A 57,671-nucleotide genomic window follows, 5' to 3' on the forward strand; every position below is an offset into this window, starting at 1 on the left:
CGTCTGAAGTACCGTTACCTAGATCTACGTCGTCCAGAAATGAGCGACCGCATCAAGCTACGTGCTAAAGCGTCTAGCTTTGTTCGTCGTTTCCTAGATGACAACGGCTTCCTAGACATCGAAACACCAGTACTAACAAAAGCGACACCAGAAGGCGCTCGTGACTACCTAGTACCTAGCCGTGTTCACAAAGGCAGCTTCTATGCGCTTCCTCAGTCTCCACAGCTATTCAAACAGCTTCTAATGATGTCTGGTTTTGACCGTTACTACCAAATCGTTAAGTGTTTCCGTGATGAAGATTTGCGTGCTGACCGTCAACCAGAATTCACTCAGATCGATATCGAAACGTCATTCATGACGGCTGACCAAGTTCGTGCAACGACTGAAAAAATGGTTCGTGAAATGTGGCAAGAGCTACTAAACGTTGACCTAGGTGAATTCCCAGTAATGCCGTTCAGCGAAGCGATTCGTCGTTTCGGTTCTGACAAGCCAGACCTACGTAACCCACTGGAACTAGTAGACGTTGCTGACCTAGTGAAAGATGTTGAGTTCAAAGTATTCTCAGGTCCAGCAAACGACGAAAAAGGCCGCGTTGCCGTTATTCGCGTTCCAGGTGGTGCATCTTTGACTCGTAAGCAAATTGATGGCTACGGTGAATTCGTTGGCATCTACGGTGCGAAAGGTCTAGCTTGGATGAAGGTTAACGACCGTGCAGCGGGCATGGAAGGTATCCAATCTCCAGTCGCTAAGTTCCTAAATGAAGACGTGATCAACGGCATTCTAGATCGTACTCAAGCGGAATCTGGTGACATTATCCTATTTGGCGCTGATAAAGCGGGCATCGTTGCAGAAGCAATGGGTGCGCTACGTTTGAAACTAGGTAAAGACCTAGAGCTAACGGATGAGTCTGCATGGGCTCCACTATGGGTTGTTGACTTCCCAATGTTCGAAGAAGATGACGAAGGCAACCTACACGCGATGCACCACCCATTCACATCGCCTCTAGGTGTGACTGCAGAAGAGCTAAAATCAAACCCTGCTGCGGCAAATTCTAACGCTTACGATATGGTTCTAAATGGCTACGAAGTGGGCGGCGGCTCTGTTCGTATCCACAACGCAGATATGCAAGAAGCCGTATTTGATATTCTAGGTATCACACCTGAAGAGCAACAGCTTAAGTTCGGCTTCCTGCTTGATGCGCTGAAATTCGGTACGCCTCCACATGCTGGTCTTGCATTTGGTCTAGACCGTCTAGTAATGCTGCTATGTGGCACAGAGAACATCCGTGATGTTATCGCGTTCCCTAAAACAACAGCAGCGGCGTGTCTACTAACAGACGCACCAAGTATTGCGAACCCAGCAGCGCTAGAAGAGCTAGCCATCGCAGTAACTGCAGCGAAAGAAAAAGACGCAGAATAAGCGCACAACATTTGAAGAAAACTCCCGCAACTGCGGGAGTTTTTGTTTAAATAAACCCAAGAAACTTCCAAAGCAATTTCCCAAGCAACGCTTTTTAGAACATGTTTTGTTATTAAGCGTCAAAATACATTAAAAGGTGAATTATGGCTGGTCATAGTAAATGGGCGAATATTCGCCACCGTAAAGCAGCGCAAGATGCGAAGCGCGGCAAAATCTTTACTAAATTAATCCGTGAAATCGTTGTTGCGGCAAAAGAGGGGGGCGGTGAGCCAGAAAATAACCCACGTTTGCGAGCAGCAATTGATAAAGCACTGTCTAACAACATGACACGTGACACTGTCAACCGCGCTGTCAGCCGAGGTGCTGGTGGTGAAGGCGACGACAACATGGAAACCGTGATCTATGAAGGTTATGGTCCAGGTGGTACGGCGGTCATGGTCGAATGTATGACGGATAACCGAAATCGTACGGTATCTGGCGTACGCCATGCATTCTCAAAGTCAGGCGGTAATCTGGGGACGGATGGTAGCGTCAACTATCTTTTCGACAAGAAAGGCGTGATTTCATATGGCCCAGGTTTAGATGAGGATGCGGTAATGGAAGTAGCATTAGAAAGTGGTGCTGATGACATTGAAACGGCAGAAGATGGCTCGATTGATGTCTACACGGCCCCAGGCGATTTTGGACTCGTAAAAGATGCTCTTGATGCCGCAGGGTTTGAGGCAGAGAACGCTGAGGTGTCGCTGATCCCATCTACGAAAGCAGATTTGGACGCGGATACTGCGCCAAAACTACTTCGTTTGATTGACGCTTTGGAAGATCTGGACGACGTTCAAGAGGTTTATCACAATGGTGATATCTCTGACGACGTTGCGGCTACGCTAGATTAAACTCAAGGTGTCGGGAGCGGTATTTGCTCCGAAGTTAGCAAGTAATAATAAAAAGACTGAGGCCGAATTAGGCCTCATTTTTAGGAACATTCATGTCAATTATTTTGGGCATTGACCCAGGTTCGCGCATTACCGGCTATGGGGTCATTCGTCAAAATGGACGCCACTTGCAATACCTTGGTAGTGGCTGCATTCGTACTTCAGAAAAAGAACTTCCGGGTCGGCTTAAACAGATTTATGCAGGCGTCACGGAAATCATTACCCAGTTTCAACCGGACGTTTTCGCGATCGAGCAAGTGTTTATGGCCAAAAACGCGGATTCAGCGCTAAAACTTGGCCAAGCTCGTGGCAGTGCAATTGTTGCTGCGGTGAATGCGGAGTTGCCGGTATTTGAATACGCGGCTCGTCTTATTAAGCAAGCTGTCGTCGGCACTGGTGGCGCGGACAAAGCGCAAGTTCAGCATATGGTTCAGCAGATGCTTAAATTGCCCGCCAAACCTCAAGCGGATGCAGCCGATGCTTTAGGTGTGGCGATTTGTCATGCCAATACTAACAAGACTCTCGTTGCGTTAGCGGGCAAAGCAACCAGTGCCAGAAAAGGGCGCTACCGTTAAAATTAACTGGATGTCTATCCAGTTCTTTATTATCCTGTCGCAAATTCATTTCCAAAGAGTATTTATAGTGATTGGACGTCTTCGTGGCATACTGATTGAAAAACAACCACCTGAAGTATTAATTGAAGTTAATGGCATTGGCTATGAAGTCCAGATGCCAATGAGCTGTTTTTACGAACTGCCAAATGTTGGCGAAGAAGCCATTATTTATACTCACTTTGTTGTCCGTGAGGATGCGCAATTGCTATACGGTTTCAACACAGTAAAAGAACGAGCACTTTTCCGTGAAGTGATCAAAGCCAATGGCGTTGGTCCTAAACTCGGTCTTGGTATTCTCTCTGGTATGACAGCAACGCAATTTGTTACTTGTGTGGAACATGAAGACGTTTCTACGCTGGTTAAGCTTCCAGGCGTTGGCAAGAAAACCGCAGAGAGATTGGTTGTTGAAATGAAAGACCGCTTGAAAGGGTGGGGCGCTGGCGATCTATTTACACCATTTACGGATGCTGCTCCTGCGGATTCTAGTGCGACATCCAACAACGCGGAAGAAGAAGCAATCAGTGCGCTTCTAGCTCTAGGTTACAAGCCGACTCAAGCGTCAAAAGTGGTATCTCAGATCGCTAAACCGGACATGAGCAGTGAGCAAATGATCCGTGAAGCTCTAAAATCAATGGTGTAACGCTGGTTGCACAGTGAACATTTGTTCAAGATAACTCATTCTCTAAGGTTAATGCCAATCGCTTAACGATGTTTTTTGTGTCATTCCAGCGAGCCTGGCGAGACTGGGAATCTAATAGCAGCACGCTGAGCGGTTAATGAAACAATTTGACCATAAATCGCTCGGATAGAAGATCCTGTATCACGCTCCTTCGTCGCTGTACAGGATGACGAGATATAGAAATATGCCACTTGCTGTTAAACGAGCGGCATTATTCTCTCAGGTAACCATTTTTCAAGGTAAAAAGATGATTGAAGCCGATCGTTTAATCGCGCCAGAAAACCCTGCCTTTCGTGATGAAGATGTCATTGATCGTGCTATTCGGCCAAAAAAATTAGCGGATTACCAAGGTCAGGACCATGTCCGTGACCAAATGGAGATCTTCATTAAAGCTGCTCAGTTACGTAGCGAAGCACTTGATCACCTTTTGATTTTTGGTCCCCCAGGTTTGGGTAAAACCACACTTGCGAACATCGTTGCCAATGAAATGGAAGTGAACATTCGCACTACTTCAGGCCCTGTACTTGAGAAAGCAGGCGATTTGGCCGCGCTGTTAACCAACCTCGAAGAAAACGATGTGTTGTTCATCGATGAGATTCACCGCTTGAGCCCGATGGTTGAAGAGGTGCTGTATCCGGCGATGGAAGATTATCAACTGGATATTATGATCGGTGAAGGTCCGGCCGCTCGTTCTATTAAGATCGATTTACCACCATTTACGTTAATTGGTGCGACGACCCGAGCGGGCTCTTTAACGTCACCATTGCGCGACCGCTTTGGTATTACTCAGCGCCTTGAGTTTTATAAGATAAAAGACCTCCAAGATATCGTGCAGCGAAGCGCGGATTGTTTAGGTTTATCAATGGAACCTGAAGGTGCATTGGAAGTGGCAAGACGTGCGCGTGGCACACCACGTATTGCTAACCGTTTGCTACGTCGTGTTCGTGATTATGCGGAAGTAAAAGGCAATGGTCACATTTGTGCCGATGTTGCCGATAAGGCGTTGAATATGCTTGATGTGGACGCCGAAGGCTTCGATTACATGGACCGTAAGCTACTACTCGCGATTATGGAAAAATTTGGTGGTGGTCCGGTCGGGCTCGACAACATGGCAGCGGCGATAGGTGAAGAAAAGGACACTATTGAAGACGTTCTTGAACCTTATCTTATTCAGCAAGGTTATTTACAACGCACTCCGCGTGGAAGAATCGCGACAGATCGTGCGTATTTGCATTTCGGAATTGAAAAATAAGATTCCCTCGCTGGGCCTTTGTTGCCCAGCGCTTCATTAAAGTTGACCAAACTCACATTTTTTGAATTTTTTCTCATACTGGTTTAGTAAGTAAAAAGCATTGATTGTTAACTCGATGTTTGCTTGCAACTGGTTAATTTCTCTCCTGATTACTCTCTCTTAACATCCGTATCCAATACTGGTTGATCTAGATCAATGTGATGGATTTTTGTGCAAATTCCGCGCATAAACATTGATGTATATCAAAGCGCGTTACGGCTATAAACCTTTTGAAACAATCTGTTTTTACAAGTAATATTAGCCCCAGCTATATTAGCTGATGCTTAACAATTAACTAACCAATGAAGCACATTTTTGCAACAATGAGTTGTGATAATTCAACATTTTTCAAGTGTAAATAACACCTGAATATGGATTGCAATATGTAGAGAGTGTCATTCAGCCGACACATAGGAGTTACCATGATTGACGTAGTTGATCTATCGCGGTTGCAGTTTGCACTGACAGCGATGTATCACTTCCTATTCGTACCATTGACCCTTGGTATGGCCTTCCTTCTGGCCATTATGGAATCGATGTACGTAATGACGAACAAGCAAATCTATAAGGACATGACCAAGTTCTGGGGTAAGCTATTCGGTATTAACTTTGCACTTGGTGTGGCGACAGGCCTTACCATGGAGTTCCAGTTTGGTACGAACTGGTCTTACTACTCCCACTATGTAGGTGATATCTTCGGTGCACCGCTAGCGATCGAAGCACTTGTCGCATTCTTCCTGGAGTCAACTTTTGTTGGTCTATTCTTCTTCGGGTGGGATCGTCTATCTAAACGCCAACACTTAGCGGTTACCTGGCTTGTGGCACTAGGCTCTAACTTCTCTGCTCTTTGGATTCTTATCGCAAACGGCTGGATGCAAAACCCAGTAGGCGCAGATTTCAACTTCGAAACCATGCGAATGGAAATGGTGAGCTTCTCTGAGGTTGTACTAAACCCAGTTGCTCAGGTTAAGTTCGTGCATACGGTTGCTTCTGGTTACACTTGTGGCGCAATGTTTATTCTAGGCATCAGTTCATACTACCTATTAAAAGGTCGTGACATTGCGTTTGCTCGTCGTTCGTTTGCTATTGCTGCTTCTTTCGGTATTGCAGCTATCTTATCTACCATCGTTCTTGGTGACGAATCTGGCTACGAGCTTGGTGAAGTTCAAAAAGTGAAACTCGCTGCAATTGAAGCAGAGTGGCACACTGAACCTGCACCTGCCGCATTTACGTTATTTGGTGTTCCTAACCAGGAAACGATGCATACCGATTACGCAATTAAGATCCCTTACGTAATGGGTATTATCGCGACACGCTCTTTTGATGAGCAAGTAACAGGTCTTCGTGATTTACGTGATGAACACGTCGATCGTATTCGTGACGGCATGTACGCTTATGAACTTCTAGAGAAGCTTCGTGCGGGCGACAAGTCAGAAGAAAACATGACTGCGTTTGATGAAGTGAAAGGTGACCTAGGTTACGGTCTACTTCTAAAACGCTACACAGACAATGTTGTTGATGCAACAGAAGAGCAAATCCAAGCTGCTGCGGACGACTCAATCCCAACAGTATGGCCGCTATTCTGGTCATTCCGTATCATGGTTGCTTGTGGCTTCATCATGTTGTTTGTCTTTGGTGCGGCGTTTATCCAAACGTGTCGTCAGAAGATTGAACAGAAACAATGGATTCTAAAAGCTGCACTATTTAGCATTCCACTACCTTGGATTGCAATTGAAGCGGGTTGGTTCGTCGCTGAGTACGGCCGTCAGCCTTGGGCTGTAGGTGAAATTCTACCAGTGCATGTTGCAGCTTCTGCGCTAACTGCAGGTGAAATCTGGACTTCACTCTTCGCAATTCTGGCGCTATACACGGTATTCCTGATTGCAGAAGTTTACCTAATGTTGAAATTCGCTCGTAAAGGCCCAAGTAGCCTGAAAACGGGTCGCTACCACTTCGAGCAAAATGCTGACTCTGTTGAAGACAAAGTTAGTCGCCAAGTAGAAGCGTAAGGTAAGGAGATAACAAGATGTTTGATTACGAAATCTTGCGACTCATCTGGTGGGTACTAATCGGTGTTCTACTAGTTGGTTTTGCAGTAACAGACGGCTTCGATATGGGTGTAGGCGCGCTTGTACCTATCATCGGTAAAAACGACACGCAACGCCGTGTCATGATTAACTCAATTGCTCCTCACTGGGATGGTAACCAAGTTTGGCTTATCACTGCTGGTGGTGCACTGTTCGCAGCTTGGCCTTTGGTTTACGCAACGTCATTTTCAGGCTTCTACTTAGCGATGATTTTGACACTAGCAGCGCTATGGCTTCGTCCTCTGGGCCTAGACTACCGCTCTAAAATCGAAGATCCAAAATGGCGCAATACCTGGGATATCTGTATCTCAATCAGTGGTTTTGTTCCGCCAATCATCTTTGGTGTAGCGTTTGGTAACCTTCTACAAGGTGTACCATTCCAATTGAGTGAGTTCTTGATGCCAACATACCATGGCTCATTCTTTGGTCTACTAAATCCATTTGCACTGTTGTGTGGTCTAGTAAGCTTATTCATGATTTTGATGCAAGGTTCTACTTGGCTACAAATGAAAACAACAGGCGAAGTGCATGTGCGTGCGCGCAACGTTGCTCAGTTGGCTGGTTTACTGACGGTTGCTGCGTTTGTAGCGGCTGGTTTCTGGATCCAAAATATCGATGGTTACGTCATTGTTGGCGGTATCGACACTAACGCTGCTTCTAACCCTCTAAACAAAGAGGTTATCCGTGAAGCTGGTGCGTGGATGAAGAATTTTGAAAACTACCCATTACTATGGGCTGCTCCTGTACTAGGTGTTGCAATGCCGCTTCTCGCTGTATTGGCATCTCGTCTTGAAAAATGTGCGATTTCGTTCATTACTTCAAGCTTGGGTGTTGCTGGTGTTATCTTTACTGCAGGTTTTGCGATGTTCCCATTCATCATGCCTTCAGACTTAATGCCAAGCCACAGCTTAACAATGTGGGATGCAACGTCATCTGAGCTGACTCTGAACCTAATGACAGGCGTTGCGTTTGTTATGGTGCCAATCATCCTTGGTTACACATCTTGGACTTACTACAAGATGTTTGGTCGCCTTGATGACCAGTACATTGAAGACAACAAAAACTCACTTTACTAAGGAGCATTTACTATGTGGTATTTCGCATGGATTCTAGGTGTACTACTTGCTTGTGCATTCGGTATCATCAACGCTCTTTGGCTAGAGCACTCAGAAATGATGGATAAAGACAGTGAGTAACCTCGCTGATAAGGTAGCGAAACTTCACGCACCAATGGATAAGACTCTGCTACGAGTCTTATCTCTCATCCTTGGCTTTATGCACGTAGGATTGGTGATGTGGGACCCTGAAGCTTACCATCAAGCAATTGGTGGTTTTAACTCAATCATCGCACCAGCACTGATTTGGTCTGTATGTTCAAGCATGGTGTATGGGGTGGGCTTCAAGCCAAGAAACTGGTACTGGCAAGTTTTGTTTAGTCCTTATTTCTCGTTAGCTATCTTAATTTATCTAACGGCACTTTATTTCATTTAGGCTGAAATATGCTGTAATAAAGTCGGTTACTAAATCACCGAATAAAAGCTAGGTATCTCGCCTAGCTTTTATTTTTTCTACAAATTTCAAAAATATTTCCTTAGCTCGGTACCAATTGCTGTCGCTTCAGTTATAGTAATTACTTTAAAGAATTGAATATATTGGTACTCCCTTGCAAGGCACATCAAATCTCTTTCACTGGCCGATCACCGTGTACTATGAAGACACTGATGCGGGCGGTGTTGTATATCATTCTAATTATCTAAAATTCTTTGAGCGCGCACGGACAGAGATGTTACGTGCTAAAGGCATTTCTCAACATGTGTTACTGGAACAAAATATCGGCTTTGTTGTCCGACACATGGATATCGATTTCAACCAAGGCGCTAGGCTGGACGAGCATCTGACAGTCGTAACCCGAGTGTCAGAAATAAAACGTGCTTCTCTGCAATTCTGTCAAGAGTTGGTCAATGATCAAGGCAAGATATTGTGCAAGGCCTCGGTTAAGGTAGCATGTATCGATAATAAGAAAATGAAACCAATAGCTATTCCAACCTTTATAAATTCGGAGCTAACAAATAGTGACTGCTGATATTTCCATTTTAGATCTCTTTCTTCAGGCCAGTCTGTTGGTAAAGCTTGTGATGCTGACGTTGCTTGGCATGTCAATTGTGTCATGGGCAATGATCATCAAGCGCAGCAAAGTGCTTTCTCAAGCATCAAAAAATGCAGAGCAGTTTGAAGACAAATTTTGGTCGGGTACTGATCTTTCTCAGCTTTACCAAAAAGTAAAAGCGCGTAAAGACGAAATTGAAGGCACAGAAGAAATCTTCTACGCAGGTTTTACAGAGTTTGCTCGCCTACGTAAGAGCAACGCAAATTCACCAGCTTACATCATGGAAGGCACTGGCCGCGCAATGCGCGTTGCTGTTTCTCGTGAAGTAGATGAGCTAGAAACAAGCTTACCGTTTTTGGCAACAGTCGGTTCTATAAGCCCTTATATCGGCCTATTTGGTACCGTTTGGGGCATCATGCACGCCTTTATTGCGCTGGGTGAAGTAAAGCAAGCTACGTTGTCTATGGTTGCACCGGGTATCGCCGAGGCACTTATCGCGACAGCGATGGGGCTATTTGCGGCTATTCCGGCAGTAATGGCGTACAACCGCCTAAGCAATAAAGTGAGTAAACTAGAGCACACTTACGCAACATTTTCTGAAGAATTCCACAGCATCCTTCATCGTCAAGCGATGGCTGGCCGAGACAGCGCGGATAAGGAATAAAGCATGGCGGGTTATCAACCTAAAAAGCGAAAAATGACAGCGGAGATCAACGTTGTTCCGTATATCGACGTAATGCTCGTACTGTTGATCATTTTTATGGCGACCGCTCCATTTGTGACTCAAGGCGTCGACGTTGATCTTCCGAAAACATCGACCGCAGAATCTATGCAAGACCTTGCTGGCGAGACTGACAGTAGCTTTATTATCATCGAAATTGATAGCGAGGGTAATTTAGGCCTAAGCGTAAATGATGAAGAAGTTCAGCGAGGTTTGTCGTTGCAAGATGTTATTGTGCGAGTGAAAGCGGAGCGAGAGGTTAAGCCGGATTCACCAGTTGCGGTAGGTGGCGACGCGGCAACACCATATGCCGATGTTGTTCTATTGCTAGATGAACTAAGTCGAGCTGGTATCCCTAAGGTAGGTCTAATGACCGATATCAGGGAATAGACATCAATTATCTATGAAAGATCACAAGAAGAAACCCAACCAATACGCCAAACCGATAGCAATATCGGTTGGTTTGCATGCAATTCTAGTTGCAGCCCTGCTTTGGGGGACGGACTTCAACATGTCTAAACCAGAGCCTACAGGGCAAATGGTTCAAGCTGTTGTCATCGATCCAAAACTTGTGCAGCAACAAGCGAAAGAAATTCGCCAGCAACGCGAAAAGGCAGCGAAAAAAGAACAAGAGCGTCTTGATAAACTGAGACGCGAAGCAGAGCAGCTAGAAAAAAACCGCAAAGCTGAAGAAGAGCAAATTCGCAAGTTGAAAGAGCAGCAAGCGAAAGATGCTCAAGCGGCACGAGAAGCAGAAGCTGCACGTAAGAAAAAAGAGCAAGAGCGCAAGCAGGAAGAAGAACGTGTTCGCAAAGAAAAAGAGCGAGCTGCTAAGCTAGAAAAAGAGCGCAAGGCAAAAGAAGAAGCCGTGCGTAAAGCTGAGCAGGAGCGTTTAGCAAAAGAAGCGGCTATAGCAAAAGCTGAGCAAGAACGTTTGGCTCGTGAAAAAGCAGCAAAAGAAGCGGAAGAAAAAGCACGTCGTGAGCGTGAAGCTGCTGAAAAAGCTGAACAAGAGCGCATTGCAAAAGAGAAAGCGGCAAAAGAGGCAGCGGAGCGAGAGCGTAAAGCGAGAGAAGCAGCTGAGCGTGCCGAGCGTGAGCGTAAAGCTCAAGAAGCCGCGTTAGATGATATTTTTGCGGGTCTCGAGAGTGAGTCAGAACAGAATCAGCAAGCGAAAAATCAACATGTGCAATCTGAAGTTGACCGCTATGGTGCAATTTACAAACAATTGATAGAGAGTCGTATCATTAAGGACGATTATCTTGTGGGAAAGTCGTGTAGGCTTAATGTGAAGCTAGTTCCAACTGGGACTGATGGTATTGTGAGTAATGTTACTGTGTTAAACGGTGACTCTCGTCTTTGTAGTGCAGCCAAAAGTGCAGTAGCCCAAGTTGGCAACTTTCCGATGCCTAAAGATAGAGATGTTATTGATAAAGTTAGAGATATCAACTTAACCGTTGAATACTAGAATAAGGAATAAGACGTGATTAGACGCCTTTTACTAGGAATGTTTGTACTGTTTAGCAGTATGACAAATGTGGCGAATGCCGCATTAGAGTTGGTCATTACCGATGGTATTGATTCAGCACGACCAATTGCTGTTGTTCCGTTTAAGTGGGAGGGCACACAAGCGCTTCCAACGGATGTTTCTGCTGTTATCGCCTCGGATTTACAACGTAGTGGTAAATTCAGCCCAGTTCCAACGAGCAAAATGCCACAAACACCGTTCAGTGAATCAGAAGTTAATTTTGATGCTTGGACCAATTTAGGTGTGGATGCGCTATTGACTGGTTCAATCAAGCAAAACGACCAAGGTGACTACGTTATCAACTATCAACTTGTTGATATTGTGCGTGGTCAGTTAACAGGTGGGAAGAGTAAGGCGCTTGGTAGTGACGGTGAATTAGTCCTGTCAAAAGATCATGTGCTGTTCAATAAAGTAGCCACTGTTCAAGGGCCTCGTATGCGTGAGTACGCTCACCGTATCTCTGATTTGGTGTATGAGCAGTTAACTGGCGACCGTGGCGCTTTCATGACTCGTATCGCATATGTGGTAGTGAACGATAAAGACCGTTTCCCTTACCAACTTCGAGTCGCTGATTACGATGGCTACAATGAGCGTCTGGTTTTACGCTCTAAGCAACCATTAATGTCACCAGCGTGGTCACCCGATGGTAAAAAGCTTGCATATGTTAGCTTCCAAAATGGCCAAGCAGAAATCTTCATCATGAACATCTACACCGGTGAACGTGAGAAAATTACTTCATACCCACGTCACAATGGTGCGCCAAGATTTTCGCCAGATGGCAATAAGTTAGCGATTGTTCTTTCTAAAACAGGCTCGCTTCATGTTTATACGTTTGACCTTAACACTCGTAAGCTGACGCAAATTACGCGTGGCAGATCAAATAATACGGAACCGTTCTGGCATCCGGATGGAAAATCGTTGATTTTCACATCGGATAGGGGTGGTAAACCACAGATTTATCAAGTAAATTTGGGCAGCGGTTCTATTGACCGTTTGACTTGGCAAGGCAGCCAAAATTTGGGTGGTCAGATTACTCCTGATGGGCGATTCCTAGTTATGGTGAACCGCAGCAACGCAGGATTTAATTTGGCGAAACAAGATTTGGAAACTGGTGCTCTTCAAGTCTTAACTAAGACCTTGCTTGATGAGTCTCCTAGTATTGCCCCAAACGGTGGCATGGTTGTGTATAGCTCGATTTACAACAAGAAAAACGTACTATCGATGGTGTCAATTGATGGTCGATTCAAAGCTAGATTACCGGCAACAAATGGGCGTGTTCGAGCGCCTGCATGGTCACCGTTTTTGTAGTAATAAGTTTGATTAATAAAGGAAAATAAGATGCAACTGAACAAGGTTCTAAAAGGGCTACTAATCGCGCTTCCTGTAATGGCTGTTACAGCGTGTAGTTCAAGCGACGACGCTGCTTCTAACACTGGTGCAGCAACAAACAACAATGGCGCAGTGGAAACAACAGTAGCTACGCCAATTGATCAAAGCGGTCAGTTGACAGAGCAAGAGCTAAAAGAGCAAGCGCTACGTGAAACTCAAACAATCTACTTTGCTTTTGACAACTCAACAATTGCAGCAGATTACGAAGAGATGCTAGCGGCTCACGCTTCTTACCTAAGCAAGAACCCAGCACTTAACGTAACTATCGAAGGTCACGCTGATGAGCGTGGTACTCCTGAGTACAACATCGCTCTAGGTGAGCGTCGTGCACAAGCAGTAGCGAACTACCTACAAGCACTAGGTGTTCAAGCTGACCAAATCTCAATCGTTAGCTACGGTGAAGAGAAGCCACTTCTTCTAGGTCAATCAGATGAAGTTTACGCTAAGAACCGTCGCGCGGTTCTAGTATACTAATTCGAGGTAATCCTCATGTTCAGTAACACTAAGCGCGCTGTTGCGCTTACGTTACTGGCAAGTGCAGCGAACTTTGCGTTCGCTGCACCAGCTCCAGTATCCGATCTCAACAGCACATCATCCGTCTCTAAGAGCCGTTCATCTGAAACGGAAGTAGAGCGTCTAGAGCGCTTGCTACAAAACCGCAATCGCGTTCAGCTCCAAATGCAACAGCAAATTGACCAAATGTCACAAGAGATCAGTGAATTACGTGGTCAATTAGAGCGAAATAGCTACGAAATGAAGCAAATGTTGCAACGTCAACGAGAGTTGTTTGTCGAGCTGGATCGTGTTCGTGGAGAGATAAAATCCGCGCCTGCGCAAGAAGCGAAACCGGCTAAAACAGGTGGTCAGTACACACCAAATGTTGATGAGCAAACGGCATACCAAAATGCAGTCGACCTCATCCTCAAGAAACGTGACTACACTGGCGCAATTGCAGCGTTCCAGCAGTTCCAGAAAGATTATCCTGATTCTACATATTCAGCGAATTCTCACTACTGGCTAGGTCAGTTGTACTTCGCTAAAAAGCAGGATGAGGATGCAGTGAAAAGTTTTGCCGCTGTGGTGTCTTACAAAGACTCCAATAAGCGAGCCGATGCGTTGCTTAAATTAGGCGAAATCGCTGAGCGTAATAACAATGCAGCTCAAGCGAAAAAGTACTACCAACAAGTGGTTGATGAATACCCAGGTAGTGCATCTGCAAAACTTGCCAGCTCTAAGCTGTAAGACGTTATGTTTTGAAAAGGAAGCCTCGGCTTCCTTTTTCTTTTCCATTTTCTGTTGGTGCAGAACGGCTAAGTCGATAGCAATGATGCAGAGCCTCTGACCTTGTGTTGTACCGAATTTCGCTACTCGGAAATGCTACCTGTAACAAAGATATACGGCTAGACCGCTAGAAATCCCCGCGACAAGTTGGTTTTTGAAAATTAACGAGGTTACAATACTCGGATTAAAGGAAGTTGCGTAGAGCAAGAGCAATGAGCCATATATTAGATAAAATCGACACTGTTTACCCATTCCCACCGAAACCAGTTCCATTAAGCGAAGAAGAAAAAGCATCTTACATTGAGCGTATTAAAAAGTTACTCAAAGAAAAAGATGCGGTACTTATCGCGCACTACTATACCGACCCTGAGATTCAAGCCCTAGCTGAAGACACTGGCGGGTTTGTTGGTGACTCGTTGGAAATGGCGAAGTTTGGTAATCGTCACCCTGCAAGTACATTGATTATTGGTGGTGTTCGCTTTATGGGCGAGTCGGCCAAAATTCTGACACCAGAAAAGCGCATTCTAATGCCAACGTTGGAAGCGGAATGTTCGCTCGACCTTGGCTGTCCTGCGGATAAGTTCAGCGAGTTTTGTGATGCTCACCCTGATCATACGGTTGTAGTTTACGCAAACACCTCAGCAGCGGTTAAAGCCCGTGCCGACTGGGTCGTTACATCGAGTATTGCGCTTGAAATCGTGGAACACTTAGACGCTGAAGATAAGCCAATTATTTGGGGACCAGACCGTCACCTAGGATCGTACATCGCTAACAAAACTGGCGCAGATATGCTGCTTTGGCAGGGTGAGTGTGTGGTTCATGATGAGTTCTCTGCTGATGCGCTACGAAAAATGAAGAGCGTGTATCCAGATGCGGCTATTTTGGTTCACCCTGAGTCACCAGCAAGCGTCGTAGAACTTGCCGATGCCGTTGGATCAACGAGTCAGCTGATCAAAGCAGCGAAAGCGCTTCCTCACAAACAAATGATCGTTGCGACAGACAAAGGCATTTTCTTTAAAATGCAGCAACTTGTGCCAGAGAAAGAACTTATCGAAGCGCCAACCGCAGGTGCAGGCGCAACATGTCGCAGCTGTGCACACTGTCCTTGGATGGCAATGAACGGTTTGAAAGCAATTGAGAAAGCGCTTAGTGAAGGTGGTGAAGAGCACGAGATTTTTGTTGACGAAGAACTGCGTGTTAAATCCCTTATACCGCTTAACCGCATGCTAGATTTTGCTGAGCAGCTAAATATGCAAGTGAAAGGTAATGCTTAAAAAGTAGGCGTAACTGAAAGTAAATCTCAAAAACCAGCCGAATATGGCTGGTTTTTTTGTGTCTTACTATCAATGAGTTACTATTGATGCAATCAATGAATATCGAGGTCATAAATTTATGGCGGTGTGGTTAGTAGTTAAAAAGTGGCTTAGTTCCCACCTTTTTAAATTGAGCAACCGAAGCCTTCTCATCTTTAGTGGCTTATATGTGAGCCTTTCATGGTGGCTGCTGGTTCTCGCTGGTGAAACCGCATTAACAGACAGTTTCGCTAACTTTATCTATTACCTCATGGTTACGGCGAGTACGGTGGGTTATGGCGACCATTCTCCTGTAACAGATTTGGGTAAATGGGTTGTCGTACTATTTGTAATCCCCGGCGGTTTGAGCTTATTCGCCGCATTATTGGGGCGTGTCGCTGGAGCAGCGATGGACTATTGGCGAGCGGGTATTTTAGGAAAACGGAGAGTAAGAGTGGAAAACCATATTGTATTGTTGGGCTGGAATGGATCGAGAACGATGCACCTTATTCGCATGTTACAACATGAAGAAGAGGGAAAGCGCCCGATTGTTTTATGCAGCCGTTCAGAAATAGAGAACCCGTTACCTGGCGAAATCAGTTTTATCAAAGTGACCAGTTATACCGATTCGCAAGAAATGAAAAACGCCAATATTGCCGAAGCCGCTTGCATTATTGTGGATAATCTCTCGGACGACATTACCTTGTCAGCCGCTCTGTACTGCGCATCTGTAAACCCTTCCGCTCATTTGGTCGCTTACTTTAAAGATGAAGCGCTAGGCCGACTTCTAAGTCAGCATTGCCCGAAAGCGGAATGCATACCTGCTGTTGGCGCAGAAATGTTGGCAAAAGCGGCGGTTGACCCGGGCTCAAGTGCGCTTCATCAGGAGCTTTTGGCTTCAACACGAGGTATGACGCAATACTCAGTTATTTATCCTGAGGGGCAGTCTGCCACCACTATTGAGAATCTCTTCGTTTTTCTCAAAAGACGCCATCATGCCACGCTGATTGCTTTTGATATTGGCGATGGTATTCAACTCAACCCAGATTTAGATGCTGAAGTACCCGCGAGTACCAAGCTGTTTTACATTGCAGATGAACGTATTGAAGATTTTGCCTGGAAAGAAATGAACAAGGAACAATAATGCACATGATTGCCGGCCTGTTAGCAGGCTTCCCAAACTTTTTACTCTATTTCTCTGTTTCTATTATTTTTGTATTGGCGTTTAAGTTCATCTACGTCAAGTTGACGCCATACGATGAGTGGCATCTGATTAAAGAAAAACAAAATACAGCAGCAGCGATTGCGCTAAGTGGGGCTTTCCTTGGTTACTGTCTCGCGATTTCGGGGGCGGCAAAAAACTCGGTCAATATCGTCGATTTTATGGTGTGGGGCGTTGTCGCAATGCTTGCTCAAATTATCGCATTTGCAATTGTACGCTTTATTTTACTTCCGAAAGTGGCAGAGCGTATCGAAAAAGATGAACTGCCAGCCGGTATCGTATTAGCCGCAGTTTCTGTTTCGGTTGGCGTATTGAATGCCGCGTGCATGACCTACTAGGAGGAACGATGAAGCGGAGTTCTAACGTTAAACGTTCTTCCATGGACAAAAGCTTAAAGCTTGGGAAAATTCTTCCCTTTGCTGCCTTTGGTGGTATTTTCTTCTTTGCTACGTACGAGTCAAAAACAGAAGGGTACATTTTTTCTGATGCTGATGAGTGTAAATCTAACTCGCCTGAGTTTAGTGAACAGTGTGACATTGCATACCAAGAAGCTTTAGCTCGTGCCGAACAAAATGCCCCTCGCTACCGCAGCGAGTTCGAATGCGAGAATGATTTCTACGAGGATGATTGTTACTACAGTTCCAGTTCCCGAGCTTATGTACCTAACTTTGGCGGTTTTTTTTACAGTCGCTCATTAAGCGGGTTGAAAGGTTATAACAAGAGCTATTACTCAGAGCCGATGTACCGTTATAAATCCAAATTCTATAATGGAGCAGGACAATTCTTTGGCTCCTACCGAAATCAGCCGACCAAAGTCGCGACGAATAGCCTTAACAAACGTGGTGGCGGCACCATTGGCAGGGCGATGTCTCGAGGCGGGTTTGGTAAAGCGGTGTCGGTCAGTCGAGGCGGTTAAAAAGCACTATGTTTCGACGAGAAATACAAGAGCGCGAAAACTGGCGTGAATTAGCACGCCAGTTTGGTTTTGGTTTCCATACCATGTATGACCAACCGTATTGGGATGAGAGTGCTTACTATCAATTCACGCTGGAGCAAATTGAGCGCGATATAGAAGCGGCCACTGAAGAGCTGCATCAGATGTGCCTGGCTATTGTGGATGAAGTCGTTCGGAGTGAGCGGTTGCTGACGCAATGTGCGATCCCTGAATCTATGTGGGAGCAGGTCGCTTCTTCATGGAGACGAAGCGAACCTTCGCTTTATTCGCGGCTGGATTTCGCGTACAACGGGACCTCGCCAGCAAAATTACTGGAAAACAATGCGGATACGCCAACCAGCTTGTTTGAAACTGGCTTTTGGCAGTGGGTGTGGCTAGAAGATGTTGTAAATAAAGGTCGAGTTCACCAGAGCGCGGATCAATTCAATATTCTTCAAGACTTTTTGATCGAGCGCTTTGCCGAAATAGCAAAATACCAACCAGGACAAACACTTCACTTTAGCTGCTGCAAGTACACTGAAGAAGATAAAGGGACTGTCCAGTATTTAGAGGATTGCGCGCGAGAGGCAGGGTTAGCAACGGCATTCGTGCATGTCGAAGATATTGGAGTGACGGAAGATGGTCTGTTTGTGGATGCTGACGACAGAGCGATTCGTTGGATGTTTAAGCTTTACCCTTGGGAGTTTATGTTTGAAGAGGAATATGCGAAGTACTTAGCGACTGCGAACGTAAACTGGTTAGAACCGATGTGGAAGTCGATTCTATCCAATAAAGCACTTTTACCGTTATTGTGGGAGCGCTTTCCTAACCACCCGAACCTTTTGCCCGCTTATTTTGCTAACGATTCAAAAGCGAACACTATGAGAGATTATGTCATCAAGCCACTATTTTCTCGAGAGGGCGCGAACATCGAGATCGTCATCGATGGAAAACGTTTTGTTAAAACGTCAGGGCCTTATGAATCTAAATTTAATATCGTCCAGCAATACCATCCACTACCTAAGTTTGGGCAAAACCATACGTTAATTGGCAGTTGGTTGGTCAATGATAGAGCTGCCGGTATTTCGATTAGGGAAGACAGTAGCTTAGTGACTCAAGATATGGCGCGGTATATTCCACATGTAATTTTAACATGATCAAAAAAGCTCTCCATTTGGAGAGCTTTTTGTCTATTCAGCCGTTCAATCTTGATGGTCGACAGCGTTGCGTCTATTGTTCTTCAGCTAATGCAACACCGCGCTGGGTAAGACCACATAACATCACTGGCATTGCATTGAAGATTTCCTCAAACTGCTCTAAGCCTTCCATACCTTGTTCGGCCAATGTTTCAATGGTCGTTTCTGGGTCGTAAAGCATAGTAAGAGAAAGTAAAACACCACCGAGTAGGGCATTATCTTCGCTATCCTCAGGCATCAACGTTTCCCAGTCATCACGCGCAAGTTGCCAGCCTTGTAATACTCCTTCACAGAAATCGCGAGCCTGACTTGTTACAATGTCTTGCTCATCTAGCGCGCACCCTGCAGGCCACTGCCAAGTGCCTTCTAGGAGAGCGGGACGAGTTTGGTTCCACATTTGTACAATCTCGTCAATGTACTGCTCTAGTTGTTCACCGTCAGTAAATGGCGCTGTTTCTTCTCCACCCCATAAGAATGGCAACCACTCTTGAGGCATTAATACGTTTGGTGCTGCAGCCATCGCTGTTACAAAGCCTTGAGTTTTTGCCAGGTTTAGTAGTTTACCGTCAAGTTCTGGGAGAGAAAGGATGTCTTGTAGTTTCAAAATAGAATACCATTTGTTAATGGGCTGGTTGATTGCGCTCATCTTACCAATCAATTAGTGATAAATCGATATTAGGGAATGATTCACACATCTATGGAAATTCGCTCATCACTTAGAAAAAAAAGCATTCTCGCCCTAACACTTTACCTGTGCTTCTTTATCGCCACTATCGGTTCTGTCGCCTATTTGGTTGTTGAGCCACCGGTTAGACAAAAGCTAGAGCAAAACCTAGAGTTACGTACCCAACTCCTGGCTCTTGAGATAAAAGAGCCCCTCCTCAGTTCTACAGGTGTATTGAGCAGCTTAGTAGGGCTAGCCCAAGGGACTGAAAATATTCAATCTCTCAACACAATAATTCCACATATTCTTCAATTGAGTGACAAGATGCTTGTTAGTGGTGGCGTATGGCCTAAACCCGAACTCAAAGCAGAACAATGGAGATATAAAAGTCTATTCTTCAATAAAAACAGTGATAGTGGTATTGACCAAATTCACTCCTACAATAACCCCGAATCTGGCGGTTATGATAATGAACCCTGGTATGTCGCTGCCGCCGATGCTCCGGTAGGTTCTGTTAGTTGGTCTACGGTTTACATCGACACCTTTACTCAGGTCCAGATGATTACCGCATCTTCTCCATATTACCAAAATGGTCGATTCGCTGGAGTTGTAACGGTAGACCTATCACTTGATGCACTTTTTCAGTTTATTCGAGAGCACACGAACCAGCATTCTTTGGGGGTAGTGGTTCGAGATGCTGACTCAAACGTGATTATTGAGCACAACTTTCAACTGACGGACGAAATTTATGTCAGCGAGCTTGATTTCGGAGAGTTCGATTGGCGCATGGAAGTTGTCAACGCAAAAGCTAAAGTCGCCGATCAAGTGTTTGAACAAGTGATGAGCGTTGAGGGGAGGATCATTCCATTTTTGCTCTTGTGTGTCTTGGTCGGTTACTACTTACTGAATCGCTATATTGTTGAACCAATTGTTCGCATTGCCGCTAAGATTGATGACTCGAAAACTGGTGGGATCATAGATATTGACTATGATAGCGATGACGAAATCGGACAGCTTATCGAGAAGTTCAATGAAAAGACGATCTATTTAGAGCAGGAGAGAATAAAAGCTCAGGCTTCGACAAACGCTAAAACGGCATTCTTAGCCACATTGTCCCACGAGATTCGCACACCAATGAACGGTGTACTAGGAACTGCCCAGATACTGTTAAAAACACCACTTACCGATGAGCAGCGTAAGCACCTGAGAACACTTTATGATTCAGGTGATCACATGATGACATTACTCAATGAGATTTTAGATTACTCAAAAATTGAACAAGGGCATGTTGAGTTTGAAAATAAGCCTTTCCCAATTGAGTCGATTATCGGCAGTATCAAGAGTGTTTATCAAACGCTGTGTGCAGAAAAAGGTCTTCGCTTTAGAGTCGTCTCGCATTTACCAACGGGTCGTTGGTACAACAATGACAAAGCCCGTTTGCGTCAAGTATTGTTCAATCTACTCAATAACGCTGTTAAGTTCACCGATCGTGGCATCGTAGAGGTAGAGCTAGCCGAGAAATCGAGTAAGGCAGGCACCAAGCTGATACTAAAGGTAAAAGATACAGGGATTGGTATTTCAAAAGAGGCACAAAAACGCATTTTTCGTCCTTTTGAGCAAGCGGAGTCATCAACGACTAGACGGTTTGGTGGAACAGGGCTTGGTTTAGCAATAGTCAAAGAAATCGCGGAACATATGGGTGGGCAAGTGGTTGTAGAGAGTCAGGAGGACGCTGGAACGACTTTTACTGTCGAAATTGCCCTTACACCTTGCAAGCCAGGTAAAGTAGAGTCAATCAATACACATAAATTGAACTGTAAAGGGTTGAAAGCACTCATTGTTGAAGACAACCGAACAAATGCGATCATTATGGAAACTTTCCTCCGAGCCAAGGGCTTTGAGTGCACAAGTGTCGAAAATGGTCAGCTTGCAGTCGATGAGGTTGCGATCAAACCATTTGATTTGATACTGATGGATAATCATATGCCTGTTCTAGATGGCGTTGGGGCCATATCAGCCATTCGAGCAATGAGTTCACCTGCTAAGTCGGTACTGATTTTTGGCTGTACAGCGGATGTGTTCAAAGAAACACAAGAACGTATGATTAATGTAGGAGCAGACCACATAATAGCGAAACCAATAGTGGAGTCTGAATTAAATGATGCACTGTATCTTCATGCGACACAGTTATATCAGTACCAATCGGACTTTGATGGAAATGCAGCAGATAGCTTTAATGCTGAAAAGTGGTTACTCAACTTCTATGTCGCTCTAGATAATGGACATCTTAATGAAGCACTTGAGGCTATTTCAGCGATCATTGCGGAGGCTCCCCTTGAACTCAGTGACGACGTTTCTTCAGTCGCTGAACGGATAAGAAGTAACTTAAAGCGTCAGCAATCCCCAGACCAAGATGATATCGATACATTAACGATTTTGCTGGCCTCACCATAACTGAATCAATATGGCGCAACTGTGAATTGTTCTTACTATTCATACGTCATCCAGCTTCGTGACAAACTCTTCTAACCTGCAATGAACAGGCTTGCAGTTTTACTTTTACGAGTAAAGCAGCAAGACCTTCTACTGTGATTATATCGGTAATACTCTGAATTTTCGCAGCTCGGTAGCATAAGCTATAGGAGTGGCTGTTTACAGTCCGAGTTTTGTTCTAACTTTACGTCAAAATAATTATCGTAACCCCTTTTTATGTAAGTGAAATCCGTGTTTTTGTACCATTTTTACGTAATTTTAGGCGTTTTTACTCGCCATTGGTGAAAAAAACTACTTTTACTTTAAAAGTTGGTTATAAATTTACAACTTAATTTTAAATACAGGACCATAAGCTAGTTTTTGTGTGTTCTAATTGCATCATTAACTGGCTTGATGTCTTTTTGCTGGTTAATAGTTTTATTATTTTCATTAATTGCAGTGTTTGATTTTAAGGGTTTTGTAAATGAAGTCTCGTGGACCATTTTGTATTCGTCACGCCGCAGCGGATACCTTTGCTATGGTTGTTTTTTGCTTTATCACAGGGATGATTGTCGAGATTTTGATTTCAGGGATGACATTTGAGCAATCTCTAGCATCGCGTACGCTATCGATTCCAGTGAATATCGCCATTGCTTGGCCGTATGGGGTTTTTCGTGATTGGGTGCTGCATCAAGGTAGTAAGGTGTCACCGTCTTCCTTTATGAAGAATATCTCTGATCTGGTCGCTTATGTACTATTTCAATCTCCAGTTTATGCGGGTATTTTATTCGCAGTTGGCGCGTCTACAGATCAAATTGTGACCGCAGTAGCAAGTAACGCTGTTATTTCTTGTGGCATGGGTGTGTTGTATGGGTACTTCCTGGACATGTGCCGCCGTTGGTTCCGTGTTCCCGGTTATTCTCAAAGCATCTAAATGCCCCAGTTTTGCTCAATTTAGTTACTTAGTGAGCAATCGATTCGAAAAGGGCGCTTTTTTTTATGTTTAGCCTTGACCATCAGGCACATAATCATTAAATTAGCGCCTCGTTAGCCAATGATGCTAACCAAAATTTGATTCGGTGAGTTGTCCGAGTGGCTGAAGGAGCACGCCTGGAAAGTGTGTATACGGCAACGTATCGAGAGTTCGAATCTCTCACTCACCGCCACATTCTAAAAGGTCTGATTTATCAGGCCTTTTTTCATATCTGCACTAAAGTAATGCGTCATTGAAAGTACATAAGAGTACTCAGAGTGCAAACGCAACTCTATCTACAAGCCAACTGTTCATATCTCACCTCGATACAACGCCAAAATTGAAGAAGCTATACAGAGGCAGCCATAATCTGATTGGTGCGGGTTAGCCCATCCGCTTTAATCTAGAATTTAGCACCCATATCACATGAGGTATGAATACGGCCACAAGAATGAACGTATTGCTACTAGATGCTAAGCAAAACAGCCATGAACACGAATACAACAGCAATCATAACAAAGAGATCTGTGTTTGGATTGAGGTCATCTGGGTTAAATTTTTCAATGCTTTGCGTCGTTTCGCATCGTATCTTCATGTTCTTGTCCTTATTTCATGTACTATTTCAACAGCAACATAACATGCAATTGAGTGTTCACAAGTCATAAAAAGCATAAGTATACTTGCACCTCATTGAGCGCAAAAAAAATACTCAAAGCGTTTTAAAGTGGCGGTCTACCTTTTGTAACATCAAATGTTCTTTCTGTTTTTGTGCCTGTATCGCTATAGTTGAGAAACGGTTATCTCGTTCTAGTTAGGAACAAACTACTGGCTGCCGCTACATTCTCTCAGCGTTCCCACTCAGTCGCCTTGGGTAGATACTTTAGTCGTTGAGTACTGCAAAAAAAACGCCGCATGAGCAGCGGCGCTTTGTTGAGGAATTACCTTTCCTACTTGTAGCTAAGTTCTGTCGCTTTGCCTTTGAAGATCCGGTATACCACAAAGGTGTAAAGCAATATCACCGGCATAACAATCATCACACCGTAGCCCACGATTATTAATGTCGCAGGTGAGGAGGCCGCTTGTTGTGCGGTCATCAACCCCGGCACAACTTCTGGGAAGAAGCTATACGCAAGCCCGAGAAAGCTCAACGCGAAAATGACGGTGACACCAAAAAAAGGCCAGCGCACACCCAGATCATTCACCATTGGAACCTGACGCAAATAGCGATCAACTAGGAAGATGGTTGCCAATACAATTAACGGAACTGGGGCAAGCAACAAGATTTCTGGGAAGCTGAACCAACGCAAGGCAACTTGTTGATTTACAATTGGGTTTACAACGCTAACCACCAAGATTCCTAAGGCTGCTAACCAACCCGCACGACGAGACCAACGCGCCGAGCGTATTTGCAAATCACCTTCCGTTTTCAATACCAACCATGCGCCACCGATGTAAACATACGCCGCCGTTACACAAAGTGCGCTTAACCATGCAAAGCCAAATGCTTCGGTTGATTGCTCAAATCCCATGATGTAACGGCCCACCATGTAGCCTTGGGTTAGCGCGGTGACTAACGAGCCAATTCTGAAGCACCAATCCCAATGAGGTTTATGATCCGAGTTCGCTTTGGCTCGGAAGTCGAACGCTACGCCACGCATGATCAACGCAATCAGCATGATGGCGGTCGGCATGTAAAGCTCCGTCAAAATCAAGCTATGAGCAGTAGGAAAGGCAATCAGCAGAATACCAACGGCTAACACTAACCACGTTTCATTCGCGTCCCAGAAAGGGCCGATAGACGCTATCATTCGGTCACGCTGAGCTTCATTATCACTCGGCAACAGGATACCGACGCCAAGGTCGTAGCCGTCAAGCACGGCATACATAAAGACCGAGAAGCCAAGCAGCAGAAGGTAAATTTCTGGTAGATAGTCGAGCATGATTAGGCCTCTTGTTGTGTCAGTGGGACTTCATGGGCCGCAACGTCTTTTCGCGCCAAATAGAACAGGGTATGGATGTACGCAACCAACAATGCAGCGTAAATGGCTAAATACATAATGAGAGAAGTCATCACACTGCTGCTCGCAACCGTGGTGACGGCTTCTGATGTACGCAATACACCGCTGACCAACCAAGGTTGTCGACCAATCTCAGTAACATACCAACCCGCCAGTGTGGCTATCCAACCAGAGAACGTCATGGCTAATACTGTGTATAGGTAAGGTTTAGGTAGCGCTTTTTTGCGTGCTAGCTTCACCGCGCCATACCAGCTAACCAGCAGCATAAGGACGCCCACACCAACCATCACGCGGAAACCAAAGAACAAGGGCTTCACTGGCGGGTGGTCAGGCGCAAACTCGTTAAGTCCCTGGATTTCCCCGTCTAAGTCATGCGTAAGAATCAAACTCGCCAACTTAGGGATGCCCACTTCAAAATCATTGCTGCGAGTTTCTTCATTTGGCATCGCAAATAGTAGAAGAGGTGCGCCTTGCTCGGTCTCCCACACACCTTCCATCGCTGCAATTTTTGCAGGTTGATGTTCAAGCGTGTTTAACCCGTGAAGGTCACCGACAAAGATTTGTACCGGGATGAACCCAGCCGCCGCGAACAACGCGACTTTTAGGCCAAGTTTGGCTGAGCGATGATCTGGCTTTTTCATTATTTGATAAGCCGAGATACCCGCAATCAAGAAGCTGGCAGTCAGCGCCGATGCTAATAGCGTGTGTAGAAGACGGTACGGTAAAGAAGGATTGAAAATGACTTCTTTCCAACTGGTCACATGAACAATGCCGTCAATCACTTCATAGCCACTTGGTGTGTGCATCCAGCTGTTAAGCACCAGAATCCAAAATGCGGACATACTTGTCCCAACAGCAACCAGAACTGTGGCGAGAGTATGAACCCATTCCGGTACTCGTCCTCGTCCAAAAAGCATTACACCCAGGAAGGTGGCTTCCATAAAGAAGGCGGTCATCACTTCGTATCCGAGCAATGGTCCAGCTACGTTTCCGACTCGTTCCATAAAGCCTGGCCAGTTGGTACCAAACTGGAAACTCATCGTAATGCCGGATACCACACCCAAGGCGAAAGTGAGAGCGAATATCTTGACCCAGAAGTAATAAACATCGAGCCATACGGGGGCTTGTGTGCGGTTATATCGCCACTTGAAAAACACCAACATCCATGCCAACGCGATGGTGATGGTCGGGAAGAGAATGTGAAAGCTGATATTGGCCGCGAACTGGATCCGCGACAGCATGAGGGTATCTAACATCTTGGTTCCTCAAAAACGTGCCATACTAAAAATCGTGTCTATCTGTAATTTAGTTACGAAAAGTCGGGCAGTTTGGATTCATGTATCGAGAAATACAGGTGATTCTGTTTTCTTCTAACCATGATTTATATCAACTAAGACAAAGAAAGGAGTGTAGGAAATTGTCTCAAAATGCCACTAATAGTCGCGAGAAGTGAGTAAAAGAAAGCAAATGTAACTGAAGGAGCATGGATTAAGATTAGTTCGAATTATCCTTATGATGGTTTCGATAATCCTGAAATAAAATTACAGAAACAATATTTTTAGTAAGGAAATTTGCCTTGCCTTCACTTTGAACCTCCATACTATTTATACACTAGTCATGTCGAGATCATCTCAAACACAGCAAGCTTACTGACAGTTAAGGTGGGAAACTTTAGCTAATTGATAAACTTAAAATTGCACCGCTAATGACATATGCATCATAAGTTTGTTAGGACTCGACCAGAAGTGCGATAGGCTACATTTTTATACTAGCGAACGATTTAAAGCTAGGTAATTCGGCTTTCACTAGATCAGCAAGTCGACTGCGGACCATTTTCGATTCCTGATGAGTTTCAATCCAAACTGACACTTACTTTTCAGCAAGTGTGCTAGTGTCTTTCTTGTTATTTATTAAATAATTAATAAATGCCGATATGGTAAAGAGAGTTGTGGACAGCTATCTCGAGCAGTAGACTGACGCTAGCCAGAGAGTCTGACTTTGAGGGGGGCATTCTACATGAATCTTGGATTCTGCCACCGCAAAGCTGATATTGAATTTGATGGAGATGGATAATGAACGACAGTTGGGCTAATTTCTTTCCTTACTTTGCTGGAGCTTTTAAGCTTATTGTATTAGGGATAGGAGCCTACTTAGCCATTAAATGGCATTTTGACGAAGAGCGAAGGGTAAGAGAAGCGGAAGGTGTGGTGTTTGATAACCCAAGTCTCATGAAAAAGTTTGCGAAGACGCTAACTCTGCCATTCCTTTTGTGTCTTCTAGTTCTTCTTGTTATATATGCTACCAACAGGTTCCTGTACTGACGGCTTTATTGTTTGTTGTAGTAAAGTTGAATGCTGCCACCTCTGAGAGTCGAGCCGTAGTTGAAGTTAACGCCTATGCCGAAATTGTCCAACCAATCAAAGGGCTTTGGTGCATAAAATAGCCATCCTATAGAAGCTTCGTAGTAATGCGGACTTCCAAGTTCGTCGCTTAAATCATGCGAAAGGTCGACTCTTTTAATCCCAGTAAATAAAGCTTGCTCACCGTGATAAATATTGTAGTAACCGGTGATTTCATTAGATAGGTACCAACCTTTAGGGTTGCCTATATTGCCGTTATTTGCGCTTCCCCAGCTGTGCCCAATGAATGAATTCAATGTCGAACTGGCATGCCATTTCCCCCAACTTGTGGGAGACGTGTATTTGGCTTTAATGGATGGTTGAACTATTGCCGCCCATGCTGAAACGTTAACGGCACGGCCGTCTAGGATTCTTCCAATGATGGAGGAAAGTTTATTATCGGTAGAGAATGAGTTTTCATAACGCATAAGGTGAGTCGTCGTTCTGGTGCTAAGGGTGACGTTTTCACTTGCTTTGTATAGATACCCATAACCAATCGATGCACCGTATGTCCTTTCCTTGAGAAGATCCTTACTTGTGCCGAATAGTTTGAGATCATTCTCTGTTTGTATCGTAAATGCCTTAAACGACAGCTCATGTAAGTCCTCGCTGCCCTCTATGTCAAAGTTAGTCGTGTAAGGGAGAACATATACGGATTTGCTTCGACGTTCATTGATTGACTCGTCAGTCCCGAACTCTGGGTTGGCGGTATCAAATAATGCATTCGGATCAAAGTCGCCAATACCAAACGCAATTGCGTCAGTGTCGGACAGCAAAACCGCGATAGAAAAACGTTGTTGGAGAAGGTTGCTAATTTCCTTATCTAGTGGATCCGCTTGAGCTGTGTTAGGAAGAGAGAGTAGGAGAGCGAGCGAAACGACTCGCCACTCCACTGAGGCGAAGTTGGGTTGGAACATTTTGGCTCTTTCAAATGGTTCATGCATGGAGTTTTTGGACGTACCGGTACGCTAACATTAGTTTAATCGTTGAATGGTCGGTGTAACTTTGAGAAATCTATGTTTTCTCATATTGATATGAAAAAGTTCCTTAAACGAGTTTAGCTTCAATGTGTATGCTGCACCAGATTTGTTTAGCAACATCATTCTTTTCTGAAGATGTAGCAAGACTTTGTGACTAGGTTGCATTATTTTCTTTAATGCGTCTCTTGAGAGGAAAATAGCAAACTTTTTTATTGCCTTGGCGCTCAAGAAAATCTGAATCGTTCACTGTGCTACTGGTTAACTTCGAAAACTTGTAAGCATCCTGTCTGCCAAGATCACGACTAACATCATCAAGGAGTACCCTTAAATACGTCAGATAAACAATGGTTTTTTTGAGCTTTAGAAGAAATGTTCGGACCTTTGCATATTCCGCGGTGGTGCTCAATCCAAGAACTGTGTTTTGTATGTGTTCTCAGTAAATCATTGAGTCGATCTATTCTTCAAAATGTGGTCCCTTTTAATTCACTTTCTGTTACATATTTTCGTTTTGAAAGAGCATTTTAATTTGCATCTTTTGAAAAGATCTCTTTGTTAAATTTTGTATAAAATCAACTAATTGTTGAAATTAGAACCCTTGTCAAAAAGTCATTAGATTTCATGTTGAATAGCCTCTTTTACCTAATAGTATACTCTATTTGTTTGATATAATTTCCGGCAGTTTGTATACCATAAATAAAGAGAGTCTATTCATGTTCCAGAACTTAACGATCAAGCAGAAGATAGTGATTCCGCTGTCATTGATTATTGGATTGTTTATTGTGAGCTCTGTATTAAACGTTATGACAAGTTGGAAGCAATCTGAATTGAGTGAGACACTCAACGAACAGATCGTGCCGAACTTATTAACGATTGAGGATGCTTACCGCGATCTTTACCAAGCTACATCTGCAATCCAAGGTGTTGCTCTTTCTGATACTCAAACCGATATTGATCACCACATCGGTGAATACAAAGACAACGCATACAAAGCGCTGCCGCGTATGGAACAAATGATTGAGCTATCGCAAGCCGGTGTGACGCCTTCTACACATGGTAATGAAGTTCGAACGCTTGTCTCTTTGGGTGAAAAATGGTTAGCAAGTTATGAGGCGATGCTACGTTTACCTCAATCTCAATGGCGTGGTTACTACAATGAGCACAAACATACCTTTGAAGACCAATTTATCGAGGTTAGAGCGCAGCTTAACGTTGTAAAAGATGCAATAGAAGAAAAGCAAAGCCAATTGAAGGACGAAATATCAGCGGCTGCAACAAGAGCAGAACTCATTCTTGAAGCGGGCATTGTGATTGTTATTCTGGCCGCTATTGCGATGGCGTTTTTGTTGTTGCAAACGGTTGTGAAGCCTATCAATGATATTAAAAATGCGATGACAGAAATTGCGTCCGGTGAAGGTGATCTAAGTCAGCGAATTGATGTAAAAACACAAGACGAAATTGGCAATTTAGCAGACGCATTTAACCAGTTTGTGTCCAAAATTCAAGTGACAGTCGCTCAGGTAATTGAAAGCTCAAATACCCTACGTAACGAAATGGCAAATCTTAGCTCGTTGACTACGACCATCGCGAACTCGACCGTTTCTCAGCAAAAAGATAGTGAGGCGGTAGCGGCGGCAGTGCACGAAATGCAAGTCACCAGCAGAAATGTAAGCGATAGCGCTAACGAAGCCGCGGTTGCGAGCCAAACAGCGAATGATGAACTTACCAATACCAATGTTATTTTGGATCAAACGGTTAGCTCAATTCGTAGCCTCGCAAGTGAAATCGAAAGCGCAAGCCACGTCATTAACACATTGGATCATGATGTGAGTAACATTGCGTCCGTACTGGATGTAATTCGTGGTATTGCCGAGCAAACAAACTTATTAGCGCTTAACGCAGCCATTGAAGCGGCTCGCGCTGGAGAGCAAGGGCGAGGCTTTGCTGTGGTAGCGGACGAGGTTCGTTCTTTAGCCAGTCGTACGCAACAGAGTACGGGAGAAATCCAAACCATGATTGAAAAGCTACAATCTGGTGCAGGACAAGCTGTAGAAGTGATGCGCGGTAGCCAAAATAGCAGTGATGAAACGATCAAGTCCGCTGGCCGAGCGAGTGAATCCCTTTCTGAAATCTTGAACGCGATTTCACGTATGAACGAGATGAATACACACATTGCAACGGCTGCGAGCCAGCAAAGTACAGTAAGTGACGAAGTAAATAGCAACGTACAAGGCATTGCAGACAGTAGCACTTCAATTGTGGAAATCGTAAACCAAGCGCAAGCTTCTTTAGCCATGTTGTCAGAGCAAACTCAACGTTTAGATCATCAGGTCAGTCAGTTCAAAGTATAAGCTTGAGAACAGCAATCTCACTGACGAAATAACCCGCTTCTTAGCGGGTTATTTTTTAGATAAGTGGCGAACCTGACTTGTGAAATTTCGACTATATTTACATTCCTTTCTCACTTTAGTTCGTATACCAGAGTGGGCAAATAACCCTAGACAGCGGTAACAAACTCTGTACAGCGTGATGATGTTTTTATCATCACTTTTGCTGCTTTTTAACCATTGCAATTGCACACAGGAAAATGTGATTTCCAACCCAAAATCTTCAAATTTGAGAACTTCATAACACCTTTACCATAAACGTTTTTCGTAAGCGTATAGAACTGTAAATTTTGTTGTATGTACAACACTGGGTATTTATCATCCTAATTAATTTGTTCTGGATATACATCCGTTAGTCATTATTAAGTCATTCTAGAAGCTTTTAATAAGGAATCTTGAAGGCTTGTCGGTAGATAAGAGAGAAAAATTCATGAGACGTAAAACCACGCTATCTCTGCTGATTGCGTCGAGCCTTTTTGTGGTTGGATGTCAACCTAGCGAAGAAGGATCGAGCCAAGGTGGTGGTCCTGCGCCCGCAACCGAAGTAGAAGTGTTAACAGTGCAGCCAACGCGCCAAGCATTGACAGTAGAGTTGCCGGGTCGTAGCCGAGCATTCAAAGAAGCAGAAGTTCGTCCGCAAGTTACTGGCATTATTTCGGAACGAAATTTTGTTGAAGGTGGATTTGTTGAACAAGGACAGTCGCTATATCAAATTGATGATTCGTCATTTCAGGCGGATTTGCTGAGCGCTGAAGCGGAATTAATCCGTGCGCAAGCTGCGGCAGAGTCGACCTATGCCACGGTAAAGCGTTACAGAACCTTGATCACCAAAAAATCCATCAGCCAACAAGACTTGGATGAAGCAGAAGCTGCATACAAAGAAGCGAAAGCGCAGGTCCTAGTCGCAAAAGCCAAGATCAACACAGCAAAAATCAACTTAGATTATACGCAAGTCAAAGCTCCGATTAGCGGGGTGATCGGTAAATCGAGTGTGACAGCGGGTGCGTTGGTTACGGCTAACCAAGCTGCCAAATTAGCGACCATTCAGCAGCTTGACCCTATCAATGTTGATATTGTGCAATCATCCGCGCAACTGCTGCGTTTGAAAGCATCACTCTCCCAAGGCCATATGCAAGAAGATGACTCTGCGCAAGTTACATTGATGCTTGAAGATGGCAGCACTTACGAACACAAAGGCACAATGAAATTTACTGAGGTCAATGTGAACGAAAGTACGGGCAGCGTGACGCTTCGTGCCGAATTCCCAAACCCTGACGGTTTGTTGCTACCTGGAATGTTTGTTCGTGCGACGGTCATTACTGGTGTCGACCCTGATGCGATTCTAATACCACAAAATACGGTATCTCGTGATGCGACAGGTAAAGCGACAGTGATGACGGTTAATGGCGAGAACAAAGTGGAAGCGAAACCAGTGAAGACTGCTGAAGCGATCAATAGCCAATGGCGCATTATTGATGGTTTGAACGCGGGTGATAAAGTCATTACCGCCGGTTTACAAAAGGTAGGGCCAGGCAGTTCGGTAACTATCCAAAACGGTGAACAGGAGTAATCATGGCACGATTTTTTATCGATCGTCCGGTATTTGCTTGGGTTCTCGCGATTCTAACGATGTTGGCGGGGGTAATGTCATTATTCAATTTACCCGTCTCGCAATACCCAACGATTTCACCGACGACGATCACCATCAGTGCTCGCTATCCAGGTGCATCAGCAAAAACCGTTGAAGACTCTGTAACGCAAGTTATCGAGCAAAACATGACGGGATTAGATTACCTTCGCTACCTATCATCGAGCAGTGATGCATTTGGTAATGCGACAATTACCCTGACGTTTGATAGCGAAGCTGATCCTGATATCGCGCAAGTACAGGTGCAGAACAAACTGCAATTGGCATTGACTTCATTGCCGATGGAGGTACAAAACCAAGGTATTGTCGTCAATAAATCCAATACGGCATTTCTCATGGTTGTCGCAGTTTATTCTGAAGATCCTGACTTTACAGAAAACGATATCGGCGACTTTGTTGTAACGAATATTCAAGACCCGATAAGTCGTGTAACTGGCGTAGGACAAGTGCAGGCGTTTGGTGCGCAGTATGCGATGCGAGTTTGGCTGGATCCATTTAAGCTTACGCAATTCAACTTGACCGCAATCGATGTAGCGAACGCGATCAGTGAACAGAACGCGCAAGTTTCTTCAGGTCAACTTGGTGCAGCACCTGCGCAGGAAGGCCAGTTGTTGAATGCAACGATTTCGTCTGCAAGTCGTTTGAGCAGTGTGGAAGAGTTCCAAGACATCATTCTTAAGTCTGACGCCAGTGGTTCTAATGTTTATTTGAAAGATGTTGCTCGTGTTGAACGTGGTGCAGAAAGTTATGATATTCGAGGCCAATATAATGGCTTCCCAGCGTCGGGGTTAGGTATTTCATTAGGTACTGGCGCAAACGCGCTTGAGACAGCCAATGCGGTAAAAGAGCGCTTAGACCAACTGAGTGCTACGTTCCCAGAAGGGTTGCAGATTGCTTACCCATTTGAAACGACGCCATTCGTCAAAGCCTCGATTCAAGAAGTGGTTAAAACGCTATTAGAAGCCATTCTTCTTGTGTTCTTAATCATGTATCTGTTCTTGCAGAACTTCCGTGCGACGATCATTCCAACGATCGCAGTGCCTGTCGTACTGCTCGGCACCTTCGCTATTTTGTACGCGACTGGATTTAGCGTAAACACGTTAACCATGTTCGCGATGGTTCTGGCTATCGGTTTGTTGGTGGACGATGCCATCGTTGTGGTGGAAAACGTCGAGCGTGTGATGCATGAGGATGGGTTAGAGCCCAAAGAAGCGACCAAAAAATCGATGGGACAGATCACTGGTGCCCTGATTGGTGTCGGTTTGACGCTTTCAGCGGTATTCGTCCCTATGGCGTTTATGTCTGGTTCTACCGGGGTTATTTACCGTCAGTTTTCAATAACTATTGTGGCGGCTATGACGCTTTCCGTTTTGGTTGCGATAATTCTGACTCCAGCATTGTGTGCTACGTTGCTGAAAAAAGGCGATGCTGAGCTTCTAGAGAAGAAAGGCTTCTTTGGCTGGTTTAACCGCAAGTTTGATGCGATGACAGCAGGCTATGAAACCGGCGTTGCCAAACTTCTAAAACGCACAGGTCGCATGTTGGTTGTATTTTTGGCAATGAGTGCAGGTGCTGGCTGGTTATTTATGAACCTTCCAACGTCATTTTTGCCAGATGAAGACCAAGGCACAGTATTCTCAATGGCTATTTTGCCGCCTAACTCAACACAAGAACAGACGGAAAAAACACTTGAGAAAATGCGTGACTTTTACCTAGTAGACGAAAAAGACAATGTAAAGTCAGTCTTCTCCGTTGCTGGATTTAGTTTCGCAGGCCAAGGCCAAAACATGGGGATGGCATTTATCGGTCTGAAAGATTGGTCTGAGCGTGAAGCGCCTGGCGCCGATGCCGCTTCCATTACTGGTCGAGCGATGGGGTACTTCTCTACCATTAAAGAAGCTTTGGTGTTTGCGTTCGCCCCTCCAGCGATTCAAGAGCTAGGTAACTCGACAGGTTTCGATTTCTATCTCCAAGACTCGTTGAATAAAGGGCACGATGCATTAGTTGCGGCTCAAGGGCAACTTCTGGGCATGGCAGCACAAAACCCGAAACTTGTCGGTGTTCGTCCAAACGGTCAGGCAGATGCGCCAATGTACAAAGTTAACATTGACCACGTCAAACTTCGTGCTTTGGATGTCAGTATCAATGACGTAAACCAAATCCTGTCAGCTGCATGGGGCGGGGCTTACATTAACGATTATATTGATCGCGGTCGTGTGAAGAAAGTGATGGTGCAAAGTGATGCGGAATACCGCATGCAGCCAAAAGACTTCGATTCATGGTACGTACGCAACGCTAAAGGAGAGATGGTGCCTTTCTCTGCTTTTGCGAGTGGCGAGTGGACCTATGGCTCTCCTCTTTTGCAGCGCTTTGATGGTTTGCCAGCAATGAATATTCAAGGCGGTGCAGCTCCTGGTGTAAGTACTGGTGAAGCCATGGAAGAAATTGAAGCAATGGTAGAAAAGCTACCAGAAGGTTTCACGGTGAACTGGAATGGTATTTCGTATGAAGAGCGCCTTTCCGGAAACCAAGCGCCGATGCTATATGCGCTATCTATCCTCGTCGTATTCTTAGTTCTCGCCGCTTTGTATGAAAGTTGGTCAGTACCTTTCGCCGTGGTGTTAGTTGTGCCTCTTGGTGTGCTTGGTGCTGTGCTCGCGGTAATGACGCGAAGTATGGACAACGATGTGTTCTTCCAGGTGAGCTTATTAACGACGGTCGGCTTGGCAACCAAAAACGCCATTCTGATTGTTGAGTTTGCAAAGGACTACTATGAGAAAGGCGCTGGGCTTATCGAAGCAACCTTACATGCTGTTCGCGTTCGTCTGCGCCCAATTATCATGACATCGCTTGCTTTTGGTTTGGGTGTGGTACCACTTGCTATCAGTTCAGGTGTGGGATCGGCAGGTCAAAACGCAGTAGGTACCGGCGTACTTGGTGGCATGATCAGTGCCACGATATTGGGTATATTCTTCGTCCCAATCTTCTTTGTAGTGGTTGAGCGATTGTTTGATCGACGTGCGAGAAAAGAGTCGGAGGCAGAGTTGTCTGAGACCAGCACTAAACCCACTCAGCAAAGCGAGTAGGACTTGCTTGTTTTAACTGAGTTATACTAGTGATAATAAACACGATTAAAGGGCGCTTCGGCGCTCTTTATTTTATGTTTTCACTTGGTGGTTACCGTCTATGACGCGAGCCTGAAAGACGGCGTGTTGTGTGCAGTATCAGCACAGCCTTTTCGGCCGAATGAAAGCCTAAAGAAGAAAAACGACGATGAAAGATCAGAAAATTTCCCCAATTTCCGTTTTGGATCAAAGCCCTATGTTTGTCTGCGGTGTGATGCAGCGCATGTACCGCAATCGTGCCCAAGCCGAGCTGTCTCGGCAAAATTTGATGACACTAGAAATGGCAAGTGCACTGGCCGCTTTAGAAGAATTTCAACCTATGAGCCAGCAAGCGTTGGCTGATGCGGTTCGAACTGAGCGAAGTGTAGCAAAGCGGATGGTGGACAATCTGGAAAAGAGAGGGTTTGTTCAAGTTTCTAAAAGTAAATCGAATCAGCGCCTTAAAATGCTAAGCATGACAAAAGAGGGAGCAAATGCTTTAAAGCAAGTTCATCAAATCATGACGAATTTACAGAAAGAGTTTTTTTCTTGTTTGTCGGAATCTGAAGCGAGTGAATTTTTTCGTCTGGTAAGAAAGCTCACTTTTGCGAATCACGACCAGTAACTGACATCAATGCCGTTTAGCGTCTTTATTTTATCGCGGACCAATTATATTAAGCTGTAGAACTTAAGAAATAGGATGCCCAACGTACAGGTCACGGTAGAAAGCACCGTAGTGAGTGCGATGATATTTGCAGCTAACGTGGCATTGCCTCCCATGGAACGCGCCATGACATAGCTGGCAGCAGCGACTGGAGAGGCGTTCATAAAGAAAAGAATACCTAGCTCAATTCCTCGAAACCCTACTAAGTAAGCTCCCATGGTGATGATGACTGGCGCTACGATGAGCTTGTAACTGCTCGCAAACCAAGATGGACCTTTCTCTTTTCTCATCAAGCTAAAGTCAAGTGAGCCGCCCGTACACAACAGCGCCAAAGGCAATGTCATTTTGGACAAGTAGTCTCCTGCGTCAATAACCACATTCGGTACTGGAATAGCGAGTAAATAAAAAGCCATTCCTAGAACAATGGAGATTATGAGCGGATTCCTAGTCAGTGTTCGGCCCATCATCTTTGCTGCTTGCGAGGCAGACGTTGCCCCCTTGGGCGATAAGCAAATTACCGCTTGGACGTTATAAATAAATGTGGTGACCGCGACATAGAGCGCTGCTAGCGCCACACCTTGAGAACCATACGCATTGGCAACGTAAGCGATGCCAATAATACCTGTATTTGCTCGGAACCCACCTTGGATAAGAACGCCTTGGTCAGGCGATGCTTTGAACAGAAGTTTGACGGAAAGGTAGGTGAAAATGAAAAACGAAATACTAGCGATGACGCCGAAATTGACAAATCCACTTGCCGCGGAAAAGTCGTGTTCTGAAGCCACAATGCTGACAAATAACATTGCAGGCAAGGTAACTTGAAACACCAGTTTAGAGCCTACTTCGATAAAATTATCGTTGATTAGACCAAAGCGCTTAAAAAGAACGCCAAGTACCAACATCAAACAGATAGGTCCGGTTATCGACAAAGAGAATTGCAACTGATGTAAAACAGCTTCCATGTAAGTATCCGCAGCAAAAGAAAAAAGTGTTCCTGTTGCCTATTAAGCCACAAACCCGGAGGGTAGGATAGTAACGTGATGAAATTTTCTTCTGTTGTAGGTTCCGGAGTCATTTACACTCCAAGTTATGGACGAGGTCCCAATTTAACAAAGCGGTACTGGTCCTACGTGCGATATGTTGGTTAACTCGTTGTCGTGATGCATCCACATGCGTATTAGATGTGAGGGCTGGTCATCGTAGTTATGGATAGGAGTTCATCAATGAAAAGGAAACACAACAAAACTGTACTGTGTGCGTTTGTCTCTGGTTCGGTATTTGGTGCGGTTTTGGTCATTGCGATGTCTTTACCAATGTAATCCTCTTAATTGGCTGTTGGAACACTCACACTAATTCAGTACAAAACAGATTGAGTTCTGCGGTGTGTGCTGTTAGTTTAAAAAACATGAAAATACACGTTCGCCCTTCATTAACAACCTTCTCTTGGTGGCGCTCTAAATAGAGCGGCGCGGAATACTTACATTCTTAAGCTGCTGGATGGTAGCTAAGAGTGTTTGATCTTTTTATCTCCAGTAGCGATCTATTAAATACTTGGAGACAAATATGAATAGCCATAAAAATACATCTCAGCGTGAAATTATACTTACCGGAGATCGAGCAACAGGTCCATTACACCTCGGGCACTATATTGGTTCATTGCAACAACGAGTCAAATTGCAAACGGAGCACGAGCAAACGATCTTGGTTGCGGACATGCAAGGGCTGACGGATAACGCGCATAACCCATCAAAGGTATCCTCTAATATTCTCAATGTCGTTGCAGATTATTTGGCTGTTGGTATCAACCCCGCTCAAACTACGATCACGTTGCAGTCTCAAATTCCAGCGTTAGCCGAGTTGACAATGTATTACAGTAATCTTGTTTCTATCGCACGATTAGAGCGAAACCCCACGGTTAAAAATGAGATTCAAAGTAAAGGCTTTGAACGCTCTATTCCCGCAGGCTTTTTAACGTATCCAATTTCTCAAGCTGCTGATATTACGGGGTTTCATGCGACGCTAGTACCAGTGGGTGATGACCAGCTGCCGATGTTAGAGCAAACTAATGAAATCGTGAGAAAAATAAACCACCTGGGTGGGAAAGAGGTTCTTAGGGAATGCCGTCCATTACTTAGCGATGCACCTCGTTTGCCGAGTACTGACGGTAAAAATAAGATGTCTAAAAGCATGGGGAACGCAATCAACTTAGGCGCCTCCGAAAAGGAGATTTCCGCGGCAGTGAAATCTATGTATACCGATCCCAATCATCTGAAAATTGAGGACCCTGGCCAAGTCGAAGGGAATATTGTATTCATCTACCTCGATGCTTTTCATCCTGATAAAAATTATGTAGAACAGCTAAAAGACCATTATCGACGAGGTGGATTAGGTGATGGTTTGACCAAGAAAGTGTTAGAAGAATGCTTACAAGAGATGCTTCGCCCTATTCGAGAAAAGCGCGCTATGTATTTGAATGATAAAGCGCAGCTGATTGATATTTTAAAACAAGGTAGTGAGCGTTCTCGCGAGAAAACCGAAAAAGTGCTATTTGATGTGAAAGATGTATTTGGTTTAAATTTGTTCTGAATTAAAAGTAGAGAGTTGAACATAAGGCACGACGGCTGGTTAGCAACGTGCCTTTTTAAGTTCCCAGTCAGTCAAAGCGCATTATTAAGAAGAAAAAAATTCACGACGAAAATCCGCGACTTCTTGTTGGTAATAGCTTTGCCATTCCGGTTCTGACAAATGTGAATGGCTAGAGGCTCTTTGCGTTCTTAGTTTGGACTCAAGTTGCTGTAATGCTTGTTGATAATCTTTGACTCGTTTTTTTTGCTCTGTAATTTGCTGCCGACGAGCATGAATGTTTTTACTTTCTTCTTTCGTTAAGTAAGTTCGTTCTAGCTCTGCGATGAGCGCCAAGCGATCTGGTAGGCTTATACTATTAGGAATCAGGGTGACCGCACGCTCATATTTTTCCTGGTCGCTTGTTAGCCCGATAGCACCTGCATGTTCTTGCCAGTCAATGGTGAGTTGCTCGAAAGCTCGCAAAAAGTTATCTGGGCTTTGAGTGTCCAGCTTTTGGGCTTCTAAGTTGAAATCGTACAGCGCGAACTCATCCGCGAAAACAACATCAGCCAATTCTCCCCAGATGCGTCTTGCTTCGTTCTTCAGCTGTGCAATACGCGACGCCAGTGATTGCTGCTCATCAAATAACAAATTTCCTACACTCTCTTGCCATTGGCTGCTGAGCTGAGGGTAGTTCGCCAAAAGCTGGAATCGAGCTGAAGATAAATGCGCCTCAAACAAGGCGACCTGCTCTTCACAACTACGGTCCAACATACACTCTTGCCAAAACGTCTCAAGTTCAGCGACAAGTTTCCTGCCTTTGAGTTGAGTTAATCGCTCAGTCGTTATTTGAACTGTGGAAGGGAGCTTAGTTGTTTGTGGTGAAGTATCTGTATCGGGCACGATGCTGCTTGTTTGTGGTGAGGTACTGGAGACACTCTGATTTTTTGTCTTAGGGGAAGGAGAGGAAGCGAGCTCTTTTTTTTGAACATCGTGATTGAAAGTTAAAAATATCATGCCCGCCATAATGGCGGACATGATTATCAAAGCGATTTTCTTCATGGCTTGATTGTTGCGCTTACTGGGAAATGGTCAGAAAGGTTGTAGTGTTTCCATAAACTCTCTGCGGTTGTGCGGGGCACGTCTACACGGTTGTCATTGAATGATTTCACCCCGTACTCACTACTCACCATAACATAGTCAAGGTATTCCACGTTTTCGCCACCTGATAACGCTTCACCTGCGAAGTTATTGATACGGGGATCAAAGGTTGACTCCGTGTAACCAGAGTAGTGAGGCTCTATGGCACTTAAGTTAGCGATCATTTGTTGGTAGTCACCAGGGAACTTTCTTTTGTTTACGTTAAAGTCGCCGCTGTATACCACAGTTTCGCTTGAAGGAATGTTAAGAGATTGGGCGAGTGTGCGGATTTGTTTGAACTGGCGCTGACGATACTCACGGGCGGTGTCTGTATCGAAAGATGCGGTATGGGTAGCAAACACATGGTAAGCCTGACCACCTTTAATTATTTCCGCATAATTTACGCCTTTATCGGCAAAGCAGTCTGTACCAGAGCAATCGGGAAAGACATATTGCGCTTCATTCACGATAGGGTAGCGACTAACTATGATTACGCCACCATCATGAATATTAACGCCTTCTTTATCTAACATCTTTGTTTGGTAAGGATATTCCTTGGCTAACTCACGTAAGAATGCATCACGGCCGCTGGCAAACACCTCTTGCAGCGCCAAAACATCGTAACCTTTTACATGTTGAGGAATCAGTTCGTAACGATCTCCAATGTGCGATGCAATAGCCGTCAACGCCCAGATGTTATAAGTCATCAACTTAAGGTTTTGTTCTTCGTTGTCGACAGACTCCGCTACCTTGCTTGGCGTGATGGTGTAGTAAAGATCATCATATCGAGCGGTACTGTCTGACTTAAATGCCAGTTCGGTTTCTCTCGTACCAAAAGCGTTAGTGTTGGCACGATGAATGTTACGATCATCTTTGAGAGATAACTCGACATCGGCTGCGGATAAGCCGTATTCAATGGTCGAATTGTACCAATGGCCTTCCATTATTTGATTGAGTGTTATGCTTTCACCTTCGGGGCTAGAAACCACAGTTTCAAAACGGTAAGTTTGATTTGATTTCACGCCCTCCCAGCGGTTGAAGCTTAATACAGATTTAGTTTCCCACGGACCAAGTACCTGCACATGTTGTTGCCACTCTTCTCCGTATTGAAGCAAATCACTGCCTTCATGTTTTACTTGAATAGTTAACGGTTGATCAGAGTTATTCGTTAGGTAAACGTCGGTATCTGCAATGCAGGGTAACGCTATCAAGCTACTTAATAAAAGGCTCCACTGCGAAAATTTCATCTTATTTTTCCATCATTTGAACTAGAGCAATCATTCTTGTTTATAAATGTTACTTGCACGTTAAATATGGATGACATCTAAGCCAGCGCTGAAAATTGTTATCAGAATGTGATCTTTATTCAATGGTTAGGATGGGGGTATTGAGTGTGTGGCCGTTGAAGCGGTGGAAAAATAATACCAACAGTCAACGAATTGCATTCACTGCAATCAAGCTGTCATCTTTGCTCTATAAGTTGTGCGGCGTCATTCATCTAGCCATATGGCTAGAACTCAAATTGATAGATGGAGCACCATGGCTAGAGCAGTAAATCCAACCGATGAAACCATCATTAAATTGTTACAAGAGCAAGGTCTGATTAGAAGTGAAGCAGAAGCGCGTTTAAAGAAAGAGGTGTACCGCTTGCAGCCTAATGAGATAGCAAAAGTAAAAAATTATGCCCAGCATTTTGGGATAAACGCGAAAGAAAAGCTCATCGATGAGATCTTGGATCTGCGCCGAGAAGCGCTCATGAAAAGATGTAGACACAATACGGAGCATGCGAGCCTATCTCTAAAATAGCTTGTGATAAAACTATCAATTACTGGTCAAGATTTGATCTCTCAAGCCGATGTATATAAGAGCGTTCAATGATATCGAGCGCAAAAAACAGTGTGTTTTAGAGGTTAAGCTTTCACTTAAGTGAGAGGTTTGGAAAGGCTGCGGGGAGAAAGTGCATGCGTATTAAAGACTTAAGTGTCGTAAAGAAAATATCGGTTAGTTATTTAACCGTTTTTGCCGTGTTTGGTTTAGTGTCAGTAATGTTGGTGCAAGGTTTGTTAACACTGAATAAAGACATCTCAGTGTTAACAGATAAAAGTTTACCTTCTGTTGCGATTTTGAAAGGTATCCAAGTTGATATTACTAAAGTGCGTAAAGATGAGTTCTCTTTATTGCCAAACGCAAATCACCCCAAAATTGGTGAGTGGTTAAAAGGCCTCGACCAATGGCGTTCTGATGTGCAGGCTGGTATTGCAGAATACGAAAAGCTCGACCTTAATAAGCGTGAAACGCAGTCTTTTAGCGTTTTTAAAGAAACTTGGAATCAATACATCAAAGAAACGAAGACTTACAACGCACTGCTAAGCCAAGGTGATGCTGAAAGTGCAAATGATGTGATTTTATCGAGTTTCGATACCTACTCAAAAGCGTTGAGCAGCTTGGATGATACCCTCGCGTTGAACGATGAGTTGGTGAATTTGATTGGTGAAGAAGTACAAAGTGAAGCGGCATTTACACAATACAGCGCTGCTGTTGGTGCGCTCGTCGTCGCATTGGTCATGGTAATGTCTGCCATGTTGCTTTCTCGAGTCATTTGCGGGCCTGTTGATCGAGCATTGGAATTCGCTTCCAAAATCGCCAAGGGTCAATTGAATAATCAAATCGACGAAAGTGAATTGAGCAAAGACGAGTTAGGAACGTTGCTTAAAGAGCTTGTCGGTATGCAAACAAACTTACATTCGCTGGTTTCTGAGATTAATGACTCAACGATTCAGCTAACGGCAGCAGTAGAGGAAGTGAGTGCTATTTCTTCTCAGACCGCCTCTGGTATGCAAAATCAACAAATTGAACTTAGCTCGGTGGCTTCTGCGATGACAGAGATGCAAGCTGCTGTAAGTGAAGTGGCACAAAATACCGAAGTTGGCGCAACCTCTGCTTATTCGGCTGCGGAAGTGGCAAAGCAAGGAACGGCGACGTTACAACAAACTATCGCAGTAATTGAGCGTGTATCACATACGATCCAAGAATCAGATGAACTGGCACGTGAGCTTGAATCGAGCTCAAACAATATCAATGTGGTCGTCGATGTGATCCGCGGGATTGCCGAGCAAACAAACTTGTTAGCACTGAACGCCGCAATTGAAGCCGCTCGGGCTGGTGAACAAGGACGTGGGTTTGCTGTTGTGGCAGATGAGGTTCGTTCTCTGGCGCAACGCACTCAAGACTCCACTTCACAAATTGTGGAAATTGTTAATCAGCTACAAGAGAGCAGCAGTAAAATAGGGCATTCAAGCCGTGATTGTCAGGAGGGTATTTCTCAGTGTGTTGAGCAAGTTAATGATGCTGATAGCCAGATAAAAGAAATTGAACATTCTGTCGATAACATAGCGCAAATGAGCACACAAATCGCAACGGCGTGCAGTGAGCAGAATTCTGTATCCGAAGAGCTGAATCGCAGTGTGGAGCATATTAATAGTGCTTCAACAGAGATGGCTGAGGGAGCTTCACAAACGGCTGTGGCTTGTCAGCAGATTAGTAGCCTAGCGCACAACTTGAAAACTCGAATAGGTTCATTCCAGCTCTAGCTGTTGTGTTTCAGCTTTATTCCTAACCTCATTGCTACAATAAATAAGCCGGACGAAATGTCCGGCTTATTTATTCTCTGTCTATATAAGTTCAGAGTATGCTCAACCTTGGGAGAATATGCTCGCTAGGCTGGAATACCACTGTGAAACTTAAAATCTGTATCTGGCGTAGAAATTAAATCTGCCTCTATACGTCCAAAGTAGGCGATGCGCTCGCTGATATCTTTGCCTGCGATTTGCTCCGCTAATACAAGATAATCCTGGTAATGGCGTGCTTCAGAACGTAATAAAGAAATGTAGAACTTTGCGATATCGTCATCCATATGTGGTGCTAGTTTGGCAAAACGCTCACAAGATCGGGCTTCGATGTACGCACCAATGATGAGTTTATCGATCAGCGTTTCCGGCTCATGAGTCTTCATATGCGAAATCAGTCCTTTAGCATAGCGACTTGCTGGAATATTTTTATACTCAATTCCACGACTTTCCATGATCTCTAAAACTTGATAAAAGTGGTGTAACTCCTCTTTTATCAAAAGCACCATCTTATCGATCAAATCTTGGCTGTATGGTGAGTCGGACTTAGCCATGATTGACTTAGAAATATTGCTCTTGCCTTTTAAAGTTTCCAATGAGCCTACGTTACGGTAAGCAAAATCTTCGTAGGGCTTAAACCAGTCAAGTAGAGCATGTGAACTGGATTGGTCAACGGCATACTTACGAATTAAAAACATGGCAGATTGGCCAGCTTTTAGTTCGCACAGTAGGTGGTCTAACAAAATGGTTTGAAGGTTCTCTGGTTTCTTTGCTTCCTCTACCCATTCATCAGGTGTACTGCATTGCAGAAATTGGTTAATGGGAGCAAGAAGATCTTGATAGGCGTCTAGATTCATCATTTTAGTTTTAGTACTTCACATTTTTATTGGGCATATCCGTTGTCTTGCGGATAGAAAAAAGGCTGCAATTGCAGCCTTTCTTGACCTGAAGTGAATGTTACCACTTTTTCTTCTCGCCGAAGAGTGCTTCCATGTCATTGTCACGCTCTTTGTCAGCAATCTGCTGCATTTCGGCATCGCTTTTATCTTGGCGCTTTTTATCTAAGTCACCCAACATCTCTTCAAGCTTTTGTTTCGCTTGAATAGAATAAGGATCGCTCTTAGTGCTCAAAGCATCGATACCTTTACGCAGCAGTTGAAGCGCGGTGCCTGGTTGGCCACGAGCGATAGAGTCGTTTGCTCTTTTGATGACATTTTCAATGTTGATGCGAATTTGCATCGTTTCCAAGCGCGCATTTTCAGTGACGTAAGTCTGGGTATCCAATCGGCCTTTGTTGTGCTCGTTACGGATAGTGTCGCGAAGTCGTTTAACCAGCTTAAGCATGACGATAGCTTGTTTATCACTACTCGGCATCTTGAAAGTGGTACTCTCGCCAGTAGGACCATTCTCTTTTAGCTGCGTAATCTGCTGCTTCATATTTTCGATACGTTGAGCAAGTTGCTTGTTCTTCGGGTCCAGCTCATGCATGCTCTCTAGCGCGTCAAGAATACGATTGTTTAGACACAGCAACAGCTCTTTACTAAAAGGGATATGGTGTGCATGACCAATCAACTCTTCAGTACCATCTATCAAGGCTACATATCGCGCTGATTCCTGCCTTTTTGCGGTTTCAACTTTAACCTTATATTGCAACATAATGTTATAGCCTAGGATTAACACCAGTAGGATGGCTACCAAAGCGATTATTAAACCAATATTCATATCTTTGCGTCTGCTTTACTTTTCTGCGGCTAGCGTTAAAGAATACATGAATCTTATCTTACTCGGCACCTTATTTGTTTGATTATTTTGTCTCTCCCACGTTTTAGTTACTGATAGAAGTCACATCATAGAACTTCGGTCATTTATTGGCTCAACTTTGTGCATATTGTTTCTTGCTTGAAGATTATTAGTATGTGATTGAGGTATAAGTTAGAAATTGCTGTTCATTTCGATTTGAACGCGTTATAACTAATTATTATATCGCTCGCTTGAGTGGCCAATAAACTCTCTCATGAATAAGTAAGGGATTACGATGAAACTGCAGCAGCTGAAGTATATTGTTGAGGTTGTAAACCATAATCTGAATGTATCTGCAACGGCGGAAAGCTTATATACCTCTCAGCCAGGTATCAGTAAACAGGTTCGGTTGCTGGAAGACGAGTTAGGCATTCAGATTTTTGAACGTAGCGGTAAGCACTTAACGCAAGTGACGCCAGCTGGAGAAGAAATTGTACGTATCTCTCAAGAAATTCTCGCTCGTGTAGAAAGTATCAAAGCGGTGGCTGGAGAGCACACCCATCCAGAAATGGGGACGCTGAATATCACCACGACACATACGCAGGCTCGTTATGCACTGCCAGATGTCATCAAAGGTTTTACTTCTCGTTATCCAAAAGTGTCGTTACACATGCACCAAGGTACACCATCACAAATGTCTGAGGCGATAGCTAAAGGCACAGCGAATTTTGCGATTGCGACAGAAGCTCTTCACTTATATCAAGATGCCATCATGCTGCCTTGTTATCACTGGAATCGTTCAATAGTTGTGCCTAAAGACCACCCACTAGCGAAGAAAGACAAAGTAACAATCAGTGATCTTGCCGCTTACCCATTAGTCACTTACGTGTTCGGTTTTACTGGCCGTTCAGAGCTGGATACAGCATTCAACCGCGAAGGTTTAACCCCGCGAGTGGTGTTCACGGCAACTGATGCAGACGTCATTAAAACTTACGTTCGTATGGGTATTGGTGTGGGTGTGATTGCAAGCATGGCTGTGGATGAAGAGCAGGACGGTGACTTGGTTGCAATAGATGCGAGCCATTTGTTTGGCGCGAGCACCACGAGCATCGGCTTCCGCCGTGGTACATTCTTACGCTCTTACATGTTCGATTTTATGGAGCGTTTTGCACCGCACTTAACGCGTCCAGTGGTTGAGCAGGCGATTTCGTTGAAGTCTAATGCAGAAATCGAAGAGATGTTTAAAGACATCGAGCTTCCGGTGAGATAACACTTCATTGATGTTTCGATTCCCTCTACAATGCGCTCGTTGTAGGGGGAGCTATGAAAACGCAATTTCAATTTATTAATGACTGCTTAATCGAAAACCAATCTTTGTGGCGATTCGAGCCTTTTAAAAGCAGCATTCACACATCATTACCTTGGCAGGAGCAACATCCTCGACTGTGCCAATGGCTAGCGTCTCTTACTCCCTCTCAAATCGAAGAATACAAAGCAGCACCAGAACTCGCGTTAAAAGCACTTAGTCCGTTTTTGCCTGAGCTTGAACAACTCGCAGAACTGACTCATTTAGAGCTTTTGTCGTTAAACGGCTTGGAACTCGCTCGTGGTTTAGATAACGGTATTCCGGGACGTAAGTTGGAGCAAATTAGCTCGATGGGTGAAGCTGCAATTCAACAACACTGTGGCGAAGAATGGCTAGAATGGTGCTCAGGTAAAGGTTACTTGGGGCGAATCCTGACAACGCAAACCGATCAGCCTGTAACCAGCTTTGAATACCAACAAGCACTGTGCGATTCGGGGCAACAAGCAGCCAATGAACATCATTGGAAGATGACGTTTATTCAAGGCGACGCGTTTGATAGCAAAGCGAAAGCCGTGTTTAAGCCAACGCAACACGCAGTAGCACTGCATGCATGCGGTGACCTTCACGTTCGTCTAATGCAGTACGGCAGTGAAAATGGGATTGCTGCGATGACCATATCACCTTGTTGTTACCACTTGATTCAGTCGGAACAATACCAGCCGATGTCGGAATCGGGCAGGGCTTCTTCTCTCTCATTGTCTAAGCAAGAACTGCGTATCCCATTACAACAAACGGTGACGGGAGGAGAGCGCGTGCGTCGTCATCGTCAGCAGGAAATGATGTTTCGTCTTGGGTTTGATTTGATCACGCGACAAGCTTTGGGAATGGCAGAGTATCAGCCTGTGCCGAGTATCCGTAAGTCGCAATTAAGTGATGGTTTTGAATCGTTCTGTCGCTGGGCAGCGGAGCAAAAAGGCATTGTTCTTCCTCAAGAAATCGATTTCTCTCATTTTGAAAAGTTAAGCGAACAACGCTTCTGGCAAATGGAGAGAATGAGCTTAGTGCAACTTGTTTTTCAACGTCCGTTGGAGATCTGGCTCGCATTAGATAAAGTGCTTTATCTTGAAGAACGTGGTTACCGTGTTAGATTGTCAGAGTTTTGCCCTAAATCGGTCACACCTAGAAATATTTTAATTTGTGCATATAAGATTTAGTTATTCTTTATAGCCAAATGCTCTATATGAAAAAGCCCACTTATGAGTGGGCTTTTGTAAACAAAACGTGACAAGTTATGTTTTATTTTGTCATTAATTAAACATAGCGATAGCTTGAGTTGGTTCAACGTATTCCAAGTCAAAGCTTTCTGCTACTTCTTTACACGTTACTTTTCCGTGAATAACGTTTAGACCTTCAAGGAAGCCTTTATCTTCTAGAAGTGCTTCGCGGTAGCCTTTATTTGCTAACTTCACGATGTATGGAAGTGTAGCGTTGTTGAGTGCAAATGTTGAAGTGCGAGCAACTGCGCCAGGCATATTTGCTACACAGTAGTGAACCACTTCATCAACGATGTAAGTTGGATCTGCGTGAGTTGTCGCGTGCGAAGTTTCGAAACAACCGCCTTGGTCAATTGCCACGTCAACCACTGCCGCACCAGGCTTCATCTTAGCAATGTGCTCTTTAGTGACCAGTTTAGGTGCTGCTGCGCCAGGAATTAGAACGGCACCGATAACAAGGTCCGCTTCTAGAACATGCTTCTCGATAGCGTCTTCAGTAGAATAAACCACTTTTGCGCGACCTTGGAATTCTTCGTCAAGCTTACGAAGTGTGTCTACGTTACGGTCTAGAATGGTGACGTCAGCGCGAAGGCCAACCGCCATACGAGCAGCGTTTGCACCAACAACGCCACCACCAACGATAACGACTTTTGCAGGTTCAACACCAGGTACGCCGCCTAGGAGCAGACCACGACCGCCGTGCGATTTTTCCAACGTTTGCGCGCCAGCTTGGATAGACATCCGACCTGCCACTTCTGACATTGGTGCTAACAGTGGCAAACGACCCATATTATCTGTTACAGTCTCATAGGCTATACAGACAGCTTTGCTCTTGATTAGCTCATCAGTTTGTGGAAAATCTGGTGCTAGGTGTAAATAAGTAAATAAAATTTGCCCTTCGCGGAGCATTGCTCTCTCTACTGCTTGGGGTTCTTTTACTTTTACAATCATGTCTGCTTGCGCAAATACGTCAGCAGCATGAGGGAGAATGGATGCGCCGACAGCGATGTAATCATCGTCTGAAAAACCAATGCCGGCACCTGCATTGGTCTCAACTAAAACTTGGTGACCATGTGAGATGAGTTCTCTCACGCTAGCTGGGATCATACCAACACGATATTCGTGATTCTTGATTTCCTTAGGTACGCCAATGATCATCCTGTATCCTCTTTCTATAATGGTTGTATTAACTGTTAGTAGGGTGTTATTGTCGAATTAATAACTAGTATAGTTATAGATTTGTAAAATTTGGCACCAAATATTAAAAAGTTGTAGTATATTTTTTTGCAAGGAAGTAATAAGGTGGAATAAAAAATGGCAGACAACTATAAAAAGCCGTCCAAGGAACTAGACCGTATCGACCGCAACATTCTTAATGAGCTGCAGAAAGACGGTCGTATTTCAAACGTTGAGCTTTCAAAACGTGTGGGACTTTCTCCAACGCCATGTTTGGAGCGTGTACGTCGCTTAGAGCGTCAGGGTTATATCACAGGGTATACTGCATTATTGAATCCGCAGTTCCTGGATGCATCACTATTAGTATTCGTTGAGATTACGCTAAACCGTGGTGCGCCGGATGTGTTTGAGCAGTTTAACTCAGCTGTTCAAAAGCTAGACGACATACAAGAGTGTCATCTTGTTTCAGGTGACTTTGACTATCTTCTTAAAACCCGTGTATCAGATATGGGTGCTTACCGCCGACTATTGGGCGATACGTTACTACGTCTACCTGGCGTAAATGACACTCGCACATACGTTGTTATGGAAGAAGTGAAACAATCTAACCAGCTTGTGATCAAAACTCGTTAATTTCTTGCAAAGAAAGCGGTATATGCTTCCGCTTTCGCCAGAGAGTAATTGGGTTTTTCTCCTTGATATGGTTAAATCAATTTACCGAGCGGCTTGATGCCGCTCGGAATGTTTTGCAATTTCCTATTTCATTTCCATATTCAAGTTGATTTATGTTCAAAGAGAACGCAAAGAAAGTCGAAACCATTATCAAAACCAGTGAAGAGCCCCAGTCTTCACGCTTAAATGGCTTCCAACGCTTAAAAGAGTGCTGCTTTATCGTTGGCGTTCTTAGCTCGGTATTGCTTGCGGTTGCACTATTTACCTTCAGTCCGGCCGATCCTTCTTGGTCCCAAACCGCATGGGGAGGGGATATCGATAATGCTGGTGGCCTTTTCGGCGCTTGGCTAGCCGATACTCTATTCTTCACATTTGGCTCTCTCGCTTATCCCATCCCTTTCTTGCTAGCGGCGGCTGCATGGGTGATTTGCCGTAAACGAGGAGAAGATGAGCCAATTGATTTCATGCTATGGGGTACAAGGCTGCTCGGTCTTGTCGTCCTTATTATGACCAGTTGCGGTCTTGCCGATATTAATTTTGATGACATTTGGTATTTTTCATCCGGAGGTGTGGTCGGGGATGTATTGTCTAGCCTCGCTTTACCTACATTGAATGTACTCGGTACCACATTGGTACTGCTGTTCTTGTGGGGAGCGGGCTTTACGCTCTTCACTGGCATCTCATGGCTTAACATCGTGGAATGGCTTGGTGATCGTGCATTAGCACTAATTGCCGCGCTTGCAAATAAGGCAAGAGGTTCAGAGCAGGAAGTTTTAGAACCTCAGCTTGATGAGTTTGTAGAAGATAAAGTCTCTACGCCTAAACATAATGTAGCCTATGAAATTGATGATGAGCCGCTTCCTCATTTAACGGCATACGACGTCGATGAACCGAAAGAATCGGCGCCAACGCATGAGTATCCTATTTATATGCCGCAAGCTAAACCTGATAAGTCTGCGGAACAGGCGATGGTAGAACCGACGCCACCACAACGCAAGGCTACGGTTAATGCTGCGCCAGTTTATGCTGAACCTGAGCCTCAAACACAACCTATCCATACGGTTAACACTGATAACGTTGATCCGCTCTTGGAACGCACCAAGCAACTGAATGTTACGATAGAAGAGCTTGAAGCAGCGGCGCAACAAGCAGATGACTGGGGAACTGAAGAACAGGCAGCCCCATCATTTGCAGACACTTACTCTTCCTATGTAGAGCCACATACAGCTACAGAAGAACCGATCAGTGTTGAACCAGATTATGCGGAGTACGAACAATTTGAAGCAGAGCTAGTACAGCAGCCAAGTATTGAGCATCCTGTACATGAAGAGCCTGCAATTGATTCTGCTGTATTAGATAGCATCACGGCGCAAACAGAATCGAGCCAACATATTGAGCCTACGATCTCTGACTTTGATGTGTTAGATGATGAAGACGAAGTGGAATCTCAGCCTGCACAGCAAGCACAGCCAACAACGCCTCATCAGCAAGTTGCAACACCTTCAACAACATTTGAACCTGCACCTCAAAAAGTGGAGGTGGAAGAGGTCCAAGACAACGACCAAGATGTTACCGCATTCCAAGATATGGTTTCCAATGCGCAAGCCAAAGTCGCTGCAACACAGAACCCATTTTTGGTACAGAAAGAAGAAAACTTGCCAGTTCCGGAAGAGCCACTCCCAACGCTCGAGTTGCTTTATCATCCAGAAAAACGTGAAAACTTTATCGACCGTGATGCGCTAGAGCAGGTCGCTCGATTGGTAGAGAGCAAACTCGCTGACTACAAAATCAAAGCCGATGTGGTTGGTATTTATCCTGGTCCAGTGATCACTCGTTTTGAGCTTGATTTGGCGCCGGGGGTGAAAGTAAGTCGTATTTCTGGTCTTTCAACTGACTTAGCGCGTGCATTGTCTGCGATGGCGGTACGTGTTGTGGAAGTAATCCCTGGCAAGCCTTACATCGGTTTGGAACTGCCAAACATGAGTCGTCAGACGGTCTATTTATCTGATGTCATCAGTAGCCCTCAGTTTGAGCAAGCAACGTCACCAACAACGGTTGTGTTAGGTCAAGACATTGCGGGCGAAGCTGTGGTGGCAGATCTTGCGAAGATGCCACACGTACTAGTAGCAGGTACAACAGGTTCTGGTAAGTCGGTGGGTGTGAACGTGATGATTTTGAGCATGCTGTATAAAGCAGGCCCAGAAGATGTACGCTTCATCATGATTGACCCGAAAATGCTAGAGCTTTCTATTTATGAAGGTATCCCTCATCTTCTTTCTGAAGTTGTGACTGATATGAAAGACGCATCAAATGCTCTACGTTGGTGTGTGGGCGAGATGGAACGTCGTTACAAATTGATGTCGGCATTAGGTGTACGTAATGTGAAGGGCTTCAACGAAAAATTGAAGATGGCAGCAGAAGCGGGCCACCCAATTCATGACCCGTTCTGGCAAGAAGGCGACAGCATGGATACTGAACCGCCATTGCTAGAAAAGCTGCCTTACATCGTCGTTGTTGTTGACGAATTTGCTGACCTAATGATGGTGGTAGGTAAGAAAGTTGAAGAACTGATTGCTCGCTTGGCGCAAAAAGCGCGTGCGGCAGGTATTCACTTAATTCTTGCGACTCAGCGTCCATCGGTTGATGTTATTACCGGTCTAATTAAAGCGAACATTCCAACTCGTGTTGCGTTTACGGTATCGACTAAAACGGACTCTCGTACAATCCTAGATCAAGGCGGCGCAGAATCACTACTTGGTATGGGTGATATGTTGTATCTACCGCCGGGGTCAAGTCATACAACTCGTGTTCACGGTGCATTTGCATCAGATGATGATGTTCATGCTGTTGTAAACAACTGGAAAGCGCGTGGTAAACCGAACTACATTGAAGAGATCATCAGTGGAGATCAAACTCCAGAAAGTCTATTGCCAGGTGAGCAAATGGAAGCGGATGAAGATGTAGACCCGCTCTTCGATCAAGTTGTTGAGCACGTGGTTCAATCACGTCGAGGTTCGGTTTCCGGTGTTCAGCGCCGATTTAAGATAGGTTACAACCGTGCCGCCCGTATTGTAGAGCAGCTTGAAGCGCAGGGCATCGTAAGTGCTCCGGGTCATAACGGTAACCGTGAAGTACTGGCACCTGCGCCACCAAAAGATTAATGAACTTGTGTTACTCACCTCAGTCCAACTGAGGTGAGTGGTTCTAATAATAGGTATCTGAATGAAAAAACTATTTTCAGCGAAACTTTTCTCCGCGCTTGTTTTAAGCTTTTCCCTCTTCTCTACTGCACACGCAGCGTCTCCTAAAGATGAATTAAACAAACGCCTTTCTATGAATGATGGCTTTAGTGCAGATTTCTCTCAGCAGGTTATCAGCCCTGAAGGCGAAACGGTGATGGAAGGAGAAGGTACGGTTGAAATTGCCCGTCCAAGCCTGTTCCGTTGGAGTACAACATTCCCTGATGAGAACCTATTGGTCTCTGACGGTAAGACATTGTGGTACTACAGCCCATTCATCGAGCAAGTGAGCATCTACTGGCAAGAGCAAGCAACAGAGCAAACGCCATTTGTTTTGCTAACGCGTAACCGAGCAAGTGATTGGAATAACTACAAAATATCTCAAAAAGGTGACCAGTTCACTCTCATTCCTACTGCAGTAGACTCCACACAAGGTCAATTCCAGATTAATATTGATGCCAAAGGTGTGGTGAAAGGCTTCAATGTGGTTGAGCAAGACGGCCAAAAAGGTTTGTTCACCTTTAACAACGTGAAGCTGGGTAAACCAAAAGCAGACAGATTCACATTCACAATTCCAAAAGGTGTGGAAGTGGATGACCAAAGGAATTAATTGGTAGTGAGTAATTACACATTAGATTTCTCGGGGGACGAAGATTTTCGTCCCCTTGCTGCTCGTATGAGACCGGAAACGATCGAGCAATATATTGGACAGCAGCACATTTTAGGCCCTGGTAAGCCACTGCGCCGTGCGCTAGAGGCGGGTCACATTCACTCTATGATCCTTTGGGGACCACCAGGCACAGGCAAAACGACATTAGCGGAAGTGGCTGCAAACTACGCCAATGCTGAAGTAGAGCGTGTGTCTGCCGTAACGTCTGGTGTGAAAGAAATCCGTGCTGCAATCGAGAAAGCACGTGAGAACAAAATGGCGGGCCGCCGCACCATCTTATTTGTGGATGAGGTGCATCGCTTCAACAAATCTCAACAAGACGCTTTTTTGCCGCATATCGAAGATGGCACGGTTACCTTTATTGGTGCGACGACAGAAAACCCATCGTTTGAGTTAAACAACGCATTGCTGTCACGTGCACGTGTCTACAAGCTAACGTCTCTCGATAAAGATGAAATCTCACTGGCGCTGAATCAAGCGATCAGTGACAAAGAGCGTGGCTTGGGCAATACACCCGCACACTTCGCTGATAACGTATTAGACCGCCTAGCAGAACTGGTAAACGGTGATGCTCGCATGTCTCTCAATTATCTTGAGCTGCTCTACGACATGGCAGAAGACAATGCGCAAGGTGAAAAAGAGATCACGCTTAAGTTGCTTGCGGAAGTAGCAGGGGAGAAAGTCTCTCGCTTTGATAACAAAGGTGATATCTGGTACGACTTAATCTCTGCGGTCCACAAATCCATTCGTGGTTCAAACCCGGATGCGGCGCTTTACTGGGCTGCACGTATGATTGCAGCGGGATGTGATCCTCTTTACATTGCCCGTCGATTACTTGCGATAGCATCGGAAGATGTCGGCAATGCGGACCCTAGAGCCATGCAAGTGGCACTCTCCGCGTGGGACTGTTTTACGCGCGTTGGTCCAGCAGAAGGTGAACGTGCGATTGCACAGGCGATCGTGTACTTAGCGTGTGCGCCAAAAAGTAATGCGGTATACGTGGCGTGGAAACAAGCGCTCACGGACGCTCATAACTTACCTGAATATGAAGTGCCGCATCACCTTCGAAATGCACCAACCAGTTTGATGAAAGACATGGGTTACGGTGCAGATTATCGTTATGCTCACGATGAGCCTGGCGCTTACGCTGCGGGTGAGCAATATTTGCCACCTGAAATGGGCGATCGTAGGTACTATCAGCCTACAAATCGTGGTCTAGAGACCAAAATCGGCGAAAAGTTAGATTACTTGGCTACTTTAGACGCAAATAGCCCACAAAAGCGCTATGAAAAGTAGGCGTTTTTGGATACATTTGTGCAGTAAATTTTTTTAACGCGTACGCTTGGAAAGTGCGCGTGATTTCACAACAAAAAGCATAGGATTAACAATGCTGGATTCTAAATTACTTCGTACAGAGCTGGATGAAACAGCTGCTAAACTGGCGCGTCGTGGCTTTAAGCTAGACGTAGATACTATTCGTAAACTTGAAGAACAACGTAAGTCCATTCAAGTAGAAGTAGAAAATTTACAATCCACGCGTAACTCCATCTCCAAGCAAATCGGCCAAAAAATGGCGGCTGGCGACAAAGAAGGCGCAGAAGAGATCAAGAAACAAATCGGTACGCTAGGTAGCGATCTTGATGCGAAGAAAGTTGAACTTGAGCAAGTAATGGCTCAACTAGACGAATTCACGCTTTCTGTACCAAACATCCCAGCAGACGAAGTGCCAGATGGCAAAGATGAAAACGACAACGTTGAAATCTCTCGTTGGGGTGAGCCAAAGTCTTACGACTTCGAACTGAAAGATCACGTTGACCTAGGCGAAATGGGCGACGGTCTAGACTTCGCAAGTGCAGTTAAGATCACTGGCGCACGTTTCATCGTGATGAAAGGCCAATTCGCTCGTCTACACCGTGCAATCGCTCAGTTTATGCTAGATCTTCACACTGAAGAGCACGGCTACACAGAAATGTACGTACCTTACCTAGTAAACTCTGACAGCCTATTCGGTACTGGTCAGCTTCCTAAGTTCGGTAAAGACCTTTTCCACACAGAGCCTCTAGCGGAAAAAGTAAACGACGAAGAGCCACGTAAATTGTCTCTAATCCCTACTGCAGAAGTACCTGTAACGAACCTAGTTCGTGACACGATTTCTGACGAAGCGGATCTACCAATTAAGATGACAGCTCACACGCCATGTTTCCGTTCAGAAGCAGGTTCTTACGGTCGTGATACTCGTGGTCTGATTCGTATGCACCAGTTCGACAAAGTTGAACTAGTACAAATCACTAAGCCAGAAGATTCAATGAACGCACTAGAAGAGCTAACAGGTCACGCTGAGAAAGTTCTACAACTTCTAGAGCTTCCTTACCGTAAAGTGGTTCTATGTACAGGTGACATGGGCTTCGGCGCTCGTAAGACTTACGACCTAGAAGTTTGGGTTCCTGCCCAAGAAACTTACCGTGAAATCTCCTCATGTTCTAACATGTGGGATTTCCAAGCTCGTCGTATGCAAGCGCGTTTCCGTCGTAAAGGCGAGAAGAAACCTGAGCTTGTACACACGCTAAACGGTTCTGGTCTTGCTGTAGGTCGTACAATGGTTGCTATCCTAGAAAACAACCAAGAAGCAGACGGCCGCATTGCAATCCCTACAGTACTTCAGAAGTACATGGCAGGCGCAACGCACATCGGTTAATTCATTAACCACTAGAACACCAAAACCCAGCCTTAGTGCTGGGTTTTTTGTTATCTGCGTCGAGTGAAAATACGTTGTTATGTAAATATTGGATGAGGTATTGCATAGTTGACCTAAATTATTGAAAACAATTCTTAATGATATTTTTCTAAGCTTTATTGGGCATGACAATCTCCTCCAAAATTTAAAAAGGAGGTACTTTCATGGCTTCAATAAGAATAAGCGGCTCTGTTGGCTTGGGTGGTAAAAATGTGGATGTTGATATTCGTACGGTACAAAGGTCTATTAACCAATTGCTTGGTTCTTTAAAGGGAGTAAAGGAGCTTAAAGTGGATGGGAAACTAGGCTCTAGACCGGAAAACTCCAAGACTGTCGCCGCAATTAAAGCTTTTCAGAAAAACCTTGTTGGGATGGCTCGTCCAGATGGAAGGATAGATGTGAATGGAAAAAGCCATCGTAAGCTAAATGAGTATTTAAAACGAACACCTGAGACTGCGGTGGCATATACGTTACCCTTGGTTGGCTCAAGAGATGCGTTGACGGACTTGGATTATAGCAAAGTAGCTGAAACTCTTGGATGCGAAGTCGCTGCTATTAAAGCTGTAGCTGAAGTTGAGAGCCGAGGAGAAGCCTACTTTAGCAATGGTAAGCCAAAGATTTTGTTTGAGGCTCATATATTTTCGAGACTCACTTCAAGAGCCTACGATAACAGTCATCCAAGTATTTCAAGTCGGCATTGGAATCGAAGTCTGTACGTTGGTGGTGTCTCAGAATACGTACGTTTAAATAAAGCGATTGAACTGAATTCAAATGCAGCAATCCGCTCCGCATCTTGGGGACGTTTCCAAATTATGGGCTTTAATTTCAAGTTAGCTGGTCATGTTACCGCTGAATCCTTTGTTAAAGCTGTATTCGAGTCGGAGAAGAAACAACTTGAGGCTTTTGTTACGTTTATCCAAAAGTCTGGCTTAGGTGAACATATAAGAGATAAAAATTGGGCTGCCTTTGCTCGTGGTTACAATGGTTCTGAGTATCAGAAAAATCAATACGACGTCAAATTAGAAAAGGCTTACAAAAAATATGCTTCGATTAAAAATGCTGCGTAACATTTCTTTGCTTGGACTTATTTTTAGTTCATCTGCTTGTGCTTCCAGCCACACTAATACTGCGCTATTTAAGTGTGATGTTTCACATCCTAACCGTCTAGAAATATCAATAGAAAATATAAACAGTCAGGTTCTACTGTCGGAGCTTAATTTAGGGGGGAGCAGTATTGAAAGAACCTTAGTTATAAAGGACTTTAAATTAGACCAGTATCATCGAGCGTTGGTAGATGAGAAGTCACTGGAATTTAGTATTGGTGAGCGCGTCATATTAGTCAGTGAGTACTTTAGCGAGGAGTTTGGTGAGGTAGAGAAGATACTCAGTGTTACTTTGAGAGAGCCTGAGCAAACGCAGTACTTTGAATGTGAGGAAGGGAGTATGAGTAACCTTGCATTGCTTTTCCATGAGAGTGTTGAATAATCGATTGCAGAGTAATTATTACCAAAGCGTAATAGTGTTTTCGAATTTA

General features: G+C 44.6%; 51 protein-coding genes and 1 tRNA gene (1 of these 52 cut by a window edge). 41 read left to right on the top strand and 11 right to left on the bottom strand.

Annotation, left to right across the window (positions count from 1 at the left end):
- The 21 genes from aspS to R7M92_RS06210 all read left to right on the top strand — a co-directional run.
- Positions 1-1,419 carry the 3' portion of an aspartate--tRNA ligase gene (gene aspS, locus R7M92_RS06110; RefSeq protein ID WP_318132946.1) on the top strand. It extends 360 nt beyond the left edge of the window, so the window shows 1,419 of its 1,779 coding nt (coding positions 361-1,779); its start codon lies beyond the left edge, outside the window; the stop codon is at positions 1,417-1,419.
- A gap of 143 nt (positions 1,420-1,562) precedes the next feature.
- On the top strand, positions 1,563-2,309 hold the full coding sequence (locus R7M92_RS06115) for a YebC/PmpR family DNA-binding transcriptional regulator (RefSeq protein WP_005378402.1): 747 nt from the start codon (positions 1,563-1,565) through the stop codon (positions 2,307-2,309).
- 92 nt (positions 2,310-2,401) lie between these two features.
- Positions 2,402-2,923: a crossover junction endodeoxyribonuclease RuvC gene (ruvC, locus tag R7M92_RS06120; protein WP_005387909.1), complete on the top strand. Its 522-nt coding sequence runs from the start codon at positions 2,402-2,404 to the stop codon at positions 2,921-2,923.
- A gap of 67 nt (positions 2,924-2,990) precedes the next feature.
- Positions 2,991-3,602 carry a Holliday junction branch migration protein RuvA gene (gene ruvA, locus R7M92_RS06125; protein ID WP_017820041.1) on the top strand — a complete coding sequence of 204 codons (612 nt, stop codon included), beginning with the start codon at positions 2,991-2,993 and terminating at the stop codon, positions 3,600-3,602.
- Positions 3,603-3,888: 286 nt separating this feature from the next.
- Complete coding sequence (gene ruvB, locus R7M92_RS06130; RefSeq protein ID WP_005378312.1) at positions 3,889-4,893, top strand: Holliday junction branch migration DNA helicase RuvB; 1,005 nt, start codon at positions 3,889-3,891, stop codon at positions 4,891-4,893.
- Positions 4,894-5,354: 461 nt separating this feature from the next.
- Positions 5,355-6,941 carry a cytochrome ubiquinol oxidase subunit I gene (cydA, locus tag R7M92_RS06135; protein ID WP_005378311.1) on the top strand — a complete coding sequence of 529 codons (1,587 nt, stop codon included), beginning with the start codon at positions 5,355-5,357 and terminating at the stop codon, positions 6,939-6,941.
- A 17-nt stretch (positions 6,942-6,958) separates the two neighbouring features.
- Complete coding sequence (cydB, locus tag R7M92_RS06140; protein ID WP_006742909.1) at positions 6,959-8,095, top strand: cytochrome d ubiquinol oxidase subunit II; 1,137 nt, start codon at positions 6,959-6,961, stop codon at positions 8,093-8,095.
- A gap of 12 nt (positions 8,096-8,107) precedes the next feature.
- Entirely contained in the window at positions 8,108-8,215 is a 108-nt protein-coding gene (cydX, locus tag R7M92_RS06145) for a cytochrome bd-I oxidase subunit CydX (RefSeq protein ID WP_000270284.1), read from the top strand.
- On the top strand, positions 8,208-8,510 hold the full coding sequence (gene ybgE / locus R7M92_RS06150; RefSeq protein WP_005378304.1) for a cyd operon protein YbgE: 303 nt from the start codon (positions 8,208-8,210) through the stop codon (positions 8,508-8,510). Before cydX ends, ybgE begins: the two co-directional genes overlap by 8 nt.
- A 172-nt stretch (positions 8,511-8,682) precedes the next feature.
- Positions 8,683-9,102: a tol-pal system-associated acyl-CoA thioesterase gene (gene ybgC / locus R7M92_RS06155; protein WP_017820044.1), complete on the top strand. Its 420-nt coding sequence runs from the start codon at positions 8,683-8,685 to the stop codon at positions 9,100-9,102.
- A complete protein-coding gene (gene tolQ, locus R7M92_RS06160) occupies positions 9,092-9,790 on the top strand; it encodes a protein TolQ (protein WP_005378301.1) in 699 nt (232 codons plus the stop codon). The genes ybgC and tolQ overlap by 11 nt, the downstream gene beginning before the upstream one ends.
- A 3-nt stretch (positions 9,791-9,793) precedes the next feature.
- Positions 9,794-10,237, top strand: a complete 444-nt coding sequence (locus R7M92_RS06165) for an ExbD/TolR family protein (RefSeq protein WP_005378298.1) — start codon at positions 9,794-9,796, stop codon at positions 10,235-10,237.
- 13 nt (positions 10,238-10,250) lie between these two features.
- Entirely contained in the window at positions 10,251-11,315 is a 1,065-nt protein-coding gene (tolA, locus tag R7M92_RS06170; protein ID WP_053303231.1) for a cell envelope integrity protein TolA, read from the top strand.
- 15 nt (positions 11,316-11,330) lie between these two features.
- Positions 11,331-12,683, top strand: a complete 1,353-nt coding sequence (tolB, locus tag R7M92_RS06175; protein WP_005387925.1) for a Tol-Pal system beta propeller repeat protein TolB — start codon at positions 11,331-11,333, stop codon at positions 12,681-12,683.
- A 30-nt stretch (positions 12,684-12,713) separates the two neighbouring features.
- Positions 12,714-13,238 carry a peptidoglycan-associated lipoprotein Pal gene (gene pal, locus R7M92_RS06180; RefSeq protein WP_005378293.1) on the top strand — a complete coding sequence of 175 codons (525 nt, stop codon included), beginning with the start codon at positions 12,714-12,716 and terminating at the stop codon, positions 13,236-13,238.
- Positions 13,239-13,253: 15 nt separating this feature from the next.
- A complete protein-coding gene (ybgF, locus tag R7M92_RS06185; protein WP_005387926.1) occupies positions 13,254-14,006 on the top strand; it encodes a tol-pal system protein YbgF in 753 nt (250 codons plus the stop codon).
- A gap of 251 nt (positions 14,007-14,257) precedes the next feature.
- Positions 14,258-15,319, top strand: a complete 1,062-nt coding sequence (gene nadA / locus R7M92_RS06190; RefSeq protein WP_005387928.1) for a quinolinate synthase NadA — start codon at positions 14,258-14,260, stop codon at positions 15,317-15,319.
- Positions 15,320-15,437: 118 nt separating this feature from the next.
- The gene (locus R7M92_RS06195) at positions 15,438-16,481 is read left to right on the top strand and encodes a potassium channel protein (protein WP_017635053.1); all 1,044 of its coding nucleotides are present in this window, start codon (positions 15,438-15,440) and stop codon (positions 16,479-16,481) included.
- The gene (locus tag R7M92_RS06200) at positions 16,481-16,897 is read left to right on the top strand and encodes a DUF350 domain-containing protein (RefSeq protein WP_005378281.1); all 417 of its coding nucleotides are present in this window, start codon (positions 16,481-16,483) and stop codon (positions 16,895-16,897) included. The genes R7M92_RS06195 and R7M92_RS06200 overlap by 1 nt, the downstream gene beginning before the upstream one ends.
- A gap of 8 nt (positions 16,898-16,905) precedes the next feature.
- Positions 16,906-17,475, top strand: a complete 570-nt coding sequence (locus R7M92_RS06205) for a DUF1190 domain-containing protein (RefSeq protein WP_025766906.1) — start codon at positions 16,906-16,908, stop codon at positions 17,473-17,475.
- An 8-nt stretch (positions 17,476-17,483) separates the two neighbouring features.
- Positions 17,484-18,650, top strand: a complete 1,167-nt coding sequence (locus tag R7M92_RS06210; protein ID WP_318132948.1) for a glutathionylspermidine synthase family protein — start codon at positions 17,484-17,486, stop codon at positions 18,648-18,650.
- A 73-nt stretch (positions 18,651-18,723) separates the two neighbouring features.
- Here the strand turns inward: R7M92_RS06210 and R7M92_RS06215 are convergent, their stop codons facing one another.
- A complete protein-coding gene (locus R7M92_RS06215; RefSeq protein WP_005378278.1) occupies positions 18,724-19,335 on the bottom strand; it encodes a YecA family protein in 612 nt (203 codons plus the stop codon).
- Positions 19,336-19,386: 51 nt separating this feature from the next.
- On the opposite strand from R7M92_RS06215, the gene R7M92_RS06220 reads away from it, so the two are divergent.
- The 3 genes from R7M92_RS06220 (at position 19,387) to R7M92_RS06230 (ending at position 22,991) form a co-directional block, all read left to right on the top strand.
- A complete protein-coding gene (locus tag R7M92_RS06220) occupies positions 19,387-21,807 on the top strand; it encodes a hybrid sensor histidine kinase/response regulator (protein WP_033905057.1) in 2,421 nt (806 codons plus the stop codon).
- A gap of 502 nt (positions 21,808-22,309) precedes the next feature.
- On the top strand, positions 22,310-22,759 hold the full coding sequence (locus tag R7M92_RS06225; protein WP_054575116.1) for an L-alanine exporter AlaE: 450 nt from the start codon (positions 22,310-22,312) through the stop codon (positions 22,757-22,759).
- 144 nt (positions 22,760-22,903) lie between these two features.
- A tRNA-Ser gene (locus R7M92_RS06230) sits at positions 22,904-22,991 on the top strand.
- 273 nt (positions 22,992-23,264) lie between these two features.
- Here the strand turns inward: R7M92_RS06230 and R7M92_RS06235 are convergent.
- From R7M92_RS06235 to R7M92_RS06245, 3 genes are all read right to left on the bottom strand, one after another.
- A complete protein-coding gene (locus R7M92_RS06235) occupies positions 23,265-23,393 on the bottom strand; it encodes a hypothetical protein (protein ID WP_257789285.1) in 129 nt (42 codons plus the stop codon).
- A 352-nt stretch (positions 23,394-23,745) separates the two neighbouring features.
- On the bottom strand, positions 23,746-24,738 hold the full coding sequence (locus R7M92_RS06240) for a cytochrome d ubiquinol oxidase subunit II (RefSeq protein ID WP_005378274.1): 993 nt from the start codon (positions 24,736-24,738) through the stop codon (positions 23,746-23,748).
- A 2-nt stretch (positions 24,739-24,740) separates the two neighbouring features.
- Positions 24,741-26,072: a cytochrome ubiquinol oxidase subunit I gene (locus R7M92_RS06245; protein ID WP_053349484.1), complete on the bottom strand. Its 1,332-nt coding sequence runs from the start codon at positions 26,070-26,072 to the stop codon at positions 24,741-24,743.
- Positions 26,073-26,888: 816 nt separating this feature from the next.
- Here R7M92_RS06245 and R7M92_RS06250 point away from each other — a divergent pair.
- Positions 26,889-27,137 carry a hypothetical protein gene (locus tag R7M92_RS06250; protein ID WP_033905060.1) on the top strand — a complete coding sequence of 83 codons (249 nt, stop codon included), beginning with the start codon at positions 26,889-26,891 and terminating at the stop codon, positions 27,135-27,137.
- A 5-nt stretch (positions 27,138-27,142) separates the two neighbouring features.
- Here the strand turns inward: R7M92_RS06250 and R7M92_RS06255 are convergent, their stop codons facing one another.
- Positions 27,143-28,132, bottom strand: a complete 990-nt coding sequence (locus R7M92_RS06255) for a Solitary outer membrane autotransporter beta-barrel domain (RefSeq protein WP_054576388.1) — start codon at positions 28,130-28,132, stop codon at positions 27,143-27,145.
- A 773-nt stretch (positions 28,133-28,905) separates the two neighbouring features.
- On the opposite strand from R7M92_RS06255, the gene R7M92_RS06260 reads away from it, so the two are divergent.
- The 4 genes from R7M92_RS06260 (at position 28,906) to R7M92_RS06275 (ending at position 35,956) form a co-directional block, all read left to right on the top strand.
- Positions 28,906-30,543 (top strand): methyl-accepting chemotaxis protein, encoded by a 1,638-nt coding sequence (locus R7M92_RS06260; protein WP_053303221.1) that lies wholly within the window; start codon positions 28,906-28,908, stop codon positions 30,541-30,543.
- Between the two features lie 466 nt (positions 30,544-31,009).
- Complete coding sequence (locus R7M92_RS06265) at positions 31,010-32,149, top strand: efflux RND transporter periplasmic adaptor subunit (protein WP_053349487.1); 1,140 nt, start codon at positions 31,010-31,012, stop codon at positions 32,147-32,149.
- A 2-nt stretch (positions 32,150-32,151) separates the two neighbouring features.
- Complete coding sequence (locus R7M92_RS06270; protein WP_054576391.1) at positions 32,152-35,313, top strand: efflux RND transporter permease subunit; 3,162 nt, start codon at positions 32,152-32,154, stop codon at positions 35,311-35,313.
- Positions 35,314-35,500: 187 nt separating this feature from the next.
- Positions 35,501-35,956, top strand: coding sequence for a MarR family winged helix-turn-helix transcriptional regulator (locus R7M92_RS06275; RefSeq protein ID WP_017635039.1), 456 nt, complete (start codon positions 35,501-35,503; stop codon positions 35,954-35,956).
- A 44-nt stretch (positions 35,957-36,000) separates the two neighbouring features.
- Here R7M92_RS06275 and R7M92_RS06280 read toward each other — a convergent pair whose 3' ends face one another.
- A complete protein-coding gene (locus R7M92_RS06280; RefSeq protein WP_025766898.1) occupies positions 36,001-36,957 on the bottom strand; it encodes an AEC family transporter in 957 nt (318 codons plus the stop codon).
- Between the two features lie 601 nt (positions 36,958-37,558).
- Here R7M92_RS06280 and trpS point away from each other — a divergent pair.
- A complete protein-coding gene (trpS, locus tag R7M92_RS06285; RefSeq protein WP_025766897.1) occupies positions 37,559-38,581 on the top strand; it encodes a tryptophan--tRNA ligase in 1,023 nt (340 codons plus the stop codon).
- A gap of 84 nt (positions 38,582-38,665) precedes the next feature.
- Here trpS and R7M92_RS06290 read toward each other — a convergent pair whose 3' ends face one another.
- Positions 38,666-39,622: an ATP-dependent dsDNA exonuclease gene (locus R7M92_RS06290; protein ID WP_154204707.1), complete on the bottom strand. Its 957-nt coding sequence runs from the start codon at positions 39,620-39,622 to the stop codon at positions 38,666-38,668.
- Positions 39,619-40,947 carry a sphingomyelin phosphodiesterase gene (locus R7M92_RS06295; protein ID WP_154204706.1) on the bottom strand — a complete coding sequence of 443 codons (1,329 nt, stop codon included), beginning with the start codon at positions 40,945-40,947 and terminating at the stop codon, positions 39,619-39,621. Before R7M92_RS06295 ends, R7M92_RS06290 begins: the two co-directional genes overlap by 4 nt.
- Before the next feature lie 292 nt (positions 40,948-41,239).
- Between R7M92_RS06295 and R7M92_RS06300 the strand changes: the two genes are divergently transcribed.
- Together R7M92_RS06300 and R7M92_RS06305 are read left to right on the top strand one after the other, a co-directional pair.
- The gene (locus R7M92_RS06300; protein WP_017634954.1) at positions 41,240-41,506 is read left to right on the top strand and encodes a hypothetical protein; all 267 of its coding nucleotides are present in this window, start codon (positions 41,240-41,242) and stop codon (positions 41,504-41,506) included.
- A 155-nt stretch (positions 41,507-41,661) separates the two neighbouring features.
- Positions 41,662-43,290: a methyl-accepting chemotaxis protein gene (locus R7M92_RS06305; protein WP_005388969.1), complete on the top strand. Its 1,629-nt coding sequence runs from the start codon at positions 41,662-41,664 to the stop codon at positions 43,288-43,290.
- A 125-nt stretch (positions 43,291-43,415) separates the two neighbouring features.
- Here R7M92_RS06305 and miaE read toward each other — a convergent pair whose 3' ends face one another.
- A complete protein-coding gene (gene miaE / locus R7M92_RS06310) occupies positions 43,416-44,186 on the bottom strand; it encodes a tRNA isopentenyl-2-thiomethyl-A-37 hydroxylase MiaE (protein WP_005388968.1) in 771 nt (256 codons plus the stop codon).
- Positions 44,187-44,283: 97 nt separating this feature from the next.
- Positions 44,284-45,048 (bottom strand): hypothetical protein, encoded by a 765-nt coding sequence (locus R7M92_RS06315; protein ID WP_005378247.1) that lies wholly within the window; start codon positions 45,046-45,048, stop codon positions 44,284-44,286.
- A 313-nt stretch (positions 45,049-45,361) separates the two neighbouring features.
- On the opposite strand from R7M92_RS06315, the gene cysB reads away from it, so the two are divergent.
- A complete protein-coding gene (gene cysB / locus R7M92_RS06320; protein ID WP_005388967.1) occupies positions 45,362-46,336 on the top strand; it encodes an HTH-type transcriptional regulator CysB in 975 nt (324 codons plus the stop codon).
- Positions 46,337-46,389: 53 nt separating this feature from the next.
- Positions 46,390-47,586 (top strand): methyltransferase, encoded by a 1,197-nt coding sequence (locus R7M92_RS06325; protein WP_171342743.1) that lies wholly within the window; start codon positions 46,390-46,392, stop codon positions 47,584-47,586.
- Between the two features lie 93 nt (positions 47,587-47,679).
- Here R7M92_RS06325 and ald read toward each other — a convergent pair whose 3' ends face one another.
- Positions 47,680-48,804 carry an alanine dehydrogenase gene (gene ald, locus R7M92_RS06330; RefSeq protein WP_005378241.1) on the bottom strand — a complete coding sequence of 375 codons (1,125 nt, stop codon included), beginning with the start codon at positions 48,802-48,804 and terminating at the stop codon, positions 47,680-47,682.
- Positions 48,805-48,960: 156 nt separating this feature from the next.
- On the opposite strand from ald, the gene lrp reads away from it, so the two are divergent.
- From lrp to R7M92_RS06365, 7 genes are all read left to right on the top strand, one after another.
- Positions 48,961-49,455, top strand: coding sequence for a leucine-responsive transcriptional regulator Lrp (gene lrp, locus R7M92_RS06335; RefSeq protein WP_005378234.1), 495 nt, complete (start codon positions 48,961-48,963; stop codon positions 49,453-49,455).
- A gap of 152 nt (positions 49,456-49,607) precedes the next feature.
- Positions 49,608-52,655, top strand: coding sequence for a DNA translocase FtsK 4TM domain-containing protein (locus R7M92_RS06340; RefSeq protein WP_137281846.1), 3,048 nt, complete (start codon positions 49,608-49,610; stop codon positions 52,653-52,655).
- 61 nt (positions 52,656-52,716) lie between these two features.
- Complete coding sequence (gene lolA / locus R7M92_RS06345; protein WP_005388103.1) at positions 52,717-53,343, top strand: outer membrane lipoprotein chaperone LolA; 627 nt, start codon at positions 52,717-52,719, stop codon at positions 53,341-53,343.
- On the top strand, positions 53,344-54,699 hold the full coding sequence (locus R7M92_RS06350; protein WP_242531367.1) for a replication-associated recombination protein A: 1,356 nt from the start codon (positions 53,344-53,346) through the stop codon (positions 54,697-54,699). It abuts the gene before it with no gap.
- A 91-nt stretch (positions 54,700-54,790) separates the two neighbouring features.
- Positions 54,791-56,098, top strand: a complete 1,308-nt coding sequence (gene serS, locus R7M92_RS06355) for a serine--tRNA ligase (RefSeq protein WP_005378225.1) — start codon at positions 54,791-54,793, stop codon at positions 56,096-56,098.
- Between the two features lie 203 nt (positions 56,099-56,301).
- Positions 56,302-57,204 carry an N-acetylmuramidase domain-containing protein gene (locus tag R7M92_RS06360; RefSeq protein ID WP_213970492.1) on the top strand — a complete coding sequence of 301 codons (903 nt, stop codon included), beginning with the start codon at positions 56,302-56,304 and terminating at the stop codon, positions 57,202-57,204.
- Positions 57,179-57,622, top strand: a complete 444-nt coding sequence (locus R7M92_RS06365) for a hypothetical protein (protein ID WP_242013657.1) — start codon at positions 57,179-57,181, stop codon at positions 57,620-57,622. The genes R7M92_RS06360 and R7M92_RS06365 overlap by 26 nt, the downstream gene beginning before the upstream one ends.
- Positions 57,623-57,671: the final 49 nt, after the last annotated feature.

Source organism: Vibrio sp. Vb2880 (assembly GCF_033337975.1).
Lineage (GTDB): Bacteria > Pseudomonadota > Gammaproteobacteria > Enterobacterales > Vibrionaceae > Vibrio > Vibrio alginolyticus.

Excerpts from the sequence above, each read along its gene's own strand:
- R7M92_RS06115 (WP_005378402.1), top strand. The coding sequence starts at position 1,563 with ATGGCTGGTCATAGTAAATGGGCGAATATTCGCCACCGTAAAGCAGCG.
- ruvC (WP_005387909.1), top strand. The coding sequence starts at position 2,402 with ATGTCAATTATTTTGGGCATTGACCCAGGTTCGCGCATTACCGGCTAT.
- ruvB (WP_005378312.1), top strand. The coding sequence starts at position 3,889 with ATGATTGAAGCCGATCGTTTAATCGCGCCAGAAAACCCTGCCTTTCGT.
- cydA (WP_005378311.1), top strand. The coding sequence starts at position 5,355 with ATGATTGACGTAGTTGATCTATCGCGGTTGCAGTTTGCACTGACAGCG.
- cydB (WP_006742909.1), top strand. The coding sequence starts at position 6,959 with ATGTTTGATTACGAAATCTTGCGACTCATCTGGTGGGTACTAATCGGT.
- cydX (WP_000270284.1), top strand. The coding sequence starts at position 8,108 with ATGTGGTATTTCGCATGGATTCTAGGTGTACTACTTGCTTGTGCATTC.
- R7M92_RS06165 (WP_005378298.1), top strand. The coding sequence starts at position 9,794 with ATGGCGGGTTATCAACCTAAAAAGCGAAAAATGACAGCGGAGATCAAC.
- tolA (WP_053303231.1), top strand. The coding sequence starts at position 10,251 with ATGAAAGATCACAAGAAGAAACCCAACCAATACGCCAAACCGATAGCA.
- pal (WP_005378293.1), top strand. The coding sequence starts at position 12,714 with ATGCAACTGAACAAGGTTCTAAAAGGGCTACTAATCGCGCTTCCTGTA.
- ybgF (WP_005387926.1), top strand. The coding sequence starts at position 13,254 with ATGTTCAGTAACACTAAGCGCGCTGTTGCGCTTACGTTACTGGCAAGT.
- nadA (WP_005387928.1), top strand. The coding sequence starts at position 14,258 with ATGAGCCATATATTAGATAAAATCGACACTGTTTACCCATTCCCACCG.
- R7M92_RS06195 (WP_017635053.1), top strand. The coding sequence starts at position 15,438 with ATGGCGGTGTGGTTAGTAGTTAAAAAGTGGCTTAGTTCCCACCTTTTT.
- R7M92_RS06200 (WP_005378281.1), top strand. The coding sequence starts at position 16,481 with ATGCACATGATTGCCGGCCTGTTAGCAGGCTTCCCAAACTTTTTACTC.
- R7M92_RS06205 (WP_025766906.1), top strand. The coding sequence starts at position 16,906 with ATGAAGCGGAGTTCTAACGTTAAACGTTCTTCCATGGACAAAAGCTTA.
- R7M92_RS06210 (WP_318132948.1), top strand. The coding sequence starts at position 17,484 with ATGTTTCGACGAGAAATACAAGAGCGCGAAAACTGGCGTGAATTAGCA.
- R7M92_RS06215 (WP_005378278.1), bottom strand. The coding sequence starts at position 19,335 with ATGAGCGCAATCAACCAGCCCATTAACAAATGGTATTCTATTTTGAAA.
- R7M92_RS06220 (WP_033905057.1), top strand. The coding sequence starts at position 19,387 with ATGGAAATTCGCTCATCACTTAGAAAAAAAAGCATTCTCGCCCTAACA.
- R7M92_RS06225 (WP_054575116.1), top strand. The coding sequence starts at position 22,310 with ATGAAGTCTCGTGGACCATTTTGTATTCGTCACGCCGCAGCGGATACC.
- R7M92_RS06235 (WP_257789285.1), bottom strand. The coding sequence starts at position 23,393 with ATGAAGATACGATGCGAAACGACGCAAAGCATTGAAAAATTTAACCCA.
- R7M92_RS06240 (WP_005378274.1), bottom strand. The coding sequence starts at position 24,738 with ATGCTCGACTATCTACCAGAAATTTACCTTCTGCTGCTTGGCTTCTCG.
- R7M92_RS06245 (WP_053349484.1), bottom strand. The coding sequence starts at position 26,072 with ATGTTAGATACCCTCATGCTGTCGCGGATCCAGTTCGCGGCCAATATC.
- R7M92_RS06250 (WP_033905060.1), top strand. The coding sequence starts at position 26,889 with ATGAACGACAGTTGGGCTAATTTCTTTCCTTACTTTGCTGGAGCTTTT.
- R7M92_RS06255 (WP_054576388.1), bottom strand. The coding sequence starts at position 28,132 with ATGTTCCAACCCAACTTCGCCTCAGTGGAGTGGCGAGTCGTTTCGCTC.
- R7M92_RS06260 (WP_053303221.1), top strand. The coding sequence starts at position 28,906 with ATGTTCCAGAACTTAACGATCAAGCAGAAGATAGTGATTCCGCTGTCA.
- R7M92_RS06265 (WP_053349487.1), top strand. The coding sequence starts at position 31,010 with ATGAGACGTAAAACCACGCTATCTCTGCTGATTGCGTCGAGCCTTTTT.
- R7M92_RS06270 (WP_054576391.1), top strand. The coding sequence starts at position 32,152 with ATGGCACGATTTTTTATCGATCGTCCGGTATTTGCTTGGGTTCTCGCG.
- R7M92_RS06275 (WP_017635039.1), top strand. The coding sequence starts at position 35,501 with ATGAAAGATCAGAAAATTTCCCCAATTTCCGTTTTGGATCAAAGCCCT.
- R7M92_RS06280 (WP_025766898.1), bottom strand. The coding sequence starts at position 36,957 with ATGGAAGCTGTTTTACATCAGTTGCAATTCTCTTTGTCGATAACCGGA.
- trpS (WP_025766897.1), top strand. The coding sequence starts at position 37,559 with ATGAATAGCCATAAAAATACATCTCAGCGTGAAATTATACTTACCGGA.
- R7M92_RS06290 (WP_154204707.1), bottom strand. The coding sequence starts at position 39,622 with ATGAAGAAAATCGCTTTGATAATCATGTCCGCCATTATGGCGGGCATG.
- R7M92_RS06295 (WP_154204706.1), bottom strand. The coding sequence starts at position 40,947 with ATGAAATTTTCGCAGTGGAGCCTTTTATTAAGTAGCTTGATAGCGTTA.
- R7M92_RS06300 (WP_017634954.1), top strand. The coding sequence starts at position 41,240 with ATGGCTAGAGCAGTAAATCCAACCGATGAAACCATCATTAAATTGTTA.
- R7M92_RS06305 (WP_005388969.1), top strand. The coding sequence starts at position 41,662 with ATGCGTATTAAAGACTTAAGTGTCGTAAAGAAAATATCGGTTAGTTAT.
- miaE (WP_005388968.1), bottom strand. The coding sequence starts at position 44,186 with ATGATGAATCTAGACGCCTATCAAGATCTTCTTGCTCCCATTAACCAA.
- R7M92_RS06315 (WP_005378247.1), bottom strand. The coding sequence starts at position 45,048 with ATGAATATTGGTTTAATAATCGCTTTGGTAGCCATCCTACTGGTGTTA.
- cysB (WP_005388967.1), top strand. The coding sequence starts at position 45,362 with ATGAAACTGCAGCAGCTGAAGTATATTGTTGAGGTTGTAAACCATAAT.
- R7M92_RS06325 (WP_171342743.1), top strand. The coding sequence starts at position 46,390 with ATGAAAACGCAATTTCAATTTATTAATGACTGCTTAATCGAAAACCAA.
- ald (WP_005378241.1), bottom strand. The coding sequence starts at position 48,804 with ATGATCATTGGCGTACCTAAGGAAATCAAGAATCACGAATATCGTGTT.
- lrp (WP_005378234.1), top strand. The coding sequence starts at position 48,961 with ATGGCAGACAACTATAAAAAGCCGTCCAAGGAACTAGACCGTATCGAC.
- R7M92_RS06340 (WP_137281846.1), top strand. The coding sequence starts at position 49,608 with ATGTTCAAAGAGAACGCAAAGAAAGTCGAAACCATTATCAAAACCAGT.
- lolA (WP_005388103.1), top strand. The coding sequence starts at position 52,717 with ATGAAAAAACTATTTTCAGCGAAACTTTTCTCCGCGCTTGTTTTAAGC.
- serS (WP_005378225.1), top strand. The coding sequence starts at position 54,791 with ATGCTGGATTCTAAATTACTTCGTACAGAGCTGGATGAAACAGCTGCT.
- R7M92_RS06360 (WP_213970492.1), top strand. The coding sequence starts at position 56,302 with ATGGCTTCAATAAGAATAAGCGGCTCTGTTGGCTTGGGTGGTAAAAAT.
- R7M92_RS06365 (WP_242013657.1), top strand. The coding sequence starts at position 57,179 with ATGCTTCGATTAAAAATGCTGCGTAACATTTCTTTGCTTGGACTTATT.